Here is a 49,097-nt window from a genome sequence, read left to right as displayed (position 1 = left end):
TAATAATGCATTGAAAAATAGGAACTTTAATAATCTGATAATTGGAGTGGAAGTGAGTCATTAATGTAACTATGGCGCTTGATCTGATACTTTGTTTTAGAAATATACTTATTAATATGTTGAATAATAAGTGTTTATATTGTGTTTCTGTGAATAAGAGTGACTATAGGTGTTTCCCTTGCGTGAAACACCTAATAAATTGATTAATTTTTTACGGGTGTAATGACGAGAATAATACCATCTACGGCAACCACTTCGACCAGACTGCCCGCGCTGATCTCTTGTTCAGAGTGGGCAGACCAAGTGGTATCACCCAGCTTTATTCGATTTGCACCAATCACGACATCTTGCTCCAGACGGATACGCTGCCCGATCAACTGCTTCTGTTTCTGATTCAGATTTCGCTGGGCATCTTCACTGCGGTCGCGCGTGAGTTGTCTGCGCCACCACAACCAGGTGGTAGCCAGCGAAAATACTCCGAATGCCACCCATTGCAGTTGCCAGCTCATCGGGAGTAAGGTCATCAGTAGCCCAACCAATAATGCCGAGATCCCAAGCCACAAAAAGTAGCCAGCTGTACCGAGCAGCTCAATCGCCAGCAAGATCAGACCGAAAGCCAGCCAGTGCCAGTAGTTCATTTGTTCAAGTAGTGGAATCACGTGCACCTCAGTGATCGGAAGGTTGTTGGCTGTGTTTGAACATTTCTGCGATACCGGCGATGGAGCCCATCAGCCCAGATGCTTCCAAAGGTAGCATGACGATTTTGCCGTTTTCTGCCTGACCAATGGATTTGAGAGCATCGGTGTAGCCTTGGGCGACAAAGTAGTTCACCGCCTGCATGTCACCCTGAGCAATCGCATTCGATACCATTTCGGTGGCCTTTGCTTCCGCTTGAGCCGCGCGCTCACGCGCTTCTGCCTGCAGAATTGCGGCCTGCTTCTGGCCTTCCGCTTTGAGGATCTCGGATTGTTTTTGTCCTTCTGCGCGCAAAATTTCAGCCTGACGGATCCCCTCGGCTTCAAGGATTTCCGCTCGTTTGTTACGTTCAGCTTTCATTTGCGCGTTCATGGCGGCTGTTAAATCAGTCGGGGGGCGTACATCTTTAATCTCAATCCGGGTGACCTTAACTCCCCAGGGGTTGGTCGCCTGGTCAACAATCGACAACAGCTTGGTGTTGATCATATCGCGTTGACTCAGCATCTCATCCAATTCGAGTGAACCGAGAACCGTCCGGATGTTGGTCAGAGTCAGGTTACGGATAGCATGCTCAAGATCATTCACTTCATAAGCGGCTTTGGCCGCATCGATGACTTGCACGAAACAAACCGCATCTATGGTCACGTTGGCGTTATCTTTCGATATCACCTCCTGAGCTGGAATGTCGAGTACGCGTTCCATCATGTTGATTTTATGCCCGATGCGATCAATAAACGGGATGATCATGTTGAGGCCGGGTTTTAACGTATGGGTGTAGCGGCCAAAGCGTTCAACCGTCCAGTGGTTCCCTTGCGAAACGGTTTTTATCCCTGCCGCTATCACAATCACAGCGACGGCGATAAAGACGCCAATGGTAATGAGGGAGTCAACAGCCATGACGATGTGTCCTTATTGTGGTTTTGATCTAGCCAGTATAAGTCAAATCACGCGGCAATAACGGCTAGATATCAAGTTTTTACGATCAAAAAAGGCCGGGCTATCCGGCCTTTCATCGACGGTAAGTGGAAGTTAATAGAGCAGAGAATAAAGCTGACGACGATATTTGGCAGCGATCGCATTGCCTTGTCCGAGAGCGCTAAGCACATCCATAAAGGTTTTCTTGATTTCGCCATCCAGTGCATTGAGATCGCCGCGCAGCATCGTCCACATCAGTTCCAAAGCTTCTTCATCACGTTGGACCTGATGATATTGAATCGCCAGATCGTGCGCGAGTTGCACGTTGGTCGGATCCTGGCTGAATTGACTCTCCAGAGCCTGAATCTCGGGACTGTCTGCGGCCTGTTTGTGGAGTTCCAGTTTGGCGATCAGGCTTTTATAGGCATTGTCCTGGTATTCGAGCGGAATTGTGGCGAGTAGTGCCTCTGCCTGATCGAACTGTTGGGTTTCCAGCAGACACTGTGCCGTCACCAGTTTCACGTCCCCCTTGAGTTGGATCTCCTCGGCAAGGGTTTGCAACAATGACAACGCTTGTGCGTAGTTGTGCTCATCGACCAGCTCCATCGCTTGACGCAGAACCAGCTCATCCTGACTTGGCAGATGTTTGATCAACATCTGTTCAATGGCGTCGAGCGGTTGTGGACCTCCCAGTCCATCGACTGGTTGACCGTTCACGAACAATGCGATGGTCGGCAAGGCCTGGACACCAAATTGCATGGCGATAGCCTGCTGTTGTTCGCAGTTGAGCAAAGCCAGGGTAAAGGCGCCTGCGTAGTTTTGTGCCAGCGTTTGCAGTTCGGGAATGATCGCCGCACTTTCTTGACTCATCGGTGCCCAGAAATGAATCAGTACCGGAGTCTGTACAGAGCCCTCGAGCACTTCGCGAAAATTCTGCTCGGTCAGTTCCACAATGGAGGCGGTTTGCATAGTAAAAATCCTTGCTCACTTGAGTTATTACCTTAGAGGTAAGGGTGAATTCGGCATTTATCAAGCGTTTGAGGTGGTTAAATACAAAAAACACCGCAGAAGCGGTGTTTTTTGTTGCTCCCAAAGGGAGGCAGGCAAGCAAAGGTGTCAGAAAACCAGAAATAGAGTTAGCGCAACACCCACACTGAGCCAATTTAATTGCTTTAGGGTCATAGTCATATTCCGCCGAATGCAACGCTGTGTTGTTGTGGATAGAGCTTTCCAGCTTCAGGAGGGAGAATGACACACCTTTATTACGGATTAATGACACCATCATGCCGCACGGCGCAAAAGAGCATCGAGCCAGCGCGATGGCAACAGGCGTTTAAGATACCAGAACACTTTGGTTGGTGTGGTGATCCGGTAGCGCAGTTTTGGCCTCGAGGATTCAAGGGCATGAATGAGTGGATCAACACAAGCGGATGCGGGCAAGACAAATGCATTACCGGATTTATCCTTCTCCAATCTGGCTAACTGTTGCTCGTATTGTGTCTGATGGGGACTGCCGGGCACCGTGATCCAGCGCTGAAAGGCGAGCAGCGCGTTTGCGCGAAAACGGGTTTCGATCGGACCGGGTTCAATCAGTGAGATATGGACGCCGCTACCATGTAACTCAAGACGCAGAGTATCCGTCCAGCCTTCCAGAGCAAACTTTGATGCGTTATAAGCGCCGCGATACTTCATGGCGGCAAAGCCCAGCACCGAACTGTTTTGTATGATGCGTCCCTGGTGCTGGCGAAGCACCTGAAGCAGTTGCCGTACCAGTTCATGCCAGCCGAAAAAATTGGTTTCAAATTGAGCTCTGAGCGCATCGGTCGGCAGATCTTCCAGAGCGCCAGGCTGACCATAAGCGCCGTTATTGAACAGCGCATCCAGTTGGCCATCGCACAGTGACAACGCCTGTTGTACGCCCTCAGTGATGCTGTCACAGTCAGAGAGATCGAGCTGAATGCAGGTCAATCCTTCGGCGCGTAAACGTTCGACGTCTTCACGTCGACGACATGACGCGATCACGCGATAGCCGCGTTGATGCAACGCGTGTGCACACTCGTACCCGATGCCGGAGGAGCAACCTGTTATGAGAATCGACTTGCCCATAGAAAACCCACTTAATTCATTGATCTACAGTGACTTAAGGGTACCGGATTAGTCTTCGTGTTGTAACAGGTTTTTCAGGGCCGGCTCCAGACGGGAGTAACTGAACTGGAAGCCAAGCTCTGTCAGGCGTTTGGGCTTAGCGCGGACGCTATCAAATAACAACACTGAACTTTCGCCCATCGCCAGTTTCAGAGCCCACTTAGGTGTAAACAAGAGATGAGGTCGCCGCAGCGTTTTTGCCAGTGTGCCACTGAAGTGTCTATTGGTTACCGGATGGGGAGCGCAAAAGTTAAATGCACCATGCGCGTGCGTGGTTTCGAGCAGGTAGACAATACCGCGTACCATATCGAGGATGTGAATCCAGGGCCAATATTGTTTACCGTTACCGATTGGGCCACCTAGCCCGAGCTTGTATGGCAGTAGCATTTTCGCCAGAGCGCCGCCGTCGTGACCAAGCACCAAACCGGTGCGCAATAAGCAGACTCGGGTGTCGTCGGAGCGGGCACGTTTGGCTATGGCTTCCCATTCGGCGCACACTTGATGGGGAAAACCGTTGTTGTGCACATGCAGACTCTCATCAAAAGGATGCTGTTGTTGGTCGCCGTAATAACCTACCGCCGAGCCACTGATGAAAACACCTGGTGGTTGTGTACTGGCATGCATCAGTTCGACCAGTTGTTCTGTCAGTGACCAGCGGCTCTGACAAATGCGCTTTTTTTGGGCACGGGTCCAGCGCTTGTCGGCAATCGGCTCACCAGCCAGATTGATGACCGCATCGAAGTCATTGAGATCATGAAAGTCATCCAGAGTGGTGATATAGCGAACATTACCCAGATCAGCGTGCTTGATCAGGCGTTTGGTGTTGTCCACGTTTCTGGTCAGCAGAACGATCTGATGGGTAGCCAGATGTTTAAGCAGCTCTTTGCCGATAAACCCTGAACCGCCAGTCAGTAATATTCTCATCCGTGTCTCCTCATTCCGGAAGCCATGTTGTGGGGGAACATCCGGTTTATACGAACTGATTCGTCAATCAGGCACTTTCAATTATAGCGACTTGTTGCTCGTGATGCTGCTAATCGCACAGTATGTTATGCATCAGGTTTTATTCAACTTCACGTTTTTTTACATTTAGTTACGTTTCTGTCCAGGACGATAATTCCATCACACCGATCAGGCGCTTGGTTTGCCATCATAAAAACAACTGGACGGCATACCGGAGGACGAGTGAGGGCATTGGGAGCATTGTTGCGGGCGTTGCTCAGCAGTCTTCGGGATTTGCTGCCGATCATCGTGGTGATCGGTTTTTTTCAATTGGTGGTTTTGCAGGAGCCTCTGCCACAAATGGGGGCGATTCTGTCGGGCTTGCTGCTGGTGGTACTCGGGCTGACGTTGTTTGTTTTTGGTTTGGAAATGGGGCTGTTTCCAATCGGAGAATCGATGGCAAAAGCGTTTGCGCGCAAAGGCAGCATCTTCTGGCTGATGACATTTGCATTTGGACTCGGGTTTAGTACCACAGTTGCGGAGCCTGCGCTGACCGCTGTTGCGGCGGAAGCGGCAGAAGTGGCTGCAGAAGGAGGGGTGATCACCAACAATCAGATGCAGCGTGAATCCTACGCCAATGGACTGAGACTGACGGTGGCACTGTCGGTTGGTGTGGCGATTATGTTGGGGGTGTTACGGATCCTCAAAGGCTGGCCGATCCATTATGTGATCATTGCGGGTTATCTCGGCGTGATGGTGTTAACCAGTTTTGCGCCTAAATGGATCATTGGTGTGGCGTATGACTCGGGCGGAGTGACCACTTCCACCATCACGGTTCCTCTGGTGACAGCGCTCGGCGTGGGGCTTGCCTCTTCGATAAAAGGTCGCAATCCCATGCTGGACGGGTTTGGTTTGATCGCGTTTGCATCTCTATTGCCAATGATGTTTGTCATGGTTTACGGAATGGTATTGTCATGATGGCTCTGAGCGCGTTTTTGCACACGTTATGGGATACCATTCACGATGTTATTCCTATTACCACCCTGATTTTTGGCTTCCAACTGGTGATTTTACGTAAACCAGTGACCAATCTTCCTAAAGTTTTGCTGGGCTTTGTGTATGTCATCATCGGTCTGTCTTTGTTTTTGCTTGGTCTGGAGATGGCGTTATTTCCGCTCGGGGAAACCATGGCGAGACAACTGACAGCACCGGACTTCCTGGCACAAGTGCGCGTCAGTGTCGGTGGGGTACTCGACTGGCTGGATTATTACTGGGTCTATCTGTTTGCATTTCTGATTGGGTTTAGTACGACGATTGCGGAGCCATCGTTGATCGCAGTCGCGATCAAAGCCAATCAGGTCTCAGGGGGGACCATCAGTGTAAACGGGTTGCGCATTGCGGTTGCGATTGGAGTAGCCGTCGGTATTGCACTGGGTAGCTACCGGATTGTGGTCGGCGACCCGATCCATTACTACATCATCGCCGGATACCTGATAGTGGTGATTCAAACCTACTACGCTCCCAAAATGATCGTGCCCCTGGCTTATGACTCCGGAGGCGTGACGACATCAACCGTGACTGTTCCGTTGGTGGCCGCACTCGGATTGGGGCTGGCATCGACGGTGCCAGGCCGGAACCCAATGATTGATGGGTTTGGCTTGATCGCTTTTGCCAGCCTGTTTCCGATAATTTCAGTGATGGGCTACGCTCAGATTACACGCTGGCTCAACCGAGAAGCTTGCATTCAGGAGGATGAAGATGCGCTTTAAACTGATTCTGGCATTTGTGGAAGACAGTAAAACCGACAAAGTGCTGGATGCCGCCCGTGAGGCAGGGGCGACTGGGGCGACGGTGATCAACAATGCCCGCGGGCAGGGACTGAATCAGAAACGAACGTTTTTTGGTCTGACCCTCGAAGTACAGCGCGATGTGGTGTTGCTGGTGGTTGAAGAGCATCTGTCACGGCAGATCCTGGAAACCATCAGCGAGGTTGGGGAGTTTGATGAAGAGTCCGGTCAGGGGATCGCCGTTCAGATTGATATCGAGGACGCGGTCGGGGTGGCTCATCAGGTGGAACGTCTGACGAAAGTGGTGGAGGATGAACTATGAAAAGTCATACGGTGATTCGAGTCAGAGATGTCATGGCCAACACTTATGTGATGATTGACGGTCTGACGACAGTACATGAAGGCATTGCCTTGGCGCGGCAGCACGAAGTGAAAGCCCTGGTGGTCAGTAAGCGCCATGATGACGATGAATTCGGACTGGTGTTAATGAACGACATCGCGAAAAAGGTTCTGGCGCAAAATCGCTCCCCCAAGCGCACCAACATCTACGAGATCATGACCAAGCCGGCCTTATCGGTTTCACCGGAGATGAACGTTAAATATTGTGCTCGGCTGTTTGAGCGTTTTGGGATCAGCCGTGCTCCGGTGATTGAGAATGGTCGCGTCATTGGTATGGTCAGTTACAACAACATTGTGATTAATGGCATGGCATTGGATGACGAAGAAAGCCAAACGGCGTAGAATTTCCTTATAAACAGTAAGGAGGTGACGTTGTGAAACTCTTTTTCGCATCCGATTTACATGGGGATTTGGCTGCAACAGAACGCACGTTAGCGCAATATCAGCGTTTGGGGTGTGATGGATTGATCCTGTTGGGTGATATGCTCAACCACGGGCCGAGAAACCCGATCCCGGAGCATTATCAGCCGAGCGCCGTGGCTGAGGCTCTCAACCAGTACGCATCCGAGATTATTGCGGTTCGGGGCAATTGTGACAGTGAGGTCGATCAGATGTTGCTGCAGTTTCCGGTGATGGCAGATTATGCGTGGGTAATGTTGCCTTCCGGTCAGCGTCTATTTCTGACTCACGGTCATTTGTACAATGCTGAAAAACGCCCGCCGCTGCGCGATGGTGATGTTATTGTGCATGGACACACCCATGTTCCGGTTGCAGAGCGCAACCAACAACAGTTTATTTTCAATCCGGGGTCAGTCACGTTCCCGCGCAATGGTTTACCACCCAGTTATGGTCTTTATCATCAAGGCCGACTCGAAGTGCGTAGTTTTGACGAGCAGATTATGGTGCACACTCCGTTGTAAACTCAAACCGGCAGGGCTGCATCTTGGCTGCCCTGTTTATTTAGAATCGGAGTGACCTAAATTGCGCTCCGGGGCGATGATATCGCGCACCCGTTGTTTGAGTTGTTTTGCTTCCGGAAAGCCCCCTTCTGCTTTGCGCTCCCATATCCGCTGACCATTACAGAACACTTCAAATCGTCCGCCCGTATCGGGATGCAATGCAACCTGTTCAGTTTCTTCGCTGAAGGTGTGGAGTAATTCTTGCGCCAGCCAGGCAGAACGAAGCATCCAATTGCATTGGCGGCAGTAGTAAATATCAATACGTGCTTTTTCCATCTGTCCCTCTTTGGAGTGTATTGCTCAGGATCGAGTTAGGAAAAACATCATGCGGGGGCGGGCTCGTTGGGTCAAGTGGCCGCTTGGGCAGGTCGGTTTTTACAGCGAATTAAAAGGGGCATGAAAATGCCCCTAATCGTATGTGGTTTAGTTGGTAAACAAGACCGTTGAGCCGTGGCTGAGACTAGTTAGCAACAGCGATTTCTCGTTGATCACGTCGATACGACGGCTTTGTTGCGCGTCCATCTTAAAGATCTGAGTGATGAGCTCCAACTGCTCCTGAGTGAAATCTTTTGAGTCGGCAGACGAAATGTCTTTGAACTCGGTCGGTGTGATCAGCAGATAATTATCACTAATGTTCCACTCACCCGTTTCCGAAATATTGATCACACTCTGATTTGCGGTGTTTTCAGCAAACAGACGTACTGATGAGACGCGAATATACGTGCCATTTGGCAGATACTTTACATTCGAGTCCACTGCGACTTTACGCAGCGGCCCTACTGAGCTTTCTGGTATCTTGTCGGTGATCACGGTGACCATCTTCGATTGCCACTCTTTGGCGGTCAGTACCTGCTCCACTTTCAGATCGCTGCCCCAATAGAGCCAGCCGCTGAAAGCCGCAGATAACGCCAGAATTAATACTGCAATTTTTTCGTTCATTCTTCTCGGCCCTTATTTACACACTTTTCCCAGGTCTTCCTGCTCGGCAAATATGCGCACAGTGATGTTTTCACCGGATTGAGCGATGGAATGAATGTAATTGAGGATGAGCTGATTGTTCTGCCCACCGGTCGCGATGATTTGATCGGGCTTGCTGCGATCAGCGTGAGATTCATTGTATTTTCTCACACATTGTTCGATGGATGGCAGCCAGCGCGACAGGTCTGGGTGATTAATTGGGGTCATCACCGGGACGTTGTCATAAATTGCCAGTTCACGGAATTTCGACTCAGACGGGTTGGTAAACAGCACCACACACAATGGCAGCAAGATAGCCACTAATAACAGGATCTTGGTCAGCATGCTGGTTTTTGCCCGGCGTACCGGGGTTGATGTTGGCGTCACAGACGGCTGTGGCTCCGTCATGGTTTCGCTCTCTGCGGACGGGGGGAGACCATCGGCGGAAACGATTGCGCTCTCTTCCGTGTCAATCTCGTCCTGGCCGGTATTTTCCTGACCCGATAGCGGGGCAGAGCGCTCAACGTTACAAATCAACTGATAACCACGTTTGGGGACGGTTTTCACAAACTGGGGGGATTTTGTGGAATCTTTCAACATTTTGCGTAATGTTGAAATGGCCTGGGTCAGGCTCGAGTCATCCACTTCAAAACCTTGATCACGCCAGACGAACTCGTGCAGATCATTGCGCGAGACAACCTCGTTAGGGCGCTCAGACAGCATCAGCAGGATACGACTTTCGTTGCTGCCGAGTCTGACAACCTCATTGTCATTTGACTGATCGACCAGTGAGTTACTATTGGGGTCAAAAGTAAATCGGTTAGCTAAGATAAACTTTGTGCCTATGTTACTCATTTAGCTCTTCTTATAATTGGACTGTTTGGTCAGTTTAATTCCGGAATCGGCTCTCTAAAATAGCAAACTGGAACAGGGGAATTTAGATAAATTGATAACTTGCCGCCCAAGGATAACTCAAAACAAATCAAAAAAAATATTGTTTTTATGGTTTTTGACCTTGAATTTACATTTGTCATCCTCATGTTAAATAGCAAATATCAATAGTCTCCGACGGCCATTCCGCCGGAGATCCGGTCCAAGATGTCATGGAGTTAACATGAGCGAAACAGCTACACAGAACAAAGAAACTCGTGGTTTCCAGTCTGAAGTAAAACAGCTACTTCACTTGATGATTCATTCTCTTTATTCAAACAAAGAGATTTTCCTGCGTGAACTGATCTCGAACGCATCCGATGCGTCAGACAAATTACGTTTCCAGGCTCTTTCTGATCCGGATTTGTATCAGGGTGATGCTGACCTGGGCGTCAAGCTGTCGTTTGATCAGGACAACAACACATTGACCATTTCCGACAACGGTATTGGTATGAGCCGCGAAGATGTGATTGAGCATCTGGGTACCATTGCCAAATCCGGAACCGCGGAATTCTTCTCCAAACTGTCGCAAGAGCAGAGTAAAGATTCTCAACTTATCGGCCAGTTTGGTGTCGGCTTTTACTCGGCATTTATTGTGGCTGATGCGGTGACGGTACGCACTCGCGCGGCTGACCAGCCGGCTGATCAGGCGGTGCAGTGGTATTCGCAAGGCGAAGGTGAGTACACCATCGAAACCATCAGCAAAGAGAGTCGTGGTACGGACATCATTCTTCACATGCGCGAAGACGGCAAAGAGTTTTTGAACGAATGGCGTCTGCGTGAGGTGATTGGCAAATATTCTGATCACATCGGTATTCCAGTGTCGATTCAGACCCAAGTCCGTGATGAAGACGGCAACGAAACAGGGGAAACCAAGTGGGAGCAGATCAACAAAGCTCAGGCTCTGTGGACGCGTAACAAGTCAGACATCAGTGATGACGAGTACAACGAATTCTACAAGCATGTGTCCCACGATTTTGCGGACCCACTGCTTTGGAGCCACAACCGTGTCGAAGGTAAAAACGACTACACCAGCCTGTTGTATATCCCGGCCAAAGCGCCTTGGGATATGTTCAACCGTGACCACAAATCTGGTCTGAAGTTGTACGTCCAGCGTGTCTTTATCATGGACGACGCTGAGCAGTTCATGCCGTCATATCTGCGTTTCGTACGGGGTCTGATCGATTCTAATGACCTGCCGCTGAACGTCTCGCGTGAAATTCTGCAAGACAACAAAGTGACACAGTCTTTGCGAAATGCCTGTACCAAACGGGTGCTGACCATGTTGGAACGTCTGGCGAAAAACGACGCGGATAAGTATCAGAGTTTCTGGAAAGAGTTCGGTCTGGTACTGAAAGAAGGCCCGGCGGAAGACTTTAGCAACAAAGAAAAGATTGCCGCTCTGCTGCGCTTTGCGTCGACAGAGGTGGACTCGGATGAGCAGTCGGTGGATCTGGCCTCGTATGTTGAGCGAATGAAAGAAGGTCAGGACAAGATCTATTACCTGACGGCGGACAGCTACGCTGCGGCGAAGAGCAGCCCACACCTGGAGCAGTTCAAAGCTAAAGGCATTGAAGTTATTCTGATGTACGATCGCATCGATGAGTGGCTGATGAACTACCTGACCGAATTTGATGGCAAATCTTTCCAGTCAATCACCAAAGCCGGCTTAGATCTGAGCCAGTTTGAGGACGAGGCGGAAAAAGAGAAGCGCAAAGAGACGGAAGAAGAGTTCAAGTCGGTGGTGGAACGCACCAAAACTTACCTGGGTGAACGAGTAAAAGAAGTGCGCACAACCTTCAAGCTGGCGTCGACGCCGGCGGTAGTGGTGACCGATGATTTTGAAATGGGCACCCAGATGGCGAAATTGCTGGCGGCCGCCGGACAAGCGGTGCCAGATGTGAAGTACATTTTCGAGATCAACCCGGATCACCCGCTGGTCAAGCGCATGGCGGATGAAGCAGACGAAGCTGCATTTGGTCGCTGGGTTGAAGTACTGTTGGGGCAGGCGATGCTGGCTGAACGGGGGTCAATGGAAGATCCATCTCAGTTCCTTGGCGCGATTAACAGCCTTTTGACTAAGGTGGAATAATCGCATTGCACGGGAAAAAGCTCGCTTCTGGCGAGCTTTTTGTTTCTTGCAGGCTGTACAAAGGCTGAAAAAGGTTAACTGTTTCATTTTCTGCAGTGAAAAACCGTTCAGTTTGCATTCTTTAGTCGTAAACCCGGCCTCGGGAGTCATTTTTATGGTAGAATTCGGGGCTTGAATGTCATAACTAAGGCGTGTATTTTGCTTGCCTGTTTATGATTATTATTACCTTATACCGAAACTTACCGTAGCGTAGGGCGCGATTGTGAGCTTCGGTATAAACATCATTTCTAAAGAGGATTAAACATGCGCATCATTCTTCTAGGTGCTCCAGGTGCAGGTAAAGGCACACAAGCTCAGTTCATCATGGAGAAGTTTGGTATTCCACAAATCTCTACTGGTGACATGCTGCGTGCTGCTATCAAAGCGGGTACTGAGCTTGGCAAACAAGCGAAAGCTGTAATTGATGCTGGTCAGCTGGTTTCAGACGATATCATTCTGGGTCTGATCAAAGAGCGTATCGCTCAGGATGATTGTGAGAAAGGCTTCCTGCTGGATGGCTTCCCTCGCACCATTCCTCAAGCTGATGGCCTAAAAGAGATGGGCATTGACATCGACTACGTAATCGAATTCGACGTTGCGGACAATGTTATCGTTGAACGTATGGCGGGTCGTCGTGCGCACCTGGCTTCTGGTCGTACTTACCATGTTGTTTACAACCCGCCGAAAGTGGAAGGGAAAGACGACGTCACTGGTGAAGATCTGGTTGTACGTGATGACGATAAAGAAGAGACCGTACGCGCGCGTCTGGGGGTATACCACGAGCAAACCGCACCTTTGATTGAGTACTACGGTAAAGAAGCGGCGGCGGGCAACACCCAGTACCTGAAATTCGACGGTACCAAAGCGGTGGCTGAAGTGAGTGCGGATATTGAGAAAGCACTGGCATAATTGGCTATCGGCTGGTAATTCAGATTTGGTATAGTAAAGCGACCCGTAATGGGTCGCTTTTTTTATGAACCCTTGCCTTGTGCTGTACGTACATCTTAGGTTCTTTCACGTATAAGCTTTTGGTGTCTATGAAGAATTACAAAAAACTGGGCGTGTTGCTGGTCAATCTGGGGACGCCTGATGAACCGACTGCTCCGGCAGTGAAACGTTTTCTGAGCCAGTTTCTCCATGATCATCGGGTGGTCGATCTGACTCGTTGGCTGTGGTGTCCGTTATTGCATGGTGTGATCTTACCTGTTCGGGCGCCGAAGGTCGCCAAACTGTATCAGAGTGTCTGGATGGATGAAGGCTCTCCGTTGTTGGTCTTTTCCAAGCGTCAGGCTCAAAAACTGCAAGCACGACTGAACCGGCCAGTTGAAATTGGTATGACGTATGGGAATCCGAGTCTGCAAACTGGGGTGGAAGCGTTGATGGCGCAAGGGGTTGAACACATCCTTGTGTTGCCTTTGTATCCACAATATTCCGGTACTACGACAGCCGCAGTGTCTGATGGCTTGACGAAAGCGTTTAAAACAATGGCGGTGATCCCGGGCTATACATTGCTTCGCGATTATTACAACCATCCACTGTATATCAAAGCACTGGCGGCTAAAGTGCGCGCGTCCTGGCAACAAAACGGTCAAGGCGAGTTTTTGCTCTGCTCTTATCATGGCATCCCTAAGCGTTTTGCTGACAACGGCGATGTCTACCCACAACATTGCCAAGAGACAACTCGTTTACTGGGTGAAGAGCTGGGTTTGCCTGCTGACAAGATTGGTACCAGTTATCAGTCACGTTTTGGCCGCGAAGAGTGGCTCCAGCCTTATACGGATAAAACACTGGAAGCGTTGCCGTCTAAAGGTGTGCGCAATCTCGACATCATCAGTCCGGCATTTTCGGTCGACTGTCTGGAGACATTGGAAGAAATTTCCGAGCAGTGTCTGGAGATATTTCAACACGCAGGCGGGGAGCGTTTTACCTACATTGAGTGTTTGAACGACTCAGATCCACACATTGAGATGATGGAAACGCTGCTGGATCCTCATCTGTGTTGAGCGCCACAGGCATCAGTGCGTCAAATATAACAAACCCCGGCACTGGCCGGGGTTTTTGGGTGACTTAAATGTCCGATTAGGCGGTCGCTTGCTCAGATTGAGCGGCGGCGGTATCCACTTTTCCGTTACAAATTTTCGTCAATTTCGGTGCAATCAGGAACGTAACGACTGCAACCGCTGCGGTGACGTAACCGATCTTCGAGAATACATCCCCATAGATTTCCAAGGTCTGATGCGCGTCGGAGATACCAGCAGGTACCGAAGTCAGGCTGGCAACCCAGCCGGCGATCACGGCCGCGGTTGCAGAGGTCAGAAACCACATGCCCATGGCAAAGCCCATCATACGCTGAGGCACCAACTGAGCGACCATGGCCAGACCCAGACCAGATACCAGCAGCTCGCCCACCGACTGGAATGCGTAGCTGGCGATCAACCAGTTAGAACTGATGATGCCATCCGCGTTGGCGAAGTTGACACCCCAACCCAGTACCAGGAAGGAGAGCGCACACAGTACCATACCAGTGGCGAACTTAAATGGCATTGCCAGACGATCGCCCATCTTGCCATACAGCATCGCCAGAACCGGGCTGGCGATCATGATCCAGAATGGGTTCAGCGCCTGGAACTGTTCCGGAGCGACATTCATACCCAGAATATCGTGGGTTACGTTGTGAATGGCGAAGAAGTTCAGTGAGGTTGGCATCTGGAAATACAGAACGAAGAAAACCACACCCTGCAACATCAGAACGAAAGCCACGAGCATTTTGGCACGTTCCAGGCCGGTAATAGAAAACGCTTCTTTGAAGTAGAATGCCAGAATCGTCAGGCCAGCAATGACCAGGATGATGTGTGCCAGTGTCAGGTTCTGCAGCAGGTAGCTGCACACGAAGCTGGCTATCACAGCGCCGATAGCTACCATCAATAGTTTGCTCTTATCAACCGGCGCAAGATCCGCAGGTGAGCCGACACCTTTTAGCATGCGCTGACACATCACAAAGTTGACGACTGTGATGGCCAAGCCGATGGCACTGACACCAAACGCCATGCCATAGCCCATCCTCTCTGCAACGAGTGGCGTCAGGATCATCGAGAAGAACGACCCCAGATTGATCGCCATGTAATACATGGTGAAGGCGCCATCGAGGCGTGGATCGTTTTCCGGGTACACTTTTGCCAGCAAGCTGGATGGGTTGGCTTTGAACAAGCCGTTACCGACAGTAATAAAGCCCATCGCGATGTAGATCAGTGTTTCACCGCCAAAGTGTTGTTTAGTGGTTGACAGACCCAGTAACAGATAGCCGAACATTAGAATGATGGCACCAAGCGTGATTGCTCGCTTTGTACCGATCAGCTTGTCACCAATCCAGCCACCAGCTGCGACGAAACCAAACACCAGTGCAGAGAAAGCACCAAACAGGACAAACGAGTTTGACTCGTCCATCCCCATGATTTTCACTAGGTAGACGGTGAGAATGGCTTGCATGCCGTAGAAGCCGAAACGCTCCCAGAACTCAATCGAAAAGATCAGATAAAAAGACTTAGGTTGCTTGAATATATTCAAGTCGGACATAGTAGGTTTTCCTGTATTGCTTGCCAGGTACTTTCGGCCGGAATGGCCAAGTAAAGGCAGGAAATGTTAGTAAAGGTTACCAACAATAATAAGTTTTACTAATTATGATTATGAAAGGATTTTATTCGACAGTTACGTATACCCTTTAGTTATTCAGACTGCAATACGGTGATATTTTGCAATGAATATTAATTCTTTGTAACTGGTTGAAATAATTGTTCTTTGGTGTCACTTCTCGAGTTGAAATTGTGGTGAAAAGTAAGATTTCATTTTTGGTAATAATTATTGCTGATATATCAGTGGCTTGGCATTGTTTAACTGGATGCAATCTTTCTGAAGGGGAGATGAAATGTTAGAATTGGCAAAAAATACAATTGGCTAGAAATATGAAACGTTGGTATCTCCTCTATTGTAAGCGCGGCGAACAGACAAGAGCGAAACTGAACCTGGAAAATCAGGGAGTAGAGTGTTACTACCCGGAAATTTCGCTCGAAAAAATGGCGCGTGGAAAACGGATCAAGAAACGCGAACCTTTGTTTCCCTGTTACGTGTTTGTTCGTTTTGATTTTGAGCAGGGACCAAGCTTTACTGCGGTCCGTTCCACCCGTGGCGTGGTGGATTTCGTTCGCCAGGGCCGCTACCCTCAGGAACTTCAGGGAGATTTGATTTATACCCTGAAACAGATGGAGGGAAGCGAAGTAGAGGTTCCCCAGGATGCGTTACCTGAAAAGGGTCAGGTACTGCGGGTGAAAAGTGGTCAGTTTGCTGGCATTGATGCGATTTATCAGGAAGCCGATGGGGAAGCCCGTTCGATTATGCTGGTGAAAATGATCAATCAGTCGGTGCCGATGAGTATCGACAACAAAGATTTAGATATGTAAAAAAGGCACCTGACGGTGCCTTTTAATGGTTTATTCAGCGGCTGCGTAGGCATCGTTGTGAACGGTTTGAACCGCACGGCCAGACGGGTCGACACAGTTTTTGAACGACTCATCCCATTCGATGGCTTTGGCTGAAGAACATGCGACAGAAGGACCGCCTGGGACACATTCCGCAGCCGATGGCAGTGGGAACAACTCTTCAAAGATCTCGCGGTAAACATAACCCTCTTTGGTTGTTGGGGTGTTGTACGGGAAACGGAACTTAGCCGTTTCCATCTGTTGCTCAGTCACTTTCGCTTCGGCCACTTCTTTGAGCGTATCGATCCAGCTGTAACCTACGCCGTCAGAGAACTGCTCCTTCTGACGCCAGGCGATGGAATCAGGCAGATAATGTTCGAAACACTCACGCAAAATGTGCTTCTCCATTTTGCCGTTGCCACACATTTTATCTTGCGGGTTCAGGCGCATCGCCACGTCGATAAACTCTTTATCAAGGAACGGTACGCGCCCCTCGACTCCCCAAGCGGCCAGAGATTTGTTGGCGCGTGCGCAGTCAAACATGTTCAGTGCCAACAGTTTGCGTACGGTTTCTTCGTGGAACTCTTTGGCATTCGGTGCTTTGTGGAAGTACAGGTAACCACCGAAGATCTCGTCAGCCCCTTCACCGGACAACACCATTTTAATGCCCATCGCTTTAATCTTGCGTCCCATCAGGAACATAGGTGTGGACGCGCGAATGGTGGTGACGTCATAAGTTTCAATGTGGTAAATCACATCACGAATCGCGTCCAGACCTTCTTGAATGGTGTAGGTCATTTCATGGTGGACGGTTCCAATTTTATCGGCAACTTCACGCGCCGCTTTGAGATCCGGTGCGCCCTCCAAGCCAACGGCAAAGGAGTGCAGCTGTGGCCACCAGGCTTCTGACTGTTCATCATCTTCAATACGCATCGCGGCGAAACGTTTGGCGATCGCTGAAGTGATGGAAGAATCCAGGCCGCCAGACAGCAGAACCCCGTATGGCACGTCCGTCATGAGCTGGCGTTTGACGGCGGCTTCAAGCGCTTCCGTCAGTTCCTCTTTGCTGGTGCTGTTGCCGGAGACCGCTGCGTATTCGTTCCAGTCACGGACGTAGTAACGTTGCGGTTCGCTGTCGGTTGAGCTGTAGTAGCTGCCTGGGGGGAACTCGCTGACGGTTTTACATACCGGAACCAGCGCTTTCATTTCTGATGCCACGTAATAGTTGCCGTGTTCATCGTGTCCCTGATACAGCGGAATGATGCCGATATGGTCACGCCCAACCAGATACTGGTCTTTTTCTTCATCGTAGAGCACAAAAGCAAAAATGCCGTTGAGTTCTTCCAACAGGTCGGCCCCCATGTCTTGATAGAGCGCCAGAATGACTTCGCAATCCGAATCGGTCTGAAACTCATACTTGTCTTCGTAACGGGCACGAATTTCTTTGTGGTTATAGATTTCGCCGTTTACCGCCAGGATCAGTTTTTTGTCTGGGCTGTAAAGGGGTTGTGCACCGCTATTGAGTCCAACGATCGCCAAGCGTTCGTGAGCCAGAATGGCTTTGTCTGACGAGTAAATTCCTGACCAGTCAGGGCCACGATGACGAAGTTTTTTAGACATTTCCAGAGCGACAGGGCGCAATGCCGTTGCATCACTTTTGATGTCTAGAATACCGAAGATAGAGCACATAACCACATCCTTTTTTAAATCTTGTTTAACCTGATGAGTTAAAATGTGCCAGTTTGATTAAAAAAAGCAACCAGGATTGATTGAAAAGTTTATATAAAAGCCATTGAGGTGGATTTTATTTAATGTTAACTCTGTTTGAGTGAACAAAAGTTAAGTGCGGACGCTTTTTAAACAGAATGGGGGTTAAAAAGAGGCGTTTTGGCACCTCTTTCTTGTTAAGACAGTTTATCGAACGTGGTCAAAGGTGACATGCAGTCGGTCACAAACGTGGCGAGCGAAACCGCTACCGGCTTCATTGTAGATATTGAAAGCCGCGTCGGCGCCGTTATTGAGCAGTTCATCCATTTGGTCCTGATAAGCGGCAATCGCCGCTATCTGACCGGTGTAACCGCGGCTGCGCAGTTGTTCCAGCGCGATCTGATTTCCTTGATGATTCGGCATCGCCAGCAGAACCAACTTGACCCGGCCCGTATCCAAGATACGCTCCCAGAAGTCTGGATCGGTGGCGTCTCCGGCAATCACATTCCGCCCCTCTTTACGGTGCAATTGGGCTGCATCGTCACGGATCTCAACCCCAAGGCACACTTTGCCGTAACGAGTTCTGAGTGCATCGTATGCCCCACTTCCGATCCGGCCCATGCCAAGGATCAGAATTTGCGCACTGCCAGGATTGATCAATTGATCGCGGACATTCAGTTCTTCGGCGGCATGTTCTTTCAGCCAGCGGCCGGATTTACGGTAGATGTCATGGCCCATGCGATTGATAGGCGCAGATAAGACAAACGAAATCGAAACCGCCAGAGCGATAGCGACCAGAATGTCGCCGCTCATCCAACCCATCTTGAATGCCAGACCACCGACAATCAGTCCAAACTCGCTGTAGTTAAATAGACTCAGAGAGGCTAGCAGCGACGTGCGTACACGAAACTTGAAACGGTTAAGGACAAAAAAGTACAGCGCCCCTTTAAGCGGCAGCATCAATAGGAACACTACGGCCAGAGCGAGACCAGACAGGCTCGGGTGCTCTTCCAGGCCGATACTGAGGAAGAAGCACACCAAAAAGAGTTCTTTCAGGTTAAATAAAGACTTGGACAGTTCAGACGCTTTTTTGTGTCCGGCCAGCATCAGACCCATGATCAGTGCGCCGAGATCGGCTTTCATACCAACCAGTTCAAACAGGCCGGCACCGACCACCAACGCAAAGAAGATACCGAACAACACCAGCATTTCACCGTGTCCGACCCAGTCGAGCAATTCGAAGAACAGCGGTCGCAGCAGCGGAAGGGCAAACAGGGCGAGCGCGTACCATTCTGGCAGCTTGCCCGTTGAGGCGGTCAGGAAGATCACCGCAAAGATATCCTGCATGACCAGTATGCCAATGGCGATGGAACCGTATGTGGAGTTCATCTCACCTTTTTCTTGCAGCGCTTTCACGGCAAACACGGTGCTAGAGAAAGACAGGGCAAAGCTGAGCAGCAGCACTTCCTGAAGGCCCATTGCTTCAATGGATGATACGCCAAGCAACTTAAGGCACAGCAGAATCATGCTGAAAATTAACGTCGACAGCAGGTTGTGTATGCTAGCGCCAGCCCAGATTTCTTTGGAAAGCAGGGTTTTGACGTCTAGCTTGAGGCCAATGGTAAACAGCAGCAGTGTCACGCCGAGATCGGCGAGCGTATCTATGGTGCTGTTGGTTTCAAAACCGTAGGCATTGAGGGCAAACCCAGCCAGCAGAAACCCAACCAGAGGGGGCAAATTCAGTCTCAGTGCAACAAAACCGGCGACGAACGCCGCGGAGATCAGCAGTAGTTCCATACGGGTGAAAAGCTTATTCAGATGAAAGATCAAAAACGGGCGGTGTCACAAGACACGGCCCGTAAGTGTAACGCAATTCGTTGAGTATATGTTTAATCTTCCAGTAATTTTTGTAACAAAACACCGTTGAGCATTGCCCGTTTGATCATGGCAAAAGCGCCAATGGTCGGTTGATTGTCAATCTCAGAGGCGACAATCGGCAGGCCGTTATGGAACGTGGTCAGCGATTGGTTTTCGACATTGCGGCGAATGGCGGGAAACAGAATGTCCTCGCAGCGGGTGATGTCGCCTGCGATGATCACTTTTTGAGGGTTGAACAAGTTGATGGTGATGGCGATTGCTTTGCCGAGCTGATTGCCGACCCGAACTAAGCTTTGTTTGGCCAGTTCATCGCCACTATTGGCGTGCTCACAGACATCCTTTATGGTGATGCTTTCTAGGTCTGCCAGACTGGACTCATAACCTTGCGCGATCAGCTTTTTGACACGGGAAACAATCGCTGGGTTGGCGGCGACGGTTTCCAGACAGCCAAAGTTGCCACATTGACATTGTTCACCCAGCGGATCGATCTGAATATGGCCGATTTCACCCACGTTGTGGTTGGAGCCCAGAAATACCTGACCATTGACAATAATGCCAGCCCCTGTGCCCCGATGGACACTGACCAGAATCGAATCTCTGCAATCTCGGCTGGCGCCAAAATAGTGTTCTGCCAGCGCCATGCCACGAATGTCGTTGCCGACAAAACATTCTACGTGAAAAAGTTCGCGGATAATGTCGCTCAGCGCCAGGCTGTCGATGTCCGTATTGGGCATGTATTCAACCACCCCGGTTTCCGGGTTGACTAAGCCGGGCAGGGCAACGCCCACTGCAATCAACTGATTGATCTGATTTTTATGGTCGGCGACAAACTGCTTAAGGTGTGTCGTCAGGCCATCCACCAGCTCGCTCTGGTTGGTGTAGTAAAATTCAACTTGAGCCGACGCCAATTCTTTGCCACCGAGATCGTACAGACTGAATTGAATGTAGTCCCGTCCAAGACGCACGGCGACGGAATGGAACGGCTCGACTTCGGTGGTAAGGGAAATGGCCCGTCGACCGCCGGTCGACGCTTGTTGCGCGACCTCTTTGATCAGGCCGCGTTCCAAAAGTTGGCGGGTGATTTTTGTAACACTTGCCGGAGCAAGCTGACTGACGTCAGCGACCTGAATCCGGGAGATCGGACCTTGTTGGTCGATGAGTCTATATACAGCTGCGCTGTTGAGTTGTTTGACTAAGTCTACGTTACCAATCTGTCCGCCATTCATTCTTATTTATGCTCGTATTGTCCGTTAACAGTTGTCGCCTGGACAGCGAAGTCACGGTCAAAGACAGTCAGGTTGGCCACCATCCCCGGTCGGATACGGCCGAGTTTATGGTCTACACCGATTGCAGTTGCCGGATACAAAGTAGCCATCCGTAATGCTTCATCCAAAGCGATACCGACGTGCTCAACCGAATTCTGAACTGCTTCAATCATCGTCAGGGCTGAGCCGCCCAGTGTGCCGTTTTCATCAACACACTTACCATCTTTGTAATATACTTTCTTACCGACAAAAATAAAGTGATCGATGTTAGCACCTGCAGGAGCTGTGGCATCTGTCACTAATACCAGCTTTTCACCTTTGATTTTATGTGCGATACGGATGTTAGCGTAATCCACATGGAAACCGTCAGCAATGATGCCGGCGTACACTTCAGGAGTATCGTAGATAGCACCCACCACGCCAGGCTCTCGACCAACCATTGGTGTCATGGCATTGAATAGGTGCGTGGCAAAGCTAATGCCGGCTTCAAAGCCTTTGCGTGCTTCGGTGTAGGTAGCATTGGTATGACCGATGGATACCACAATGCCGGCGTCTTTCAGGCGACGAATATGTTCTGGGTCATTGTGCTCTGGCGCCAGCGTTACCTTGGCGATCACGTCTGCATTTTCGCAAATGTAATCGATCATGCTGCTGTCAGAAGGGCGGATGTAGTCAACGCTGTGAATGCCTTTTTTCATCACATTCAGATAAGGGCCTTCCAGATGCAAGCCGAGAGAGTGATTTTGATAACGAGTCTGATACTCGCGGGCGGCAGCAATGGCCTGACGCATGTTGTCGTCGGATGACGTTATCAATGTCGGCAGGAAGCTGGTACAACCGGATTTCAGGTTCGCTTGATGCATGATGTGCATGGTGTCAGCCGTGATTTCGTCGTTCAACATCACGCCGCCACAACCGTTCAGTTGCAGGTCGATGAAACCAGGGCTTACATTAGCGCCTTGCAGGTCTTTAATTTCAATGCCTTCAGGCAGCTCTGATACCGGACATACTGAGTCGATTAAATCGCCTTTAATCACCACAGCATGGTCTACCAGTACATCACTCCCCGTGTAGATTTTACAGTTAGTCAGCGCGTACATAATCAACCGATCCTTATAACTATGATTTCTCTATTCTCTTTGCGAGCATCATACGCTCATTTTACACCACAACGAGCACTTTATTTGTGAGCTTCAATTAGCTCGCGAAATATCTTGTTTAAGCGCGAATCACAACGTCATTCGTGGAGACCTGGCTGCAGTATCCCACAACCTAAAGGCTTTGTGACAAGCTGGTGTAAAACAGTTTGCTTCTAAAAGCCACACTCTGAACCACCACTTAGCGTTGTCTCTGCTTTGGATATTATCGCTAAATCTGTGTTTTTTTATATTGTAAAATAAGTTTTATGATCTCGCTAGCAAAATCCCTCAGCGCGGTGTATTTCTGGTGATTATGATCACAAATGATAAGGTTTTAATTTGCGGAGCAAAATTAATGTCATAAACTGACCATGACTAAATTGAGCGACTAAAATAAGTGGCTCAGCAAAATACTAGAAATCCTATAGGGGGAACTTGAGGTGAATATTCTTGGATATGCGCAAAAGCTAGGTAAAGCTTTGATGCTGCCTATCGCAACGCTTCCCGTTGCGGCGCTACTATTACGCTTAGGTCAACCTGACCTACTTGATATCCCGTTTATGGCTCAGGCCGGTAACGCAATTTTCAGCAACCTGCCACTGCTGTTTGGCTTAGGTATCGCCATTGGTCTGTCTAAAGACGGTTCCGGTGCGGCTGGCCTGGCGGGGGCGGTTGCTTACTTCGTCTTGACCGCGACAGCATCGACAATTGACGCGAGCGTCAATATGTCGTTCTTCGGTGGTATCTTTGCCGGTATCATTGCCGGTCACTCGTACAACGCGTTCCACAATACGCGTCTGCCGGAATGGCTGGCGTTCTTTGCCGGTAAGCGTTTGGTTCCTATCATGGCAGGCCTGTTTGCACTGGTTGCGGGCGCGGTATCTGGCGTGATTTGGCCAACGATTCAAGGTGGTCTGGATGCTTTGGCACACGCGGTGTCCACCTCTGGCGCAATTGGTCAGTTTGTGTACGGCACATTAAACCGTGCGCTGATCCCTGTGGGTCTGCACCACGTGCTGAACTCATACTTCTGGTTTGGTATGGGGACTTGTCAAGAAATCGTAGTTACCGGCGCTCAAGCTGCTGGCCAGGCGCTGCCTGCACTGCAACAGCTGTGTGTGGATCCGGCGATTGCGAAAACGCTGGTGGTTGGTCAGCCTCATACCTTCGAGTTTGTTAACTCTGTGACGCCTGAAATCACAGCGACGGTGAAAGAAGTGACTGAAACACTGAAATCTGGCGACTTGCACCGTTTCTTCGGCGGCGACAAGAGCGCGGGCGTGTTCATGAATGGCTTCTTCCCGGTAATGATGTTTGGTTTACCAGGTGCAGCACTGGCTATGTATCTGGCCGCGCCAGCTGAAAAACGCAGCCAGGTTGGTGGTGCGTTGTTCTCAGTTGCATTCTGTTCATTCCTGACCGGTATCACTGAGCCTCTGGAATTCATGTTTGTCTTCCTGGCACCAGCTCTGTATGCGATTCATGCTGTGTTCACCGGCCTGTCTCTGGTCGTGGCAAACATGTTCGGTACTCTGCACGGCTTTGGTTTCTCTGCGGGTCTGATCGACTTCATACTGAACTGGGGGCTGGCAACTAAGCCTTGGATTCTGCTGATTATCGGTCTGGGCTTTGGTGCACTGTACTTCTTTACATTCAGCTTCGCGATTCGCGCATTCAACCTGAAATCACCAGGTCGTGAAGACGATGACTCTGAAGTGGTAGCGCCTGCTGGTGACAACACCAAAGGGGACCTGGCACGCCAGTACCTGAAAGCACTGGGTGGTCACGAAAACCTGACTTCCATCGATGCGTGTATCACTCGGCTGCGTCTGACACTGAAAGACCGCTCTGTCGCTGATGAAGATGTGCTGAAAAAGTTGGGTGCCAAAGGGGTAGTGAAGCTGGGTGAAAATAACCTGCAAGTTATCCTTGGCCCACTGGCTGAGATTGTGGCCGGTGAAATGAAAGCCATCGGTGCTAATGAAGATCTGACGGACGTTAAACTGCCGTAATCAAACCGACTGTTTTTGGTGTTAAAAGCCTCCTCCGGGAGGCTTTTTTGTGCTTACAATTTCGACGATTGCACCGTGTTGGTGCCGGAAAGGCAAATATTCTCAAGAAATTGCGTGTTTATGTTGTGCTGGCAGGCAGAATTGTGGATCATTAACGGTAATTTTCTCTGCCGCGTGACCGCACGCGCAGAGCCTGTTTTTTCTGACAATACTAAAATTATTGAGGTGCTATAGATGAGTGAAGCTGAGGCTCGTCCATCGAACTTCATCCGCCAAATCATTGATAAAGATTTAGCGGATGGTACACACACAAGTGTGCATACTCGTTTCCCGCCGGAGCCAAACGGCTACCTGCACATAGGTCACGCAAAATCCATTTGCTTGAACTTTGGTATTGCTCAGGACTACCAGGGCCAGTGTAATCTGCGTTTTGATGACACGAACCCGGAAAAAGAAGACGTCGAATACGTTGAGTCAATTAAGAATGATGTACATTGGTTAGGCTTTGAATGGTCAGGTGAGGTGTGTTACTCATCAAACTACTTCGATAAGCTTTACGAGTATGCAGTGGAATTAATTAACAAAGGCTTAGCGTATGTTGAAGAGCTAAGTCCTGAGCAGATTCGTGAATACCGTGGCACACTGACCCAGCCGGGTAAACCGAGCCCGTACCGTGACCGCAGCGTAGAAGAAAACCTGGCGTTGTTTGAAAAAATGCGTGACGGTGGCTTTGAAGAAGGTACGGCGTGTCTGCGTGCCAAGATCGACCTGTCATCGTCGTTTATGGTCATGCGTGATCCGGTGCTGTACCGTGTCCGTTTTGCTCATCACCACCAAACCGGTGACAAGTGGTGCATCTACCCGATGTATGACTTCACTCACTGTATCTCGGATGCACTGGAAGGCATTACGCATTCTATCTGTACGCTGGAGTTCCAGGACAACCGCCGTCTCTACGATTGGGTACTGGAAAACATCACGATTGATTGCCGTCCGCGTCAGTACGAGTTCAGCCGTCTGAATCTTGAGTACACAGTGATGTCAAAGCGTAAACTCAACCAGTTGGTGACCGAGAAATTGGTTGATGGCTGGGACGATCCTCGTATGCCAACCATTTCAGGCTTGCGTCGTCGTGGTTTCACGCCAGAGTCGATTCGTGAATTCTGTAAGCGTATTGGTGTGACCAAACAGGACAATATGATCGAAATGGGCTCTTTGGAGTCGTGCATTCGTGATGATCTGAACGAGAACGCGCCACGTGCAATGGCTGTGCTGGATCCGGTAAAAGTTGTGATTGAGAACTTTGATGAAGGCAAAGTGGAAAATCTGACGGTCGCCAACCACCCGAACAAACCCGAAATGGGGGAGCGGGAAGTGCCGTTCAGCCGTGAAATCTGGATTGAACGTGAAGATTTCCGCGAAGAAGCGAATAAGAAATACAAGCGTCTGGTACTGGGGAAAGAAGTGCGCTTGCGCGGTGCGTATGTGATCAAAGCCGAACGTGTCGAGAAAGACGCAGAAGGCAACATCACAACGATCTTCTGTACTTATGATGCAGATACGCTTGGCAAGAACCCAGCGGACGGTCGCAAGGTGAAAGGCGTGATTCACTGGGTGTCTGCAGATAAAGCGTTGCCGGCAGAAATTCGCCTGTACGATCGTCTGTTCACTGTGCCGAACCCGGCGTCCGCGGATAACTTCGCTGAGACGATCAACCCTGACTCACTGATTAAGGTGAACGGGTACGTTGAACCAAGTCTGGCGTCCGCGGAAGCTGAAAAAGGCTATCAGTTCGAACGGATGGGCTACTTCTGTGTCGATGCAAAAGAGTCGAAAGCTGCTGCGTTGGTGTTTAACCGTACCGTTGGACTGCGTGATACCTGGGCGAAAATTGAGAACCAGTAATCACGAGTGATGAAGAGAAAAAGCCGGCAATCGCCGGCTTTTTTATATTGGGTTGATCTTTTCAGAGCCAAAAAAACCAGTCGTTAAGGACTGGCTTTTTAAATTTCGATTACTTTTTTGGCTTGTGGGCGTCCGGGTTGTCTTTGCAAGCCCCGTCGGCACATTTACCGTACAAGTACAGACTGTGATTGGTCAGAATGACGTTGTATTGCTCAGCAATTTCTTTCTGACGTTGTTCAATCAGGTCATCTGAGAATTCGATCACTTCGCCACAGTCGAGACAAACCAGGTGATCATGGTGGTGCTGAGTCGACAGTTCAAAAACGGATTTGCCGCCTTCAAAGTGGTGACGGGTAACAATACCTGCATCATCAAATTGGTTAAGGACACGGTATACGGTAGCCAAGCCAATTTCTTCACCTAAGTCGATCAGCTTCTTGTAAAGCTCTTCTGCACTGATGTGCTGACATTCTGGCTGCTGTAATACTTCTAAAATTTTCAGTCGCGGAAGGGTAACTTTTAGACCAGCATCCTTTAACGCTTGGTTGTTATCTGACATATACTTTCCTGTTGATGATCTGCAGCAATTAACAGAATTCAATATTATTAGCATTATAGGGTAGTAGCCCTAAACAATAAACCACGAACTTCAAAGGGTTACTAGGAAAATTTTGTAAAGGCGTGTAATGTCACTGATAATGCTGATCTGACCAGTTACAATTGTGTAACATGTTAGCGAAACACAGTTCAGTATCAGGGATAAGAGCATGAACAAATCACTGGCAAGAATTTATAAGCCGGGCCTGGTCAAATTTGCCCTCAATGTCTGGCCACCTTTCTGGGGTTCCGGGATCCGGATTTTGTCCATCAGCGACGATTTTCGTCAAGTCAGCATGAAACTCAAGTTACGCTGGTGGAACAAAAATGCCAATCGTACCCAGTATGGCGGCAGTATTTTTTCACTGACTGATCCGGTTTATTCATTGATGTTGATGGGTATTCTTGGAGAGCAGTATTATGTGTGGGACAAAGATGCCAGCATCAATTTCATCAAGCCGGGCCAGTCTGATCTGTACGCAGAATTCACTGTGACAGAAGCGAAACTGAACGAGATTCTTCAGCAGACGGCGTACGGCGAGAAAAGCTTTCCGGAGTTCATTATCCACGTTAAAGATCGGCAGGGGCAGGTAGTCGCGGAAGTGCAGCGTCGTCTTTATGTGAGAAAGAAACCGCAATACCGCGAAGTGGATACCGAGCAACCATTAACCGAGTAACACGCAGGCAGTGCATCCGCACTGCCGACTATTTTTCAGGGATGGACAACAGGATCAGCAGTGCACCGTCACCACCAAATTCCAGTGGTGCCTGATGAAAGGCCATGACGTCGGGATGCTGGGCAAGCCACAACGGGGTTTTTTGTTTCAGGACATGTTTGCCTATCCCGTGCTGGACGCAAGCACAGTGCACTTCATTTTTTACGCAATACGCGATCATCGCACCAAGTTCACGTTTTGCTTCTGCCTGCGTCATGCCATGCATATCGAGAAACACATCCGGTACGTACACACCACGTCTTAGCCGCTTAACCTCATACTGAGAAACATCATCTCGGGCGTAGCGGGTCGGACCGTCTTCGCTGAGCAAAGGGACAAACTCGTCTGAGAAGTAGAATTCGGTATCGCTGGCTTCACGGCCAAAGCGGGTAATTTGTTTTTGCTTAGCGTTTCTGTTTGGCTGCTGGATTATGGTATCCTGACGCAACTTTTTTACGCCCTGTACTGCGTCCCGAAAAAGGGCGAAATCGTCGTCGATATCGGTGTCTTTTTTGCTCATCTGGGTTCAAAACGATTGATCAATTGCAATTGGCAGTATTGTAGCGCTTTTCGGAGGCAATTTTGGATAAGATTTTTGTAGAAGAAGCCGTATCTGAGCTTCATACCCTTCAAGATATGATTCGTTGGACAGTCAGCCGCTTTAATGCCGCTAATCTGTTTTACGGTCATGGTACGGATAATGCCTGGGATGAAGCAGTGCAGTTGATTCTGCCTACCCTGTATTTGCCTATTGATGTACCGCCACATGTCCTGAATTCTCGTCTGACCAGCAGCGAACGTTTGCGTGTAGTGGAACGTGTTGTCAAGCGAATTAATGAACGCACGCCGACCGCATACCTGACCAATAAAGCCTGGTTCTGTGGCCTGGAGTTTTTCGTCGATGAACGAGTACTGGTGCCGCGTTCACCGATTGGTGAATTGATTCAGAATCAGTTCCAGCCTTGGTTAATTGAAGAACCACTGCGGGTCATGGACTTGTGTACCGGTAGTGGTTGTATTGCGATCGCGTGTGCACACGCTTTCCCGGAAGCCGAAGTGGATGCGATTGATATCTCCGTGGATGCGTTGCAGGTGGCAGAGCAGAACATTCAGGACCACGGCATGGAACAACAGGTCTTCCCGATTCGTTCGGACCTGTTCAGGGACTTGCCAAAAGAACGTTACAATCTGATCGTTTCTAATCCCCCTTATGTGGATGAAGAGGACATGAACAGCCTGCCGGATGAGTTTACCCATGAGCCGGAACTGGGTCTAGCAGCGGGCACCGACGGTCTGAAACTGGTACGCCGTATCCTGGCTAACGCACCGGATTACCTGACCGATGACGGTATTTTGATCTGTGAAGTGGGCAATTCTATGATCCATATGATGGAGCAGTACGCTCACATCCCGTTCACCTGGATTGAATTTGAAAACGGCGGTCATGGGGTCTTCATGCTGACCCGACAACAATTGCTCGATTGTGCGAGTGACTTCTCTTTGTACAAAGACTGATTCGCGAATGAAACTGAAAACGCCGGGGTAATGACTCCGGCGTTTTTTTATTCGTTCAATAAATTCGAAATAGTTGCCGGAGAGGGGTTTACATCAAAACGTAATAAAGACACTATGAAATCACGAACAACAGACAGTAAACCTGGTGGTTGCTGCAAAATCAGGCGGCAATGGCCAGATACATGAGGAAGTAATGGCAGGAAACAGTATCGGACAACATTTCCGGGTAACTACGTTCGGAGAGAGTCACGGTATCGCACTGGGATGTATCGTCGATGGGTGCCCACCGGGGCTGGAAATCAGTGAAGCCGACATTCAGATCGACCTGGATCGCCGTCGTCCTGGCACGTCACGTTATACGACTCAGCGTCGTGAACCGGACGAAGTCAAAATTCTTTCTGGCGTGTTTGAAGGGCAAACGACCGGAACGTCCATTGGCCTGTTGATTGAAAACACCGATCAACGCTCGAAAGATTATTCGGACATTAAAGATAAATTCCGTCCGGGTCACGCAGATTATACCTACCACCAAAAGTATGGTATTCGTGATTATCGCGGAGGCGGCCGTTCGTCTGCGCGTGAAACTGCCATGCGTGTTGCGGCAGGTGCAATTGCGAAAAAATACCTAAAACAGACCTTTGGTGTAGAAATTCGCGCCTACCTGTCACAAATGGGGGATGTCTCGATCGACAAAGTCGATTGGGATGAAATTGAGAACAATGCCTTTTTCTGTCCGGATGTGAATAAGGTGGATGCGTTTGATCAGTTGATCCGCGATCTGAAAAAGCAGGGTGATTCGATTGGCGCTAAGATTCAGGTTGTTGCCACGCAGGTGCCTGTCGGCTTAGGTGAACCGGTGTTTGATCGTCTTGATGCGGACATCGCGCATGCGCTAATGAGCATCAACGCTGTCAAAGGGGTTGAGATTGGCGATGGTTTTGACGTGGTGAGTCAGAAAGGCAGTCAACACCGTGACAGCCTGACACCTCAAGGATTTACCAGTAACCACGCCGGTGGGATTCTGGGTGGAATCTCTACAGGACAGGACATCGTCGCCAACATTGCGCTGAAGCCAACTTCCAGCATTACCGTACCCGGTGAAACCATTACGCGAAGCGGGGAAAGTACCGAACTGATCACCAAAGGGCGTCATGATCCGTGTGTGGGTATCCGAGCAGTGCCCATCGCTGAGGCTATGCTGGCGATTGTTCTGATGGATCATTTACTGCGTCATCGTGGCCAGAATCTGGGCGTCAACACCGAGACCCCAATGATTTAACCGCCCCGGGCCGGTCAAAAACAGCAAATGAAAAGAGCGAGTAAATACTCGCTCTTTTTGTGTTGGCTTGACGATTATTCGCGTTCGTACAACGGTTTGAAATCACGCAGTTTCTGGCCAGTGTACAACTGACGCGGACGACCAATACGGTTGTGCGGATCACTGTGCATTTCATTCCAGTGAGCAATCCAACCAATGGTCCGTGACATCGCGAAGATCACGGTAAACATTGAGATTGGAATACCAATCGCTTTCAGAATAAGACCAGAGTAGAAGTCGACATTCGGGTACAGCTTCTTCTCGACAAAGTATTCGTCTGACAGCGCGATGCGCTCCAGCTCCATTGCCACATCAAGCAGCGGATCGCTGATGTTCAGCTCTTTCAACACGTCGTGACAGGCTTCACGCATAACTGTCGCACGTGGGTCATAGTTCTTGTAAACACGGTGACCAAAGCCCATCAAACGGAAAGGATCGTCTTTGTCTTTCGCTTTCTCAATGTATTCTGGGATGTTGTCGACGCTACCGATCTCTTCCAGCATACGCAGACATGCTTCGTTTGCACCGCCATGAGCAGGCCCCCACAGAGATGCGATGCCCGCAGCGATACACGCAAATGGGTTAGCACCTGATGAACCCGCCAAACGTACGGTTGACGTGGAGGCATTCTGTTCATGATCCGCGTGCAGGGTAAAGATTTTATCCATTGCACGAGCAACCACAGGGTTTACTTCGTACTCCTCACATGGGTTGGCGAACATCATGTGCAGGAAGTTTTCCGCGTAGCTCAAATCGTTACGTGGGTAGATAAATGGCTGACCGATGGAGTATTTGTAACACATCGCAGCCAGAGTCGGCATTTTAGACAACAAACGATAAGCCGCGATTTCACGGTGTTCATCATTATTAATGTCTAAAGAGTCATGGTAGAAGGCGGCCAAAGCTCCAACCACACCACACATAACGGCCATAGGGTGAGCATCGCGACGGAAACCGTGGAAGAAACTCGCGATTTGCTCATGGACCATAGTGTGACGCGTTACTGTTGTTTTGAACGCTTCGTATTGCTCACGTGTAGGGGCTTCACCATAAAGAAGGATATAACATACTTCTAAGTAATCAGCGTTATTGGCTAATTGATCGATTGGGTAACCGCGGTGTAGCAGCACACCTTTTGCGCCATCGATGTAAGTGATTTGAGATTCACAGGATGCAGTGGCAAGAAAACCAGGGTCAAAAGTAAAGTAACCATTTGAGCCTAGAGTACGAACGTCGATTACCTGAGGACCAAGAGTCCCGTCCATAATCGGCAGTTCGATTGGCGCTTTCCCCTCAATATGAAGGGTCGCTTTCTTATCTGCCATAACAATCTCCTTTGTTTATTATTTAATCCGTCCAGGATGTTTGTGTGTCATTTTTGTACGTGTGTTCGTTAACAAAGTCAATTTTTCTCCTCCGACTTGTGCACTTGTTATGATTTTTTATAGGTCCATAGTTAAAAATCTGTTCTGTGTAGCAAAAATTGTTACATCAATTGTATTAGAATGTTGCCAGCCGTAAGATGGCGCAGTAAATTTTGGGGAAAACCTTATAAATTCAAGGCTCGAAACAAGAGTGAGGTGACGTTTCTAGTCTTGTTGTTAACAAAAGTTTTACATTTTAATCCTTGTTTGCTATGAGAATTTGTTAAACAGATGTTAACTTTTGTGGGTTTGAAGCCAAATTTTCGTTCATAACTATAAATGCTCAATGGAGCTGAGTGAGCAAGCCCGTGAAAGAAAGAAAGTCAAGACCTGTTAATTTAGATTTGCAGACCATTCGCTTTCCGATCACAGCAATCGCTTCCATCCTGCATCGTGTGTCCGGGGTGATTACGTTTGTTGCTATCGGAATTTTGCTTTGGTTATTATCCATTTCCTTGTCCTCCCCAGTTGGCTTTATGCAAGCCAGCGATATCGTCGGTGGTTTCTTCGTTAAGTTTATCCTCTGGGGTATTCTGACCGCACTGGCTTATCACATTGCCGGTGGTATTCGTCACTTGCTGATGGATCTCGGATATTTCGAAGAACTTGAATCTGGTGCCATGAGCGCCAAAGTCGCATTCGGCGCCACTGCCGTGTTGTCTCTTCTGGCGGGGGTACTGGTATGGTAAAACATGTTTCTTCATTTGGTCGTAATGGCGTGCACGATTATCTGCTAATCCGTGCAACTGCAATCATTATGACGCTATACACTATTTACCTAGTAAGCTTCATTGCTTTCTCTGGTGATATCTCTTACGTATCTTGGACCCAATTCTTTGGTGGCACGTTTACGAAAACGTTCACCATGCTTGCTTTGGTTTCTATCCTGATTCACGCGTGGATCGGGTTATGGCAAGTACTGACAGACTACATCAAGCCGACGGCACTGCGTGCTGGATTGCAGCTTGGTGTGATTGCCGTGCTGTTAGGATATTTCTTCTCTGGTCTGTTTATTTTGTGGGGTGCGTAAGTGACTATTCCAGTTCGTGAATTTGATGCCGTTGTAATCGGCGCTGGTGGTGCAGGTATGCGTGCTGCACTGCAAATTTCTGAGCAGGGCCTGACTTGTGCACTGCTGTCCAAAGTGTTCCCGACTCGCTCCCACACAGTGTCTGCGCAAGGTGGTATCACGGTTGCTCTGGGCAACTCGCATAAAGATAACTGGCAGTGGCACATGTACGACACGGTTAAAGGTTCTGATTACATCGGTGATCAGAACGCCATCGAATACATGTGTAAAAACGGCCCTGAGTCGGTAATTGAGCTCGAAAAAATGGGTTTGCCGTTTTCGCGTTTTGACAATGGTAGCATCTATCAGCGTCCTTTCGGCGGTCAGTCGAAAGAGTTTGGTGGTGAACAGGCAGCTCGTACTGCGGCTGCGGCGGACCGTACTGGTCATGCGTTGCTGCACACGCTTTACCAACAAAACGTCAAACACAAAACCACGATTTTTTCTGAGTGGTATGCATTGGATCTGGTGAAGAACCAGGACGGTGCCGTGATGGGTTGTACTGCGCTTTGCATGGAAACCGGTGAAATCTGTTACTTCAAGTCGAAAGCGACGGTATTGGCAACCGGTGGTGCAGGCCGTATTTACGCCTCGACCACTAATGCCCACATCAATACCGGTGATGGTGTTGGTATGGCATTGCGCGCGGGCGTACCAATGCAAGACATGGAAATGTGGCAGTTCCACCCAACGGGCATTGCCGGAGCTGGGGTTCTGGTTACGGAAGGGTGTCGTGGTGAAGGTGGTTACCTGCTGAACAAAGACGGTGAGCGTTTCATGGAACGTTACGCACCTAACGCCAAAGACCTGGCTGGTCGTGACGTGGTGGCGCGTTCTATGATGATTGAAATCCGTGAAGGTCGTGGTTGCGATGGCCCATGGGGTCCACACATTAAGCTGAAATTGGATCACTTGGGTAAAGATGTCCTAGAGTCGCGTCTTCCAGGCATCTGTGAGTTATCTCGGACCTTTGCACACGTGGATCCTGTGAAGGAGCCGATTCCGGTTATTCCAACCTGTCACTACATGATGGGCGGTGTACCCACTCAGGTCTCTGGTCAGGCGATTAAGCAAACCACATCCGGTCAGGATGTCGAAGTACAAGGCCTGTATGCCTGTGGTGAGATTGCTTCTGTGTCAGTACACGGCGCCAACCGTCTGGGCGGCAACTCGCTGCTCGACTTAGTGGTGTTTGGCCGTGCAACCGGTCTGCACCTGGGTGAAACGCTGGCGGCGCAAGCCGAAGCGCGTCCGGCAACAGAATCGGATATCGAAGCCTCTCTGGCTCGTACCATGCGCTGGGAAAACAGTACAGGTGGTGAAGATCCGGTTGAAATCCGCAAAGATCTGCAACGCTGCATGCAAAACAGCTTCTCGGTTTTCCGTGAAGGTGATGCCATGGCAACTGGTCTGGAAGAGTTGAGAGTGATCCGTGAGCGTCTGAAAAACGCACACCTGGCGGACAAATCTCAGGAGTTCAATACCCAGCGCGTTGAGTGTCTGGAACTGGACAACCTGATGGAAACCGCTTTCTCGACGGCGGTTGCGGCAAACTATCGTACCGAGAGCCGCGGTGCACACGCACGTTTTGACTACCCAGAGCGTGATGATGAAAATTGGCTGTGCCACTCTATCTACAACCCGGAAACGGAATCGATGAACAAGCGTGATGTGAACATGACGCCAGTGCATCGTGAAGCTTTCCCGCCGAAAGTACGTACTTACTAAGGGAGGTACTGAACAATGAAACTGAACTTCTCTTTGTATCGTTACAATCCGGATGTGGATAACAAACCTTACATGAAAGACTACACCCTAGAAGTGGACGAAGGGTCGGACATGATGGTGTTGGATGCGCTTATTTCGTTGAAAGAGCAGGATCCTAGCATTGCATTCCGTCGTTCTTGCCGTGAAGGGGTATGTGGTTCTGACGGGCTAAACATGAATGGCAAAAATGGCCTGGCTTGTATCACGCCTCTGTCGGCGCTGAAAGGCGACAAGATTGTGATTCGTCCTCTGCCTGGATTGCCTGTGGTTCGTGATCTGATCGTTGACATGACGCAGTTCTACGATAACTATGCGAAAGTTAAACCTTTCTTGATTGATGATGGCGCATTACCGCCATCAAGAGAGAACTTGCAATCTCCAGAAGAACGTGCGCATTTGGATGGTTTGTATGAATGTATTATGTGTGCGTGTTGTACGACATCCTGCCCATCGTTCTGGTGGAATCCGGACAAGTTCATCGGCCCAGCAGGACTTCTGGCAGCGTATCGCTGGTTGATTGACAGCCGTGATACTGCAACAGACGAACGTTTGTCTGATCTTGATGATGCTTTCAGCGTTTTTCGTTGCCACGGCATCATGAACTGTGTCAGTGTTTGTCCTAAGGGACTGAACCCGACGAAAGCCATTGGTCATATTAAGACCATGTTGGTGAACCGCTCGGTGTAAAGTAACAACAAAATTGCCGGCTCTGCCTCTGGGTGGAAGCCGGCCTTTAATAGCTCGGCGTAGACCGAAGCAAACGTGAAAACTACTGGTTAAGGGAAAATATGCAAAACGGCGTGATGAAGGCATGGCTCGAGTCTTCACACTTGGCTGGCGCCAATGCAACTTATGTAGAAGAACTCTACGAACTGTATCTAAGTGATCCCGATCTGGTAAGTGAGGAGTGGAAACGTGTTTTTGACGGCTTACCTGTAAACTCGAAAGAGACAACAGAACAACCGCATTCACGTGTCCGTGACTACTTCCGACGACTCGCTCAAGAGACAAAGCATTACAGTGTCCAAGTTAGTGATCCTGATGTCGATGCAAAGCAAGTAAAAGTACTTCAGCTTATCAATGCGTACCGCTTTCGCGGTCACGAAGCAGCTGAATTAGACCCTCTGGGAATCTGGAAACGTCCTCCTGTGGCTGAACTCGATCCAGCATTCCACAATCTCACCGAAGACGATTACGAAGAAACTTTCAACGTAGGTTCTTTTGCCATCGGGCAAGACACTATGCGACTGAAAGACATTCATTCTGCTCTTCAGAAAATCTACTGCGGCTCCGTTGGTGCAGAATACATGCACATTACCGACACCGAACAGAAGCGCTGGATTCAGCAGCGTCTGGAACCGGTTGTGGGTCAGCCGTCGTTTGATAATGATCACAAGCGTACTTTCCTTGAAGAGCTGACTGCGGCGGAAGGTCTGGAACGTTACCTCGGGGCCAAATTCCCTGGTGCAAAACGTTTCTCACTGGAAGGCGGTGATGCTCTTATCCCAATGACCAAAGAACTGATTCGTCACGCTGGCAACACGGGTATGCGCGAAGTCGTGATTGGTATGGCGCACCGTGGTCGTCTGAACATGCTGGTGAACGTACTGGGTAAACGTCCGCAGGATCTGTTTGACGAATTTGCCGGCAAACACGATGAAACCTGGGGAACGGGTGATGTGAAGTACCATCAGGGCTTCTCAGCAGACTTCGCTACCCCTGGCGGTAATGTGCACTTGGCACTGGCGTTTAACCCGTCGCACCTCGAGATCGTTAACCCGGTGGTGATCGGTTCAGTACGAGCCCGTCAAGATCGCCTGGGCGATAAAGACGGCAGCCGTGTACTGCCTATCACGATTCACGGTGATTCTGCGATTGCTGGTCAGGGTGTGGTGGCAGAGACGTTCAATATGTCTCAAGCTCGTGGTTTCCAGGTAGGCGGTACCGTGCGTATCGTGGTTAATAACCAGGTTGGTTTTACCACCTCCAATCCTCGTGATACCCGCTCAACCATGTACTGTACTGACATCGCGAAGATGGTTCAGGCGCCGATTTTCCATGTGAACTCAGATGATCCGGAAGCGGTCGCGTTTGTGACGCGTCTGGCGCTGGATTACCGCAACGAATTCAAGCGTGATGTGGTTATTGACCTGGTGTGTTACCGCCGTCATGGTCACAACGAAGCGGACGAGCCGAACGCGACTCAGCCGTTGATGTACCAGAAAATCAAAAAACACCCGACGCCGCGTAAATTGTATGCCGACATTTTGATTGACCGCAATGAGTGTGACATCGAAACCGCGACGCAACTGGTGAACGAATATCGCGACGCTCTGGACCACGGTGAAGTGGTGGTGAAAGAGTGGCGTCCGATGACGATGCATTCAGTCGACTGGTCTCCGTATCTGGGCCACGATTGGGACGAAGCATGGGCGAATCAGTTTGATCGCCAGCGTTTGCTGGAACTGGGTCAGCGTATTTGCCAATATCCGGAAAGTCATAAGCTGCAAAGTCGCGTCAATAAGCTGTACAACGATCGTAAAGCGATGCTGACGGGTGAGAAACTGTTTGACTGGGGTATGGCTGAGACATTGGCTTACGCCACGCTGGTTGATGAAGGCAAACGCATCCGTATTTCTGGTCAGGATTCAGGCCGTGGTACTTTCTTCCACCGCCATGCGGTACTGCATAACCAGGGTGACGCCAGCACTTACATGCCTCTGGCAAATATTCACGACAAACAGGGACCATTCCAGGTATTTGACTCTGTTTTGTCAGAAGAAGCAGTATTGGCATTCGAATACGGCTATGCCACGGCCGAACCGGGTGGTCTGACCCTGTGGGAAGCGCAGTTTGGTGATTTCGCTAACGGTGCTCAAGTGGTTATCGACCAGTTCATTTCCTCCGGTGAGCAAAAATGGGCACGTTTGTGTGGTTTGACGATGCTGTTACCACATGGCTACGAAGGTCAAGGACCAGAGCACTCCTCTGCACGTCTTGAACGTTACCTTCAGTTGTGTGCGGAGCAAAACATGCAGGTGGTGGTTCCGTCGACACCAGCTCAGGTTTACCACATGATTCGTCGTCAGGTTGTGCGTCCAATGCGTCGTCCTCTGATCGTGATGTCTCCGAAGTCACTGCTGCGTCATCCATTGTGTACCTCAACACTGGAAGATTTGGCAGAAGGAACATTCCAGCCAGCGATCCCTGAAGTGGACAACCTGGACCCGACAAAAGTGAAACGCGTCGTATTTTGTGCAGGTAAGGTGTACTACGATCTGTTGGAGCAACGTCGCGCCAACGAACAGGAAGATGTCGCAATTGTTCGTATCGAACAGCTGTATCCTTTCCCGTTGGACGATGTGAAAGCAGCGATTGCACAGTACACCAATGCGGTTGACTACGTTTGGTGTCAGGAAGAGCCACAAAACCAAGGCGCCTGGTACTCGAGTCAACATAACTTCCGAGCGGCGATTCCTGCCGGTGCGGATCTTAAATACGCGGGCCGCCCAGCCTCTGCTTCACCAGCAGTAGGTTATATGTCGGTACACTTGAAACAACAAAAAGCGTTGGTCGAAGACGCTCTGACCCTAGCTTAAGAACTAGAAGTAAAAGGAAGACACAGATATGACAGTTGAAATTCTGGTTCCAGATTTACCTGAATCAGTTGCCGACGCAACCGTAGCTACTTGGCACAAACAACCAGGTGAAGCGGTCGCTCGTGATGAAGTAATCGTCGATATTGAAACCGACAAAGTTGTCCTGGAAGTTCCTGCACCTGAAGATGGTGTCCTGGAAGCGATTGTTGAAGCAGAAGGCGCTACCGTTCTGTCTAAGCAACTGCTGGCTAAGTTGAAGCCAGGCGCGGTTGCGGGTGAACCTACAGCGGACACCACCGCAGAGTCAGAATCCTCGCCAGATAAACGTCACAAAGCTGCGCTGACCGAAGAGAGCAACGATGCGTTGAGTCCTGCGGTACGCCGCCTGCTGGCAGAGCATAATCTGGACGCATCGCAAGTGAAAGGCACTGGTGTAGGTGGTCGTATCACGCGCGAAGACATCGATGCTTACCTTAAGAGCGCTCAATCAGGAGCGAAACAGGAAGCAGACAAAGGCGACATTCAGGTTCCAGCTGCTGCGCGCACTGAAAAACGTGTGCCGATGACTCGTCTGCGCAAGACGGTAGCCAACCGTCTGCTGGAAGCGAAAAACAGCACCGCGATGCTGACCACGTTTAACGAAGTCAACATGAAACCTATCATGGATCTGCGTAAGCAATACAAAGATCAGTTCGAAGAGCGCCACGGTATTCGTCTGGGCTTCATGTCTTTCTACGTGAAAGCGGTAACCGAAGCACTGAAACGTTACCCTGAAGTCAACGCATCCATTGATGGTGATGACATTGTTTATCACAACTACTTTGACATCAGCATGGCGGTTTCCACACCACGTGGTCTGGTGACGCCGGTACTGAAAGATTGCGATACGCTGGGTTTTGCTGAGATCGAAAAAGGCATCAAAGAGCTGGCTGTGAAGGGCCGTGATGGCAAGCTGACGGTTGATGAGCTGATGGGCGGTAACTTCACCATCACCAACGGCGGTGTGTTTGGTTCCCTGATGTCGACGCCAATCATCAACCCGCCACAGTCTGCGATTCTGGGTATGCACAAGATCCAGGAGCGTCCAATGGCGGTGAACGGTCAGGTTGAAATCCTACCGATGATGTACCTGGCGCTATCCTATGACCACCGTTTGATCGATGGTCGTGAATCCGTGGGCTTCCTGGTGACTATCAAGGAACTGCTGGAAGATCCAACACGTCTGCTTCTGGACGTTTAAGGCGGAATTCAGGTGCCGGTTTTCCGGCACCTTTTCCACTGGAATGCTCAACTCCAGTGTGTTGCTGTTATCAGTGACAGCTTTTTAGAAGCACCCTACATACGTTTGGCGAAGCGCTTGCTTACGCCTTATGGAAATAATAAATCCCACAAGGGATAAACAAACGGAATAACACAATGAATTTGCATGAATACCAAGCCAAACAGCTGTTTGCAGAATTCGGTTTGCCTGTGCCGGAAGGCTACGCATGTGATACGCCACAAGAAGCTTTTGAAGCCGCTGGCCGTATTACGACGGAGAAGAAAGTCGTTAAATGTCAGGTTCACGCTGGTGGACGTGGTAAAGCGGGCGGTGTTGAACTGCACGATACCAAAGATGGCGTGAAAGAGTTTGCGCAAAAGTGGTTGGGCAAAAACCTGGTTACTTACCAAACAGACGCGAATGGTCAGCCAGTCACTAAAATCCTGGTAGAAGAAGCATCAAACATTGCCAATGAACTGTATCTGGGTGCGGTCGTTGACCGTGCTAGCCGTAAGATCGTTTTCATGGCTTCTACTGAAGGCGGTGTGGAAATCGAGAAAGTGGCGGAAGAAACGCCGGAGCTTATCCACAAAGCAGCCATCGACCCACTCGTAGGCCCTCAAGCTTACCAAGGCCGTGAACTTGCGTTCAAACTGGGTCTTGTAGGCGATCAAATCAAACAATTCGTTAAGATCTTTATGGGTCTTGGCACTATGTTCGCTCAGTACGATCTGGCTCTGCTGGAGATCAACCCGCTGGTAGTGACTGGCGAAGGCAACCTGCTGTGTCTTGACGGTAAGATCAACATCGATTCAAACGCACTTTACCGTCAGCCTAAGCTACGTGAAATGCACGATCCATCGCAAGAAGATGAGCGTGAAGCGCACGCAGCTCAGTGGGAACTGAACTACGTAGCACTAGACGGTAACGTTGGCTGTATGGTTAACGGTGCTGGCCTGGCAATGGGTACGATGGATATCGTCAACCTACACGGCGGCAAACCAGCTAACTTCCTCGATGTCGGTGGCGGTGCAACGAAAGAACGTGTGGCTGAAGCATTCAAGATCATCCTATCTGATGACAACGTGAAAGCAGTACTGGTAAACATCTTCGGCGGTATCGTACGTTGTGACATGATCGCAGAAGGGATTATTGGTGCGGTTAAAGAGGTAGGTGTAAACGTACCAGTTGTTGTTCGTCTAGAAGGTACTAACGCAGACCTAGGTCGCGAAGTTCTTGCTAATTCTGATGTTGATATCATTGCTGCTGAGTCGCTAACAGATGCTGCTCAGAAAGTTGTTGCTGCTGCGGAGGCTAAATAATGTCTGTATTAATTAACAAAGACACTAAAGTAATCTGTCAGGGTTTCACTGGTGGTCAAGGTACGTTCCACTCAGAGCAAGCTATCGCATACGGTACGCAAATGGTTGGTGGTGTGTCTCCAGGTAAAGGTGGCCAAACTCACCTAGGTCTACCTGTATTCAACACAGTTCGCGAAGCAGTCGAAGCAACTGGCGCAACAGCGACCGTCATCTACGTACCAGCACCTTTCTGTAAAGATGCTATCCTGGAAGCGATTGACGCAGGTATCGAGCTGATCGTAACCATCACGGAAGGTATCCCAACAACAGATATGATCGACGTAAAAGTGAAGCTAGAAGAAACTGGCGTTCGCATGATCGGTCCTAACTGTCCGGGTGTTATCACTCCTGATGAGTGTAAGATCGGTATCATGCCTGGTCACATCCACAAGAAAGGTAAAGTAGGTATCGTATCTCGCAGCGGTACACTTACTTACGAAGCAGTTAAGCAAACTACAGACGAAGGCTTCGGTCAGTCTACGTGTGTTGGTATCGGTGGTGACCCAATCCCAGGTTCAAACTTCATCGACATCCTGAAACTGTTCCAGGAAGACCCAGAAACTGAAGCGATCGTCATGATCGGTGAAATCGGTGGTACAGCAGAAGAAGAAGCGGCAGCGTTCATCAAAGAGCACGTGACTAAACCAGTTGTGTCTTATATCGCTGGTGTTACTGCGCCTCCTGGTAAGCGTATGGGCCACGCAGGTGCGATTATCTCTGGTGGTAAAGGGACTGCTGAAGACAAATTCGCGGCACTGGAAGCGGCTGGCGTTAAGACAGTAAAATCTCTGGCAGAGATTGGTAAAGGTCTGCGCGAAGTTACCGGTTGGTAATTTGTCCTTCGATAAAGAATACCTAGCCCGGCGAATTGCCGGGCTTTTTTTGTCGGATGCAAAAATAAAAAACCGGCCTTAGTGGCCGGTTTTTCCATCAGCGCAGTGCTGGTTACAGCACCATCGCGGCTATCCATCCGAAGATAATGAGCGGGATGTTGTAGTGAATAAATGTCGGCACTACGGTTTCCCAAATATGTTCATGTTGTCCATCAGCATTGAGACCTGAAGTCGGGCCCAAAGTGGAGTCAGAGGCCGGAGAGCCTGCATCACCCAGTGCTGCTGCAGTACCTACCAGCGCGATGGTCGCCATAGGTGAGAATCCAAAAGCGATCGCCAGAGGCACATAAATGGTGGCAATGATTGGTATGGTCGAGAAAGATGAACCGATACCCATGGTGACAAGAAGGCCCACGACCAGCATCAGTAATGCCGCCAACGGTTTATTATCACCAATGCCGCCAGACAGCGCTTGTACCAGAGATTCGACGCCGCCGGTCTGTTTCATGACTGCCGCGAAACCTGCGGCGGAAATCATGATGAAACCGATCATCGCCATCATATGCACGCCTTTAGTAAAGACATCATGAGTCTCTTTCCAGGCAATGACACCGCCGAAAGTGAACACCATGAATCCCGCCAGAGCGCCGATGATCATCGAGCCGGTGGTCAGTTGGACGGCCAGTGCTGCCACAATGCCCAGTGCCGCGATCAGGATGTGCTTTTTATTGATGTGGCTTGGCTCTGGGTCAACATGTGTCAGCGTGGTTTCTTTGTATTCGCGTGGCTTACGGTAGCTGAAGAAAATTGCGACCAGTAAGCCAAAAATCATTCCGGCGCCCGGCAGCAGCATGGCGGTCGGAACCTGGCTGGCGGTGACGTCTGCCAGGCCATTGTCACGGAGACTCTTGAGCAAAATGTTGTTAAGGAAAATCCCACCAAAGCCAACGGGAAGGAGCATGTAAGGAGTGATCAGACCAAAGGTCAGTACGCAGGCAACCAAACGGCGGTCCAGCTTGAGTTTGGCAAACACGCCCAGCAGTGGTGGAATCAGAATAGGAATAAAGGCAATGTGGACCGGAATAACGTTTTGTGATGACATGGTGACCAGCACCAGGGCCACCAAAACGGCGTATTTCAGACCGGTCGTGGCGGCGCCACTTTCTTTGCCGTGGATGCGTTTGATTACGCTTTGAGCGAGCAAGTCAGTAATGCCGGATTTCGAAATCGCAACCGCAAAGGTTCCCAGCATGGCGTAGCTTAACGCGATGGTGGCACCACCGCCCAGACCGCTTTCAAACGCAGCCACCGAATCGTTAAGGCTCATGCCGGAAACCAGGCCGCCGACAATGGCACTGAATGTGAGGGCGACCACCACATTCACCCGCATCAGTGCCAGCAACAGCATGATACATACAGAAATGACAACAGGATTCATAGTAATCTCGATAGGTTGTGTTTACTTATTATCGTTATTAGGTTCGTCAACGAGCGGCCAGCCACCGAGGGCTTTCCACTTATTCACGATGCCACAAAACAACTCAGCGGTCTTTTGAGTATCGTACAACGCTGAGTGAGCTTCTTTATTATCAAACTCCATCCCCGCTGCTTTACAGGCTTTGGCCAGAACGGTCTGACCGTACGCCAGGCCGCTTAAGGCGGCAGTATCAAACGTGGCAAAAGGATGGAATGGAACGCGTTTGAGTTTGCTGCGTTCACTGGCTGCCATCACAAAGCTGTGATCAAAGTTTGCGTTGTGTGCCACCATGATTGCGCGGCTACAGTTCGCGTCCTTCTGTTCTTTGCGAACCTGTTTATAGATCTCTTTGAGTGCTTCCGCTTCACTGACCGCGCCACGCAGTGGACTGAACGGGTCGCGAATACCGTTAAACTCAAGAGCCTCTTTTTCCAGATTAGCACCTTCAAAAGGTTCGACGTGAAAATGAATGGTTGACGCTGGATGGAGATCGCCATGCTCGTCCATTTTTAAGGTAACGGCACATATCTCAAGCAGAGCATCAGTTTGGGCATTAAACCCGGCGGTTTCGACATCGATAACGACCGGAAAATAGCCACGAAAACGTTTTTTTAGCGTCAATGCTTCATTTTGTTCAGTCATGGGAGTCCAGGATTGTGTGACAGGGCTGGCATTATTACAGATAATCCACATGATAAAAACCAGCGCACGGCAGAAAACACCAAACTAATTGGCGCAGATTTTGCAGATTCATTTCAGACAAGATGTAAGCGGCAAGCCTTCGCCGCCCGTATATGGAAGAGAAGATCGAGAACATGAATAAATGGCTATTGAGTGCGATATCGGCGGTATTGCTCGTAACGACGTCCAGCGTCAATGCGCAGGAGAAACGTTATGTCGCCACACCACAGCAGTCGAGCTGGAAAATGCTGGTGAATACGCCTCTGGAATGCCGTTTGGTACATCATATTCCCAACTATGGTGACGCTCAGTTTTCTTCCCGTGCGAGTAAAAAAATTAACCTCGATTTCGAACTGAAAATGCGACGTCCGATGGGCGATACGCGTAATGTCAGCCTGGTGTCGATGCCGCCGGCCTGGCGCCCTGGAGAAGGGGCGGAGCGGATCACTACCATTCAATTTTTTAAACAATTTGACGGATACATCGGTGGTCAGACCGCTTGGGGAATATTGGGTGAACTGGAACAAGGCCGCTACCCGACATTCAGTTACCAGGATTGGCAAAGCCGGGATCAGCGAATTGAAGTGGCGTTATCCTCGGTGTTGTTTCAGCAGCAGTACAACGTTTTTAGTGACTGCATTGCCAATCTGCTGCCCTACAGCTTTGAAGACATCGCTTTCACTATCTTGCATTACGATCGCTCAAGTGTGCAACTGAACAAAGCGTCGCAGAAACGTTTGGCTCAGATTGCCGAGTACATTCGCTACAATCAGGACATCGATTTGGTGCTAGTCTCGACCTATACCGATTCTGTTGATGGCAAGAGTGCCAGTCAGGCTCTATCCGAAAAGCGTGCAGAAGTGCTGCGGGATTACTTTAAGTCGATTGGCCTGCCAGAAGACCGGATTCAGGTACAAGGGTATGGCAAGCGCCGTCCGATCGCAGACAATGCTTCGCCGATTGGGAAAGACAAAAACCGTCGGGTGGTTATTTCTCTTGGCCGCACTCAGGTGTAATGTGGCGACATAAACAGGTGGGGGAGCAGACCCGCCTGTTTAATTGAGTTTAAAACGGGCTATCTGGTTGCAATTGGTGACCGAGTCAATGTCTTTTACCTGATGGGCAATCCGCGGATCCGGATGGCGTTTCATGAACTCAATCAACGCTTTTTTACAGCAACCTAAAGAGTCAATGAAGGCTTCGCAATTGGGGTTGTGGCATTGTGGCACCAACATCAGTACTTTCTCCGATGCCAGTTGCAGGTATTTTACTTCATAATGGTCGTCACCAATGGAGCGCCAGAATTGCGCCAGATTGTGACAGGAGATCACTGAAATCATCAGCCGTTCTTCCAGATCGATCTCTTCCTGTAAAGACAAGTGTTCACTCAGTGCCAATGCCTGTTGATAATGCAAAATACTGCGTAAGTGGTCCTGCTCACTCATCGCGGTATCGGCCAATAAGGTATGCTGTTCCCAATCGTGTATGCTCATCATTTTCTCCCTTAGCATCAAACCAAAGATTAAATGATAATTATTATCATGTAAACGAAAAAATAAAAGCGGTGACAGCACCGCTTTTCATGTGGTTTAACCTTCCAGGCCAGCGGATGCTTGTTTGTTCTGAATCAGCTCAATCATGTACCCGTCGGGGTCTTTCACAAACGCGATATGTGTGGTTCCGCCTTTTACCGGGCCAGGCTCGCGGGTTACGTTACCACCGGCAGCTTTGATTGTGTCGCACGTGGTGTAGATGTCATCGACACCAATCGCTATGTGACCGAATGCATTTCCCATGTCGTACTCTGAGGTGCCCCAGTTGTAAGTCAGTTCAATCACAGCGCCCTGAGACTCGTCACCATAACCCAGAAACGCCAGAGTGTATTCATACTCTTTGTTTTCGTTGGTACGCAGTAACTGCATACCCATAACTTCAGTGTAAAACTGAATCGATTTGTCCAGATCACCCACGCGCAGCATGGTGTGAAGAATGCGACCGTTTGCCATAATTTGCTCCTAGCTTTCCGGATATACTTTGTCTTTAAATTCGCACAAGTCTTCGATAATGCAGCTTCCACAGCGTGGCTTGCGTGCCACACAGGTATAACGACCGTGCAAGATGAGCCAGTGGTGCACATCCAGCTTAAACTCTTTAGGCACCACTTTCAGTAATTTCTGTTCGACCTCGTCAACGTTTTTCCCCATCGCAAATTTGGTGCGGTTTGAGACACGGTAGATGTGGGTGTCAACGGCAATCGTCGGCCAGCCAAACGCGGTGTTGAGCACAACGTTGGCGGTTTTGCGTCCCACGCCAGGCAGCGCTTCCAGGGCCGCCCGATCCTCTGGCACTTCGCCATGGTGTTTATCGAGCAGAATTCGGCAGGTTTTGATGACGTTTTCCGCCTTAGAATTAAACAAGCCGATGGTCTTGATGTACTCTTTCACGCCATCCACGCCAAGGTCAAACATCGTCTGGGGTGTATTCGCGACCGGGTAGAGTTTGTCGGTGGCTTTATTAACACTGACGTCCGTGGCCTGAGCGGATAATAATACCGCGATCAGCAGTTCGAACGGGCTACTCCAGTTCAGCTCTGTCTGCGGGTTTGGGTTGTTTTCCCGTAATCGCTCCAGGATCTGTATGCGTTTTTCTTTGTTCATTTTAAGGCTGCTTCCAATGGATAAACACCAGACGCTGGCCTGGTGTTTTATTGTTTTAATTCGTGACGCGGACGCGTTCTATCGCAGGCTTTTCCTGCTTAGGCTGTCGGGCGGCTAACTGTTTGTCGATGATGTTTTTCAGTGCGATAAGAAAGCCGACGCCAATAAATGCGCCTGGTGGCAGCAGCGCGAGCAGGAAGCTGCTGTCGACGTGGAAGACTTCGATACGCAACACTTTTGCCCACTCTCCAAGCAGCAGATCTGCGCCGTCAAACAGGGTGCCGTTGCCAATAATTTCGCGCAGCGCACCCAACACCACCAGCACGGAAGTCATGCCAAGTCCCATCCAGAAACCATCCTGAGCCGCTGGAAGGACATCATTTTTGGACGCAAACGCTTCGGCGCGACCGATAATGATGCAGTTGGTCACGATCAGAGGAATAAAGATACCCAGTGACAAATATAAGCCGTAGGCGTAAGCGTTCATCAGCAGTTGAACACAGGTGACCAACGACGCAATGATCATTACGAAGACCGGAATACGGACCTCTTTAGGGACGTGGTGGCGAACCAAAGAGACCGTCACATTCGAGCCGACCAACACCAGCAGCGTTGCAATGCCCAGTCCGAGTGCATTCGTGATGGTCGACGAAACCGCCAGCAACGGACACAGACCAAGCAGTTGCACCAGGGCCGGGTTGTTGTCCCACATGCCATTCTTGATCAGCGTTTTATGTTCACTCATCGTTGCCTCCACAGGTCAGGGGTTGTGCGAGGATCGCATCCTGATTTTGTGCGACGAAGATGGCGGTTTTCTTAACGGCTTTGACCACCGCACGCGGAGTGATCGTCGCGCCGGTAAACTGGTCAAATTGTCCGCCATCTTTACGCACCTTCCAACTGGCTTCGTTTTGCGGGGTAACCTGTTTCCCGGTAAAACTGGTGATCCAGTCGGATATTCTGAGATCAATTTTGTCACCCAGCCCCGGCGTTTCTTGATGCGCCAGGACCCGAGTGCCAGTGATGGTGCCATCGTGCCTAATACCGACGATCAGTTTGATGGCACCGTTGTAGCCGTCTGGCGCGATGGTTTCAATCGCCATTGCACTAGGCTCACCGGCAAGCCGCGCAATATACACCGGCATGGCTTCAGTTGTACCAAGCGCCGGGTCGCGCACCAGAGTACAGGAACGGTACAAGTCGTTGTCGTGCAGCGATGTGGGCACCACTTGATTGAGTACCGATAACAGCTGTGCTTGTTCCTGAACTTCAATTCTGTCTTTAGTCAGATATTGGGTCAATGCTACCAACCCGGTCGACAAGCAGGCAAAGACGGCGAGTGTCAGGCCATTATTACGAATTGCAGTTAACATAACACTCCTTAATGCCCATAAGTTCGAGGCTTGGTGTAGTAATCGATCAGCGGCACACACATATTAGCCAGCAAAACAGCAAACGCCACGCCATCCGGGAAACCTCCCCAACTGCGAATGATCACCATCAGCGCGCCGATAAACGCCCCATAAATCAGTCGGCCTTTCATCGTGGTGGACGCCGACACCGGATCAGTGGCAATAAAGAATGCCCCTAGCATGGTCGCGCCCGACAGCAAATGGATGAGTGGCGAGGCTGTTTCACCCGGGGTTACAATCATCAACAAGCCACTGGTGAATAGCAGGCCACACAAGACGCTGACCGGAATATGCCAGTTGATCACTCGCAGCTTTATCAGTGCCAATCCACCTGCAAGATAAGCCAGATTAACCCATTCCCAGCCGACGCCCGCCAGTCCGCCAAACTGAGGTTGCTGCATGGCTTCGAAAGGTGTTTTTCCTGTGGTGAGAGCGGTTTTGAATGCGTCCAGTGGCGTTGCCATAGTGACGCCATCGATGCCGGCTCGGACCTGCTGCAGGGATAACCCCTCAATATTGAAACCGGTAAAGATCAAATGCAGTGCGTCGCCGAACGTCAGAGGCGTCTCCTGCAAGGTGGCTGGCGAAAGCCAACTGGTCATCTGAACTGGGAAGGATATCAGTAGTACCACGTAGGCTACCATGGCAGGATTAAAGGGGTTCTGACCGATACCGCCGTACAGCTGTTTGGCGATCACTATCGCGAAAATCAGACCAATAGTAACAATCCACCACGGCGACAGTGGCGGAATTGCGACGGCCAGTAACCAAGCGGTGACTAGTGCGCTATTGTCGCGCAGCGCTGACATTGGTGGTCGCTTGCGCAGCAACATGATCATTGCTTCTAAACTCAGGGCGATGACAATGGCAAGAATCAACTGGATGAGAGTCCCCCAACCAAAGAAGTACGTTTGAGCGACCAGACCGGGCAGTGCACAGACGGCAACCCACTTCATTAAGTCTGGGGTACTTCGACGGCTGTGTGCGTGGGGAGAGCTGGCTATGAAGAACGACACTACTCTTTCTCCTCAGAATCTTGTGCTGGTTTGGCTTGTTGTTCTTGGGCGGCTTTACGGGCTTTGGCGCGAGCGATGGCAGCGGCAACGGCGGCCTTTTTCGGATCATTGTCGTCATTCGATGACGATGCGCTTTCCGGCTCCGCTTGGGGCTC

At 49.9% G+C, this 49,097-nt stretch carries 47 protein-coding genes; 23 read left to right on the top strand and 24 right to left on the bottom strand.

The genetic code is table 11. The features are described 5' to 3' along the window. Positions 1–203: 203 nt before the first annotated feature. The 5 genes from CAG64_RS01545 to CAG64_RS01525 all read right to left on the bottom strand — a co-directional run bounded on the left by CAG64_RS01545 (position 204) and on the right by CAG64_RS01525 (position 4,680). Positions 204–659: an NfeD family protein gene (locus CAG64_RS01545; RefSeq protein WP_021703775.1), complete on the bottom strand. Its 456-nt coding sequence runs from the start codon at positions 657–659 to the stop codon at positions 204–206. Positions 660–666: 7 nt separating this feature from the next. Further along, positions 667–1,593 carry an SPFH domain-containing protein gene (locus CAG64_RS01540; RefSeq protein ID WP_021703776.1) on the bottom strand — a complete coding sequence of 309 codons (927 nt, stop codon included), beginning with the start codon at positions 1,591–1,593 and terminating at the stop codon, positions 667–669. Positions 1,594–1,725: 132 nt separating this feature from the next. Continuing rightward, positions 1,726–2,580, bottom strand: coding sequence for a co-chaperone YbbN (locus CAG64_RS01535; RefSeq protein ID WP_161488819.1), 855 nt, complete (start codon positions 2,578–2,580; stop codon positions 1,726–1,728). A 312-nt stretch (positions 2,581–2,892) separates the two neighbouring features. Next, entirely contained in the window at positions 2,893–3,717 is an 825-nt protein-coding gene (locus CAG64_RS01530; RefSeq protein ID WP_161488820.1) for an SDR family oxidoreductase, read from the bottom strand. 48 nt (positions 3,718–3,765) lie between these two features. Further along, positions 3,766–4,680 (bottom strand): TIGR01777 family oxidoreductase, encoded by a 915-nt coding sequence (locus CAG64_RS01525; RefSeq protein ID WP_161488821.1) that lies wholly within the window; start codon positions 4,678–4,680, stop codon positions 3,766–3,768. A gap of 261 nt (positions 4,681–4,941) precedes the next feature. Here CAG64_RS01525 and CAG64_RS01520 point away from each other — a divergent pair, with 261 nt between their 5' ends. Genes CAG64_RS01520 through yfcE form a run of 5 tightly spaced genes read left to right on the top strand, consistent with a single transcriptional unit; the run spans position 4,942 to position 7,804 of the window. Continuing rightward, positions 4,942–5,676 (top strand): DUF1538 domain-containing protein, encoded by a 735-nt coding sequence (locus CAG64_RS01520; protein WP_040902221.1) that lies wholly within the window; start codon positions 4,942–4,944, stop codon positions 5,674–5,676. After that, entirely contained in the window at positions 5,673–6,467 is a 795-nt protein-coding gene (locus tag CAG64_RS01515; protein ID WP_021703781.1) for a DUF1538 domain-containing protein, read from the top strand. Before CAG64_RS01520 ends, CAG64_RS01515 begins: the two co-directional genes overlap by 4 nt. Further along, positions 6,457–6,807 carry a P-II family nitrogen regulator gene (locus CAG64_RS01510; RefSeq protein WP_021703782.1) on the top strand — a complete coding sequence of 117 codons (351 nt, stop codon included), beginning with the start codon at positions 6,457–6,459 and terminating at the stop codon, positions 6,805–6,807. The genes CAG64_RS01515 and CAG64_RS01510 overlap by 11 nt, the downstream gene beginning before the upstream one ends. Next, positions 6,804–7,226: a CBS domain-containing protein gene (locus CAG64_RS01505; protein ID WP_021703783.1), complete on the top strand. Its 423-nt coding sequence runs from the start codon at positions 6,804–6,806 to the stop codon at positions 7,224–7,226. Before CAG64_RS01510 ends, CAG64_RS01505 begins: the two co-directional genes overlap by 4 nt. Positions 7,227–7,258: 32 nt before the next feature. Beyond that, on the top strand, positions 7,259–7,804 hold the full coding sequence (gene yfcE / locus CAG64_RS01500; RefSeq protein WP_161488822.1) for a phosphodiesterase: 546 nt from the start codon (positions 7,259–7,261) through the stop codon (positions 7,802–7,804). Between the two features lie 36 nt (positions 7,805–7,840). Here the strand turns inward: yfcE and CAG64_RS01495 are convergent, their stop codons facing one another. The 3 genes from CAG64_RS01495 to CAG64_RS01485 form a co-directional block, all read right to left on the bottom strand. Next, a complete protein-coding gene (locus CAG64_RS01495) occupies positions 7,841–8,119 on the bottom strand; it encodes a SelT/SelW/SelH family protein (RefSeq protein ID WP_021703785.1) in 279 nt (92 codons plus the stop codon). A gap of 147 nt (positions 8,120–8,266) precedes the next feature. After that, on the bottom strand, positions 8,267–8,782 hold the full coding sequence (locus CAG64_RS01490) for a regulatory protein ToxS (protein ID WP_161453014.1): 516 nt from the start codon (positions 8,780–8,782) through the stop codon (positions 8,267–8,269). A gap of 12 nt (positions 8,783–8,794) precedes the next feature. Next, positions 8,795–9,655: a winged helix-turn-helix domain-containing protein gene (locus CAG64_RS01485; RefSeq protein WP_161488823.1), complete on the bottom strand. Its 861-nt coding sequence runs from the start codon at positions 9,653–9,655 to the stop codon at positions 8,795–8,797. A 259-nt stretch (positions 9,656–9,914) separates the two neighbouring features. Here CAG64_RS01485 and htpG point away from each other — a divergent pair, with 259 nt between their 5' ends. From htpG to hemH, 3 genes are all read left to right on the top strand, one after another. Beyond that, a complete protein-coding gene (htpG, locus tag CAG64_RS01480; RefSeq protein WP_161448661.1) occupies positions 9,915–11,822 on the top strand; it encodes a molecular chaperone HtpG in 1,908 nt (635 codons plus the stop codon). A gap of 303 nt (positions 11,823–12,125) precedes the next feature. After that, on the top strand, positions 12,126–12,770 hold the full coding sequence (gene adk / locus CAG64_RS01475) for an adenylate kinase (RefSeq protein ID WP_021703789.1): 645 nt from the start codon (positions 12,126–12,128) through the stop codon (positions 12,768–12,770). A 128-nt stretch (positions 12,771–12,898) separates the two neighbouring features. Beyond that, positions 12,899–13,864 (top strand): ferrochelatase, encoded by a 966-nt coding sequence (gene hemH, locus CAG64_RS01470; RefSeq protein ID WP_161448663.1) that lies wholly within the window; start codon positions 12,899–12,901, stop codon positions 13,862–13,864. Between the two features lie 76 nt (positions 13,865–13,940). On the opposite strand, the gene dtpA is transcribed toward hemH, so the two are convergent. Next, positions 13,941–15,461, bottom strand: a complete 1,521-nt coding sequence (dtpA, locus tag CAG64_RS01465) for a dipeptide/tripeptide permease DtpA (protein ID WP_272924744.1) — start codon at positions 15,459–15,461, stop codon at positions 13,941–13,943. Positions 15,462–15,820: 359 nt separating this feature from the next. On the opposite strand from dtpA, the gene rfaH reads away from it, so the two are divergent. Further along, entirely contained in the window at positions 15,821–16,315 is a 495-nt protein-coding gene (gene rfaH, locus CAG64_RS01460; RefSeq protein ID WP_021703792.1) for a transcription/translation regulatory transformer protein RfaH, read from the top strand. Between the two features lie 30 nt (positions 16,316–16,345). Here the strand turns inward: rfaH and asnB are convergent, their stop codons facing one another. The 4 genes from asnB to nagA all read right to left on the bottom strand — a co-directional run bounded on the left by asnB (position 16,346) and on the right by nagA (position 22,283). Continuing rightward, on the bottom strand, positions 16,346–18,022 hold the full coding sequence (asnB, locus tag CAG64_RS01455) for an asparagine synthase B (protein ID WP_021703793.1): 1,677 nt from the start codon (positions 18,020–18,022) through the stop codon (positions 16,346–16,348). A 225-nt stretch (positions 18,023–18,247) separates the two neighbouring features. After that, positions 18,248–19,837 carry a cation:proton antiporter family protein gene (locus CAG64_RS01450; RefSeq protein ID WP_161488824.1) on the bottom strand — a complete coding sequence of 530 codons (1,590 nt, stop codon included), beginning with the start codon at positions 19,835–19,837 and terminating at the stop codon, positions 18,248–18,250. A 92-nt stretch (positions 19,838–19,929) separates the two neighbouring features. Then, positions 19,930–21,144, bottom strand: a complete 1,215-nt coding sequence (gene nagC, locus CAG64_RS01445; RefSeq protein ID WP_161488825.1) for a DNA-binding transcriptional regulator NagC — start codon at positions 21,142–21,144, stop codon at positions 19,930–19,932. Positions 21,145–21,146: 2 nt separating this feature from the next. Next, positions 21,147–22,283 (bottom strand): N-acetylglucosamine-6-phosphate deacetylase, encoded by a 1,137-nt coding sequence (gene nagA / locus CAG64_RS01440; RefSeq protein WP_161488826.1) that lies wholly within the window; start codon positions 22,281–22,283, stop codon positions 21,147–21,149. 479 nt (positions 22,284–22,762) lie between these two features. Here nagA and nagE point away from each other — a divergent pair, with 479 nt between their 5' ends. Together nagE and glnS are read left to right on the top strand one after the other, a co-directional pair. Further along, positions 22,763–24,334, top strand: coding sequence for an N-acetylglucosamine-specific PTS transporter subunit IIBC (gene nagE / locus CAG64_RS01435; protein WP_021703797.1), 1,572 nt, complete (start codon positions 22,763–22,765; stop codon positions 24,332–24,334). 234 nt (positions 24,335–24,568) lie between these two features. Further along, positions 24,569–26,239, top strand: a complete 1,671-nt coding sequence (gene glnS, locus CAG64_RS01430) for a glutamine--tRNA ligase (protein WP_161454264.1) — start codon at positions 24,569–24,571, stop codon at positions 26,237–26,239. Between the two features lie 109 nt (positions 26,240–26,348). On the opposite strand, the gene fcrX is transcribed toward glnS, so the two are convergent. Then, on the bottom strand, positions 26,349–26,798 hold the full coding sequence (gene fcrX / locus CAG64_RS01425) for a ferric iron uptake transcriptional regulator FcrX (protein WP_021703799.1): 450 nt from the start codon (positions 26,796–26,798) through the stop codon (positions 26,349–26,351). A 208-nt stretch (positions 26,799–27,006) separates the two neighbouring features. Between fcrX and CAG64_RS01420 the strand changes: the two genes are divergently transcribed. Then, on the top strand, positions 27,007–27,513 hold the full coding sequence (locus CAG64_RS01420) for a DUF4442 domain-containing protein (protein ID WP_161454265.1): 507 nt from the start codon (positions 27,007–27,009) through the stop codon (positions 27,511–27,513). 28 nt (positions 27,514–27,541) lie between these two features. Here CAG64_RS01420 and smrB read toward each other — a convergent pair whose 3' ends face one another. Continuing rightward, positions 27,542–28,072: an endonuclease SmrB gene (smrB, locus tag CAG64_RS01415; protein ID WP_161488338.1), complete on the bottom strand. Its 531-nt coding sequence runs from the start codon at positions 28,070–28,072 to the stop codon at positions 27,542–27,544. A 62-nt stretch (positions 28,073–28,134) separates the two neighbouring features. Here smrB and prmB point away from each other — a divergent pair, with 62 nt between their 5' ends. Next, a complete protein-coding gene (prmB, locus tag CAG64_RS01410; protein WP_161454267.1) occupies positions 28,135–29,067 on the top strand; it encodes a 50S ribosomal protein L3 N(5)-glutamine methyltransferase in 933 nt (310 codons plus the stop codon). A 193-nt stretch (positions 29,068–29,260) separates the two neighbouring features. After that, the gene (gene aroC, locus CAG64_RS01405) at positions 29,261–30,346 is read left to right on the top strand and encodes a chorismate synthase (RefSeq protein ID WP_161454268.1); all 1,086 of its coding nucleotides are present in this window, start codon (positions 29,261–29,263) and stop codon (positions 30,344–30,346) included. 74 nt (positions 30,347–30,420) lie between these two features. On the opposite strand, the gene CAG64_RS01400 is transcribed toward aroC, so the two are convergent. Next, complete coding sequence (locus tag CAG64_RS01400) at positions 30,421–31,710, bottom strand: citrate synthase (RefSeq protein ID WP_021703804.1); 1,290 nt, start codon at positions 31,708–31,710, stop codon at positions 30,421–30,423. Positions 31,711–32,105: 395 nt separating this feature from the next. Here CAG64_RS01400 and sdhC point away from each other — a divergent pair, with 395 nt between their 5' ends. From sdhC to sucD, 8 genes are all read left to right on the top strand, one after another. Next, complete coding sequence (sdhC, locus tag CAG64_RS01395) at positions 32,106–32,498, top strand: succinate dehydrogenase cytochrome b556 subunit (RefSeq protein ID WP_021703805.1); 393 nt, start codon at positions 32,106–32,108, stop codon at positions 32,496–32,498. Next, entirely contained in the window at positions 32,492–32,839 is a 348-nt protein-coding gene (gene sdhD, locus CAG64_RS01390; protein ID WP_021703806.1) for a succinate dehydrogenase, hydrophobic membrane anchor protein, read from the top strand. The genes sdhC and sdhD overlap by 7 nt, the downstream gene beginning before the upstream one ends. Continuing rightward, the gene (gene sdhA, locus CAG64_RS01385; RefSeq protein WP_021703807.1) at positions 32,840–34,606 is read left to right on the top strand and encodes a succinate dehydrogenase flavoprotein subunit; all 1,767 of its coding nucleotides are present in this window, start codon (positions 32,840–32,842) and stop codon (positions 34,604–34,606) included. It begins immediately after the preceding gene. 15 nt (positions 34,607–34,621) lie between these two features. Then, a complete protein-coding gene (locus CAG64_RS01380) occupies positions 34,622–35,332 on the top strand; it encodes a succinate dehydrogenase iron-sulfur subunit (RefSeq protein WP_021703808.1) in 711 nt (236 codons plus the stop codon). Positions 35,333–35,433: 101 nt separating this feature from the next. Beyond that, on the top strand, positions 35,434–38,244 hold the full coding sequence (gene sucA, locus CAG64_RS01375; RefSeq protein WP_021703809.1) for a 2-oxoglutarate dehydrogenase E1 component: 2,811 nt from the start codon (positions 35,434–35,436) through the stop codon (positions 38,242–38,244). A 28-nt stretch (positions 38,245–38,272) separates the two neighbouring features. Then, positions 38,273–39,484, top strand: coding sequence for a 2-oxoglutarate dehydrogenase complex dihydrolipoyllysine-residue succinyltransferase (odhB, locus tag CAG64_RS01370; protein ID WP_021703810.1), 1,212 nt, complete (start codon positions 38,273–38,275; stop codon positions 39,482–39,484). 176 nt (positions 39,485–39,660) lie between these two features. Then, entirely contained in the window at positions 39,661–40,827 is a 1,167-nt protein-coding gene (gene sucC, locus CAG64_RS01365) for an ADP-forming succinate--CoA ligase subunit beta (protein WP_021703811.1), read from the top strand. Then, on the top strand, positions 40,827–41,699 hold the full coding sequence (sucD, locus tag CAG64_RS01360; RefSeq protein ID WP_021703812.1) for a succinate--CoA ligase subunit alpha: 873 nt from the start codon (positions 40,827–40,829) through the stop codon (positions 41,697–41,699). Before sucC ends, sucD begins: the two co-directional genes overlap by 1 nt. Positions 41,700–41,811: 112 nt before the next feature. Here the strand turns inward: sucD and CAG64_RS01355 are convergent, their stop codons facing one another. Together CAG64_RS01355 and rnt are read right to left on the bottom strand one after the other, a co-directional pair. Beyond that, positions 41,812–43,137 (bottom strand): Na+/H+ antiporter family protein, encoded by a 1,326-nt coding sequence (locus CAG64_RS01355; RefSeq protein ID WP_161447940.1) that lies wholly within the window; start codon positions 43,135–43,137, stop codon positions 41,812–41,814. Positions 43,138–43,158: 21 nt separating this feature from the next. Then, on the bottom strand, positions 43,159–43,818 hold the full coding sequence (gene rnt, locus CAG64_RS01350; protein ID WP_021703814.1) for a ribonuclease T: 660 nt from the start codon (positions 43,816–43,818) through the stop codon (positions 43,159–43,161). Between the two features lie 173 nt (positions 43,819–43,991). On the opposite strand from rnt, the gene motY reads away from it, so the two are divergent. After that, complete coding sequence (gene motY / locus CAG64_RS01345) at positions 43,992–44,873, top strand: flagellar protein MotY (RefSeq protein WP_040902252.1); 882 nt, start codon at positions 43,992–43,994, stop codon at positions 44,871–44,873. A 39-nt stretch (positions 44,874–44,912) separates the two neighbouring features. Here motY and CAG64_RS01340 read toward each other — a convergent pair whose 3' ends face one another. The 6 genes from CAG64_RS01340 to rsxD all read right to left on the bottom strand — a co-directional run bounded on the left by CAG64_RS01340 (position 44,913) and on the right by rsxD (position 48,942). After that, entirely contained in the window at positions 44,913–45,350 is a 438-nt protein-coding gene (locus CAG64_RS01340) for a DUF2753 family protein (RefSeq protein ID WP_161447938.1), read from the bottom strand. Positions 45,351–45,446: 96 nt separating this feature from the next. Next, entirely contained in the window at positions 45,447–45,863 is a 417-nt protein-coding gene (gene gloA, locus CAG64_RS01335; RefSeq protein WP_161447936.1) for a lactoylglutathione lyase, read from the bottom strand. A 9-nt stretch (positions 45,864–45,872) separates the two neighbouring features. After that, the gene (gene nth, locus CAG64_RS01330) at positions 45,873–46,514 is read right to left on the bottom strand and encodes an endonuclease III (protein ID WP_021703818.1); all 642 of its coding nucleotides are present in this window, start codon (positions 46,512–46,514) and stop codon (positions 45,873–45,875) included. A 55-nt stretch (positions 46,515–46,569) separates the two neighbouring features. After that, positions 46,570–47,259 (bottom strand): electron transport complex subunit E, encoded by a 690-nt coding sequence (locus CAG64_RS01325; protein ID WP_021703819.1) that lies wholly within the window; start codon positions 47,257–47,259, stop codon positions 46,570–46,572. Continuing rightward, positions 47,252–47,887, bottom strand: a complete 636-nt coding sequence (rsxG, locus tag CAG64_RS01320; protein WP_161447934.1) for an electron transport complex subunit RsxG — start codon at positions 47,885–47,887, stop codon at positions 47,252–47,254. Before rsxG ends, CAG64_RS01325 begins: the two co-directional genes overlap by 8 nt. An 8-nt stretch (positions 47,888–47,895) precedes the next feature. Further along, entirely contained in the window at positions 47,896–48,942 is a 1,047-nt protein-coding gene (rsxD, locus tag CAG64_RS01315; RefSeq protein WP_161447932.1) for an electron transport complex subunit RsxD, read from the bottom strand. Positions 48,943–49,097 lie beyond the last annotated feature (155 nt).

Source organism: Vibrio sp. V38_P2S17PM301 (assembly GCF_009904845.1).
Lineage (GTDB): Bacteria > Pseudomonadota > Gammaproteobacteria > Enterobacterales > Vibrionaceae > Vibrio > Vibrio proteolyticus.
This window is presented reverse-complemented; position numbering and strand designations above follow the sequence as displayed.

Bases quoted from the DNA above. Each gene is read 5' to 3' on its own strand.
- CAG64_RS01540 (WP_021703776.1), bottom strand. From the start codon at position 1,593: ATGGCTGTTGACTCCCTCATTACCATTGGCGTCTTTATCGCCGTCGCT.
- CAG64_RS01535 (WP_161488819.1), bottom strand. From the start codon at position 2,580: ATGCAAACCGCCTCCATTGTGGAACTGACCGAGCAGAATTTTCGCGAA.
- CAG64_RS01530 (WP_161488820.1), bottom strand. From the start codon at position 3,717: ATGGGCAAGTCGATTCTCATAACAGGTTGCTCCTCCGGCATCGGGTAC.
- CAG64_RS01525 (WP_161488821.1), bottom strand. From the start codon at position 4,680: ATGAGAATATTACTGACTGGCGGTTCAGGGTTTATCGGCAAAGAGCTG.
- CAG64_RS01515 (WP_021703781.1), top strand. From the start codon at position 5,673: ATGATGGCTCTGAGCGCGTTTTTGCACACGTTATGGGATACCATTCAC.
- CAG64_RS01510 (WP_021703782.1), top strand. From the start codon at position 6,457: ATGCGCTTTAAACTGATTCTGGCATTTGTGGAAGACAGTAAAACCGAC.
- CAG64_RS01505 (WP_021703783.1), top strand. From the start codon at position 6,804: ATGAAAAGTCATACGGTGATTCGAGTCAGAGATGTCATGGCCAACACT.
- CAG64_RS01495 (WP_021703785.1), bottom strand. From the start codon at position 8,119: ATGGAAAAAGCACGTATTGATATTTACTACTGCCGCCAATGCAATTGG.
- CAG64_RS01490 (WP_161453014.1), bottom strand. From the start codon at position 8,782: ATGAACGAAAAAATTGCAGTATTAATTCTGGCGTTATCTGCGGCTTTC.
- CAG64_RS01485 (WP_161488823.1), bottom strand. From the start codon at position 9,655: ATGAGTAACATAGGCACAAAGTTTATCTTAGCTAACCGATTTACTTTT.
- htpG (WP_161448661.1), top strand. From the start codon at position 9,915: ATGAGCGAAACAGCTACACAGAACAAAGAAACTCGTGGTTTCCAGTCT.
- adk (WP_021703789.1), top strand. From the start codon at position 12,126: ATGCGCATCATTCTTCTAGGTGCTCCAGGTGCAGGTAAAGGCACACAA.
- hemH (WP_161448663.1), top strand. From the start codon at position 12,899: ATGAAGAATTACAAAAAACTGGGCGTGTTGCTGGTCAATCTGGGGACG.
- rfaH (WP_021703792.1), top strand. From the start codon at position 15,821: ATGAAACGTTGGTATCTCCTCTATTGTAAGCGCGGCGAACAGACAAGA.
- asnB (WP_021703793.1), bottom strand. From the start codon at position 18,022: ATGTGCTCTATCTTCGGTATTCTAGACATCAAAAGTGATGCAACGGCA.
- CAG64_RS01450 (WP_161488824.1), bottom strand. From the start codon at position 19,837: ATGGAACTACTGCTGATCTCCGCGGCGTTCGTCGCCGGTTTTGTTGCA.
- nagC (WP_161488825.1), bottom strand. From the start codon at position 21,144: ATGAATGGCGGACAGATTGGTAACGTAGACTTAGTCAAACAACTCAAC.
- nagA (WP_161488826.1), bottom strand. From the start codon at position 22,283: ATGTACGCGCTGACTAACTGTAAAATCTACACGGGGAGTGATGTACTG.
- glnS (WP_161454264.1), top strand. From the start codon at position 24,569: ATGAGTGAAGCTGAGGCTCGTCCATCGAACTTCATCCGCCAAATCATT.
- fcrX (WP_021703799.1), bottom strand. From the start codon at position 26,798: ATGTCAGATAACAACCAAGCGTTAAAGGATGCTGGTCTAAAAGTTACC.
- CAG64_RS01420 (WP_161454265.1), top strand. From the start codon at position 27,007: ATGAACAAATCACTGGCAAGAATTTATAAGCCGGGCCTGGTCAAATTT.
- smrB (WP_161488338.1), bottom strand. From the start codon at position 28,072: ATGAGCAAAAAAGACACCGATATCGACGACGATTTCGCCCTTTTTCGG.
- aroC (WP_161454268.1), top strand. From the start codon at position 29,261: ATGGCAGGAAACAGTATCGGACAACATTTCCGGGTAACTACGTTCGGA.
- CAG64_RS01400 (WP_021703804.1), bottom strand. From the start codon at position 31,710: ATGGCAGATAAGAAAGCGACCCTTCATATTGAGGGGAAAGCGCCAATC.
- sdhD (WP_021703806.1), top strand. From the start codon at position 32,492: ATGGTAAAACATGTTTCTTCATTTGGTCGTAATGGCGTGCACGATTAT.
- CAG64_RS01380 (WP_021703808.1), top strand. From the start codon at position 34,622: ATGAAACTGAACTTCTCTTTGTATCGTTACAATCCGGATGTGGATAAC.
- sucA (WP_021703809.1), top strand. From the start codon at position 35,434: ATGCAAAACGGCGTGATGAAGGCATGGCTCGAGTCTTCACACTTGGCT.
- odhB (WP_021703810.1), top strand. From the start codon at position 38,273: ATGACAGTTGAAATTCTGGTTCCAGATTTACCTGAATCAGTTGCCGAC.
- sucC (WP_021703811.1), top strand. From the start codon at position 39,661: ATGAATTTGCATGAATACCAAGCCAAACAGCTGTTTGCAGAATTCGGT.
- sucD (WP_021703812.1), top strand. From the start codon at position 40,827: ATGTCTGTATTAATTAACAAAGACACTAAAGTAATCTGTCAGGGTTTC.
- CAG64_RS01355 (WP_161447940.1), bottom strand. From the start codon at position 43,137: ATGAATCCTGTTGTCATTTCTGTATGTATCATGCTGTTGCTGGCACTG.
- rnt (WP_021703814.1), bottom strand. From the start codon at position 43,818: ATGACTGAACAAAATGAAGCATTGACGCTAAAAAAACGTTTTCGTGGC.
- motY (WP_040902252.1), top strand. From the start codon at position 43,992: ATGAATAAATGGCTATTGAGTGCGATATCGGCGGTATTGCTCGTAACG.
- CAG64_RS01340 (WP_161447938.1), bottom strand. From the start codon at position 45,350: ATGAGCATACACGATTGGGAACAGCATACCTTATTGGCCGATACCGCG.
- gloA (WP_161447936.1), bottom strand. From the start codon at position 45,863: ATGGCAAACGGTCGCATTCTTCACACCATGCTGCGCGTGGGTGATCTG.
- nth (WP_021703818.1), bottom strand. From the start codon at position 46,514: ATGAACAAAGAAAAACGCATACAGATCCTGGAGCGATTACGGGAAAAC.
- CAG64_RS01325 (WP_021703819.1), bottom strand. From the start codon at position 47,259: ATGAGTGAACATAAAACGCTGATCAAGAATGGCATGTGGGACAACAAC.
- rsxG (WP_161447934.1), bottom strand. From the start codon at position 47,887: ATGTTAACTGCAATTCGTAATAATGGCCTGACACTCGCCGTCTTTGCC.